General features: G+C 51.3%; 54 protein-coding genes (2 of these 54 only partly in view). 31 read left to right on the top strand and 23 right to left on the bottom strand.

The features are described from left to right. Positions 1 to 948, top strand: partial view of a DNA helicase RecQ gene (gene recQ / locus AC0KH7_RS10610; RefSeq protein WP_472373240.1) — the 3' portion only. The gene continues 888 nt to the left of window position 1, outside the view; only the last 948 of its 1,836 coding nucleotides appear in the window; its start codon lies beyond the left edge, outside the window; the stop codon is at positions 946 to 948. A gap of 26 nt (positions 949 to 974) precedes the next feature. Next, positions 975 to 1,448: a YaiI/YqxD family protein gene (locus AC0KH7_RS10605; protein ID WP_472373238.1), complete on the top strand. Its 474-nt coding sequence runs from the start codon at positions 975 to 977 to the stop codon at positions 1,446 to 1,448. A 46-nt stretch (positions 1,449 to 1,494) separates the two neighbouring features. On the opposite strand, the gene AC0KH7_RS10600 is transcribed toward AC0KH7_RS10605, so the two are convergent. The 4 genes from AC0KH7_RS10600 to trpB all read right to left on the bottom strand — a co-directional run bounded on the left by AC0KH7_RS10600 (position 1,495) and on the right by trpB (position 10,096). Beyond that, positions 1,495 to 5,916, bottom strand: a complete 4,422-nt coding sequence (locus tag AC0KH7_RS10600; RefSeq protein WP_472373237.1) for an EAL domain-containing protein — start codon at positions 5,914 to 5,916, stop codon at positions 1,495 to 1,497. Positions 5,917 to 6,000: 84 nt separating this feature from the next. Then, positions 6,001 to 7,818 (bottom strand): GGDEF domain-containing protein, encoded by a 1,818-nt coding sequence (locus tag AC0KH7_RS10595; RefSeq protein WP_472373235.1) that lies wholly within the window; start codon positions 7,816 to 7,818, stop codon positions 6,001 to 6,003. A gap of 187 nt (positions 7,819 to 8,005) precedes the next feature. After that, positions 8,006 to 8,827, bottom strand: coding sequence for a class I SAM-dependent methyltransferase (locus AC0KH7_RS10590; protein WP_472373233.1), 822 nt, complete (start codon positions 8,825 to 8,827; stop codon positions 8,006 to 8,008). 66 nt (positions 8,828 to 8,893) lie between these two features. Next, a complete protein-coding gene (gene trpB, locus AC0KH7_RS10585) occupies positions 8,894 to 10,096 on the bottom strand; it encodes a tryptophan synthase subunit beta (protein ID WP_472373231.1) in 1,203 nt (400 codons plus the stop codon). Between the two features lie 310 nt (positions 10,097 to 10,406). Here trpB and AC0KH7_RS10580 point away from each other — a divergent pair, with 310 nt between their 5' ends. Further along, the gene (locus AC0KH7_RS10580) at positions 10,407 to 10,985 is read left to right on the top strand and encodes a uracil-DNA glycosylase family protein (protein WP_472373229.1); all 579 of its coding nucleotides are present in this window, start codon (positions 10,407 to 10,409) and stop codon (positions 10,983 to 10,985) included. A gap of 2 nt (positions 10,986 to 10,987) precedes the next feature. On the opposite strand, the gene AC0KH7_RS10575 is transcribed toward AC0KH7_RS10580, so the two are convergent. Then, positions 10,988 to 12,292: an aminotransferase class I/II-fold pyridoxal phosphate-dependent enzyme gene (locus AC0KH7_RS10575; protein ID WP_472373228.1), complete on the bottom strand. Its 1,305-nt coding sequence runs from the start codon at positions 12,290 to 12,292 to the stop codon at positions 10,988 to 10,990. Positions 12,293 to 12,374: 82 nt separating this feature from the next. Between AC0KH7_RS10575 and AC0KH7_RS10570 the strand changes: the two genes are divergently transcribed. Together AC0KH7_RS10570 and AC0KH7_RS10565 are read left to right on the top strand one after the other, a co-directional pair. Next, a complete protein-coding gene (locus tag AC0KH7_RS10570) occupies positions 12,375 to 13,076 on the top strand; it encodes a glutamine amidotransferase (RefSeq protein WP_472373227.1) in 702 nt (233 codons plus the stop codon). Then, positions 13,073 to 13,750, top strand: coding sequence for an MOSC domain-containing protein (locus AC0KH7_RS10565; protein WP_472373225.1), 678 nt, complete (start codon positions 13,073 to 13,075; stop codon positions 13,748 to 13,750). Before AC0KH7_RS10570 ends, AC0KH7_RS10565 begins: the two co-directional genes overlap by 4 nt. Before the next feature lie 14 nt (positions 13,751 to 13,764). Here the strand turns inward: AC0KH7_RS10565 and AC0KH7_RS10560 are convergent, their stop codons facing one another. Then, on the bottom strand, positions 13,765 to 14,235 hold the full coding sequence (locus AC0KH7_RS10560) for a DUF2059 domain-containing protein (protein ID WP_472373223.1): 471 nt from the start codon (positions 14,233 to 14,235) through the stop codon (positions 13,765 to 13,767). Between the two features lie 332 nt (positions 14,236 to 14,567). Here AC0KH7_RS10560 and AC0KH7_RS10555 point away from each other — a divergent pair, with 332 nt between their 5' ends. The 14 genes from AC0KH7_RS10555 to AC0KH7_RS10490 all read left to right on the top strand — a co-directional run bounded on the left by AC0KH7_RS10555 (position 14,568) and on the right by AC0KH7_RS10490 (position 28,028). After that, a complete protein-coding gene (locus AC0KH7_RS10555) occupies positions 14,568 to 16,604 on the top strand; it encodes a TonB-dependent receptor plug domain-containing protein (protein ID WP_472373221.1) in 2,037 nt (678 codons plus the stop codon). A gap of 171 nt (positions 16,605 to 16,775) precedes the next feature. Next, a complete protein-coding gene (locus tag AC0KH7_RS10550; protein ID WP_472373219.1) occupies positions 16,776 to 17,828 on the top strand; it encodes an ABC transporter substrate-binding protein in 1,053 nt (350 codons plus the stop codon). Further along, positions 17,818 to 18,849, top strand: coding sequence for an LLM class flavin-dependent oxidoreductase (locus AC0KH7_RS10545; protein ID WP_472373217.1), 1,032 nt, complete (start codon positions 17,818 to 17,820; stop codon positions 18,847 to 18,849). Before AC0KH7_RS10550 ends, AC0KH7_RS10545 begins: the two co-directional genes overlap by 11 nt. Further along, positions 18,846 to 19,850: a FecCD family ABC transporter permease gene (locus AC0KH7_RS10540; protein WP_472373215.1), complete on the top strand. Its 1,005-nt coding sequence runs from the start codon at positions 18,846 to 18,848 to the stop codon at positions 19,848 to 19,850. The genes AC0KH7_RS10545 and AC0KH7_RS10540 overlap by 4 nt, the downstream gene beginning before the upstream one ends. Before the next feature lie 170 nt (positions 19,851 to 20,020). Further along, positions 20,021 to 20,230 (top strand): TOBE domain-containing protein, encoded by a 210-nt coding sequence (locus AC0KH7_RS10535; RefSeq protein ID WP_472364762.1) that lies wholly within the window; start codon positions 20,021 to 20,023, stop codon positions 20,228 to 20,230. A 146-nt stretch (positions 20,231 to 20,376) separates the two neighbouring features. Beyond that, the gene (gene modD, locus AC0KH7_RS10530) at positions 20,377 to 21,222 is read left to right on the top strand and encodes a ModD protein (RefSeq protein ID WP_472373213.1); all 846 of its coding nucleotides are present in this window, start codon (positions 20,377 to 20,379) and stop codon (positions 21,220 to 21,222) included. 6 nt (positions 21,223 to 21,228) lie between these two features. After that, entirely contained in the window at positions 21,229 to 21,978 is a 750-nt protein-coding gene (locus AC0KH7_RS10525) for an ABC transporter ATP-binding protein (RefSeq protein ID WP_472373211.1), read from the top strand. A 79-nt stretch (positions 21,979 to 22,057) separates the two neighbouring features. After that, positions 22,058 to 23,416: a sigma-54 dependent transcriptional regulator gene (locus AC0KH7_RS10520; RefSeq protein ID WP_472373209.1), complete on the top strand. Its 1,359-nt coding sequence runs from the start codon at positions 22,058 to 22,060 to the stop codon at positions 23,414 to 23,416. A gap of 300 nt (positions 23,417 to 23,716) precedes the next feature. Next, entirely contained in the window at positions 23,717 to 24,568 is an 852-nt protein-coding gene (gene soxA, locus AC0KH7_RS10515) for a sulfur oxidation c-type cytochrome SoxA (RefSeq protein ID WP_472373207.1), read from the top strand. 22 nt (positions 24,569 to 24,590) lie between these two features. Continuing rightward, positions 24,591 to 24,863: a hypothetical protein gene (locus tag AC0KH7_RS10510; protein WP_472373205.1), complete on the top strand. Its 273-nt coding sequence runs from the start codon at positions 24,591 to 24,593 to the stop codon at positions 24,861 to 24,863. A gap of 30 nt (positions 24,864 to 24,893) precedes the next feature. Further along, positions 24,894 to 25,691, top strand: a complete 798-nt coding sequence (soxX, locus tag AC0KH7_RS10505) for a sulfur oxidation c-type cytochrome SoxX (RefSeq protein ID WP_472373203.1) — start codon at positions 24,894 to 24,896, stop codon at positions 25,689 to 25,691. 90 nt (positions 25,692 to 25,781) lie between these two features. Next, positions 25,782 to 26,819: an MBL fold metallo-hydrolase gene (locus AC0KH7_RS10500; RefSeq protein ID WP_472373201.1), complete on the top strand. Its 1,038-nt coding sequence runs from the start codon at positions 25,782 to 25,784 to the stop codon at positions 26,817 to 26,819. A gap of 17 nt (positions 26,820 to 26,836) precedes the next feature. Continuing rightward, entirely contained in the window at positions 26,837 to 27,313 is a 477-nt protein-coding gene (locus AC0KH7_RS10495; protein ID WP_472373199.1) for a DsrE family protein, read from the top strand. A 127-nt stretch (positions 27,314 to 27,440) separates the two neighbouring features. Further along, positions 27,441 to 28,028, top strand: coding sequence for a rhodanese-like domain-containing protein (locus AC0KH7_RS10490; protein ID WP_472373197.1), 588 nt, complete (start codon positions 27,441 to 27,443; stop codon positions 28,026 to 28,028). 80 nt (positions 28,029 to 28,108) lie between these two features. Here AC0KH7_RS10490 and AC0KH7_RS10485 read toward each other — a convergent pair whose 3' ends face one another. Further along, on the bottom strand, positions 28,109 to 28,681 hold the full coding sequence (locus AC0KH7_RS10485; RefSeq protein WP_472373195.1) for a cytochrome b/b6 domain-containing protein: 573 nt from the start codon (positions 28,679 to 28,681) through the stop codon (positions 28,109 to 28,111). 252 nt (positions 28,682 to 28,933) lie between these two features. Continuing rightward, positions 28,934 to 29,365, bottom strand: a complete 432-nt coding sequence (locus AC0KH7_RS10480; RefSeq protein ID WP_472373193.1) for an MAPEG family protein — start codon at positions 29,363 to 29,365, stop codon at positions 28,934 to 28,936. A 132-nt stretch (positions 29,366 to 29,497) separates the two neighbouring features. Between AC0KH7_RS10480 and AC0KH7_RS10475 the strand changes: the two genes are divergently transcribed. The 7 genes from AC0KH7_RS10475 to AC0KH7_RS10445 all read left to right on the top strand — a co-directional run bounded on the left by AC0KH7_RS10475 (position 29,498) and on the right by AC0KH7_RS10445 (position 40,509). Continuing rightward, on the top strand, positions 29,498 to 30,091 hold the full coding sequence (locus AC0KH7_RS10475) for a TetR/AcrR family transcriptional regulator (RefSeq protein ID WP_472373191.1): 594 nt from the start codon (positions 29,498 to 29,500) through the stop codon (positions 30,089 to 30,091). A 185-nt stretch (positions 30,092 to 30,276) separates the two neighbouring features. After that, complete coding sequence (locus tag AC0KH7_RS10470; protein WP_472373189.1) at positions 30,277 to 32,631, top strand: primosomal protein N'; 2,355 nt, start codon at positions 30,277 to 30,279, stop codon at positions 32,629 to 32,631. Between the two features lie 37 nt (positions 32,632 to 32,668). Continuing rightward, complete coding sequence (locus tag AC0KH7_RS10465) at positions 32,669 to 33,172, top strand: DUF2062 domain-containing protein (RefSeq protein ID WP_472373187.1); 504 nt, start codon at positions 32,669 to 32,671, stop codon at positions 33,170 to 33,172. Further along, positions 33,169 to 35,040, top strand: a complete 1,872-nt coding sequence (locus tag AC0KH7_RS10460; RefSeq protein ID WP_472373185.1) for a TIGR03545 family protein — start codon at positions 33,169 to 33,171, stop codon at positions 35,038 to 35,040. The genes AC0KH7_RS10465 and AC0KH7_RS10460 overlap by 4 nt, the downstream gene beginning before the upstream one ends. A gap of 116 nt (positions 35,041 to 35,156) precedes the next feature. Next, the gene (locus tag AC0KH7_RS10455; protein WP_472373183.1) at positions 35,157 to 38,387 is read left to right on the top strand and encodes a methyl-accepting chemotaxis protein; all 3,231 of its coding nucleotides are present in this window, start codon (positions 35,157 to 35,159) and stop codon (positions 38,385 to 38,387) included. A 92-nt stretch (positions 38,388 to 38,479) separates the two neighbouring features. Then, positions 38,480 to 39,499 (top strand): CsgG/HfaB family protein, encoded by a 1,020-nt coding sequence (locus AC0KH7_RS10450; protein ID WP_472373181.1) that lies wholly within the window; start codon positions 38,480 to 38,482, stop codon positions 39,497 to 39,499. Next, positions 39,496 to 40,509 carry an LPP20 family lipoprotein gene (locus AC0KH7_RS10445; protein ID WP_472373179.1) on the top strand — a complete coding sequence of 338 codons (1,014 nt, stop codon included), beginning with the start codon at positions 39,496 to 39,498 and terminating at the stop codon, positions 40,507 to 40,509. Before AC0KH7_RS10450 ends, AC0KH7_RS10445 begins: the two co-directional genes overlap by 4 nt. A 64-nt stretch (positions 40,510 to 40,573) precedes the next feature. Here the strand turns inward: AC0KH7_RS10445 and bioC are convergent, their stop codons facing one another. The 4 genes from bioC to bioB are packed head-to-tail and all read right to left on the bottom strand — an operon-like array spanning position 40,574 to position 44,630. Beyond that, a complete protein-coding gene (gene bioC / locus AC0KH7_RS10440) occupies positions 40,574 to 41,524 on the bottom strand; it encodes a malonyl-ACP O-methyltransferase BioC (RefSeq protein ID WP_472373177.1) in 951 nt (316 codons plus the stop codon). A 6-nt stretch (positions 41,525 to 41,530) separates the two neighbouring features. Next, on the bottom strand, positions 41,531 to 42,388 hold the full coding sequence (gene bioH / locus AC0KH7_RS10435) for a pimeloyl-ACP methyl ester esterase BioH (protein WP_472373175.1): 858 nt from the start codon (positions 42,386 to 42,388) through the stop codon (positions 41,531 to 41,533). Between the two features lie 10 nt (positions 42,389 to 42,398). Continuing rightward, entirely contained in the window at positions 42,399 to 43,592 is a 1,194-nt protein-coding gene (gene bioF, locus AC0KH7_RS10430; RefSeq protein ID WP_472373173.1) for an 8-amino-7-oxononanoate synthase, read from the bottom strand. A 21-nt stretch (positions 43,593 to 43,613) separates the two neighbouring features. Then, positions 43,614 to 44,630 carry a biotin synthase BioB gene (gene bioB, locus AC0KH7_RS10425; RefSeq protein WP_472373171.1) on the bottom strand — a complete coding sequence of 339 codons (1,017 nt, stop codon included), beginning with the start codon at positions 44,628 to 44,630 and terminating at the stop codon, positions 43,614 to 43,616. A 71-nt stretch (positions 44,631 to 44,701) separates the two neighbouring features. On the opposite strand from bioB, the gene AC0KH7_RS10420 reads away from it, so the two are divergent. Beyond that, positions 44,702 to 45,397, top strand: coding sequence for a ComF family protein (locus AC0KH7_RS10420; RefSeq protein ID WP_472373169.1), 696 nt, complete (start codon positions 44,702 to 44,704; stop codon positions 45,395 to 45,397). Between the two features lie 26 nt (positions 45,398 to 45,423). Here the strand turns inward: AC0KH7_RS10420 and AC0KH7_RS10415 are convergent, their stop codons facing one another. From AC0KH7_RS10415 to hisB, 11 genes are all read right to left on the bottom strand, one after another. Then, a complete protein-coding gene (locus AC0KH7_RS10415; protein ID WP_472373167.1) occupies positions 45,424 to 46,110 on the bottom strand; it encodes a zinc metallopeptidase in 687 nt (228 codons plus the stop codon). Between the two features lie 21 nt (positions 46,111 to 46,131). Continuing rightward, positions 46,132 to 48,018: a thioredoxin domain-containing protein gene (locus tag AC0KH7_RS10410; RefSeq protein WP_472373165.1), complete on the bottom strand. Its 1,887-nt coding sequence runs from the start codon at positions 48,016 to 48,018 to the stop codon at positions 46,132 to 46,134. After that, on the bottom strand, positions 47,927 to 49,033 hold the full coding sequence (gene tatC, locus AC0KH7_RS10405; RefSeq protein WP_472373163.1) for a twin-arginine translocase subunit TatC: 1,107 nt from the start codon (positions 49,031 to 49,033) through the stop codon (positions 47,927 to 47,929). The genes AC0KH7_RS10410 and tatC overlap by 92 nt, the downstream gene beginning before the upstream one ends. Beyond that, a complete protein-coding gene (tatB, locus tag AC0KH7_RS10400; protein ID WP_472373161.1) occupies positions 49,030 to 49,524 on the bottom strand; it encodes a Sec-independent protein translocase protein TatB in 495 nt (164 codons plus the stop codon). Before tatB ends, tatC begins: the two co-directional genes overlap by 4 nt. A gap of 57 nt (positions 49,525 to 49,581) precedes the next feature. Further along, a complete protein-coding gene (gene tatA, locus AC0KH7_RS10395) occupies positions 49,582 to 49,833 on the bottom strand; it encodes a twin-arginine translocase TatA/TatE family subunit (RefSeq protein WP_472373159.1) in 252 nt (83 codons plus the stop codon). 118 nt (positions 49,834 to 49,951) lie between these two features. Beyond that, the gene (locus AC0KH7_RS10390) at positions 49,952 to 50,272 is read right to left on the bottom strand and encodes a histidine triad nucleotide-binding protein (RefSeq protein WP_472373157.1); all 321 of its coding nucleotides are present in this window, start codon (positions 50,270 to 50,272) and stop codon (positions 49,952 to 49,954) included. Between the two features lie 189 nt (positions 50,273 to 50,461). After that, complete coding sequence (locus AC0KH7_RS10385; RefSeq protein ID WP_472373155.1) at positions 50,462 to 50,815, bottom strand: phosphoribosyl-ATP diphosphatase; 354 nt, start codon at positions 50,813 to 50,815, stop codon at positions 50,462 to 50,464. Beyond that, a complete protein-coding gene (gene hisF, locus AC0KH7_RS10380) occupies positions 50,812 to 51,585 on the bottom strand; it encodes an imidazole glycerol phosphate synthase subunit HisF (RefSeq protein ID WP_472373153.1) in 774 nt (257 codons plus the stop codon). Before hisF ends, AC0KH7_RS10385 begins: the two co-directional genes overlap by 4 nt. Positions 51,586 to 51,595: 10 nt before the next feature. Continuing rightward, on the bottom strand, positions 51,596 to 52,336 hold the full coding sequence (gene hisA, locus AC0KH7_RS10375) for a 1-(5-phosphoribosyl)-5-[(5-phosphoribosylamino)methylideneamino]imidazole-4-carboxamide isomerase (RefSeq protein ID WP_472373151.1): 741 nt from the start codon (positions 52,334 to 52,336) through the stop codon (positions 51,596 to 51,598). Positions 52,337 to 52,387: 51 nt separating this feature from the next. Further along, positions 52,388 to 53,029, bottom strand: coding sequence for an imidazole glycerol phosphate synthase subunit HisH (gene hisH, locus AC0KH7_RS10370; RefSeq protein ID WP_472373149.1), 642 nt, complete (start codon positions 53,027 to 53,029; stop codon positions 52,388 to 52,390). A 4-nt stretch (positions 53,030 to 53,033) separates the two neighbouring features. Continuing rightward, on the bottom strand, positions 53,034 to 53,621 hold the full coding sequence (gene hisB / locus AC0KH7_RS10365) for an imidazoleglycerol-phosphate dehydratase HisB (RefSeq protein WP_472373147.1): 588 nt from the start codon (positions 53,619 to 53,621) through the stop codon (positions 53,034 to 53,036). A 403-nt stretch (positions 53,622 to 54,024) separates the two neighbouring features. On the opposite strand from hisB, the gene ccoN reads away from it, so the two are divergent. From ccoN to ccoP, 4 genes are all read left to right on the top strand, one after another. Continuing rightward, positions 54,025 to 55,455, top strand: coding sequence for a cytochrome-c oxidase, cbb3-type subunit I (ccoN, locus tag AC0KH7_RS10360; RefSeq protein WP_472373145.1), 1,431 nt, complete (start codon positions 54,025 to 54,027; stop codon positions 55,453 to 55,455). Positions 55,456 to 55,529: 74 nt separating this feature from the next. Further along, positions 55,530 to 56,360 carry a cytochrome-c oxidase, cbb3-type subunit II gene (ccoO, locus tag AC0KH7_RS10355; protein WP_472373143.1) on the top strand — a complete coding sequence of 277 codons (831 nt, stop codon included), beginning with the start codon at positions 55,530 to 55,532 and terminating at the stop codon, positions 56,358 to 56,360. A 13-nt stretch (positions 56,361 to 56,373) separates the two neighbouring features. Continuing rightward, positions 56,374 to 56,538: a hypothetical protein gene (locus AC0KH7_RS10350; RefSeq protein ID WP_472373141.1), complete on the top strand. Its 165-nt coding sequence runs from the start codon at positions 56,374 to 56,376 to the stop codon at positions 56,536 to 56,538. 21 nt (positions 56,539 to 56,559) lie between these two features. Continuing rightward, on the top strand, positions 56,560 to 56,741 hold the 5' end (the start) of the coding sequence (ccoP, locus tag AC0KH7_RS10345; RefSeq protein WP_472373139.1) for a cytochrome-c oxidase, cbb3-type subunit III. It continues 718 nt past the right edge of the window; the window shows 182 of its 900 coding nt (coding positions 1–182); the start codon lies at positions 56,560 to 56,562; its stop codon lies beyond the right edge, outside the window.

Below are 56,741 nucleotides of genomic sequence, written 5' to 3'. Positions count from 1 at the left end.
ACGGTGGCGTTTGGTATGGGCATTGATAAGCCGAATGTACGTTTTGTGGTGCATTACGATTTGCCAAAAAACATTGAAGGGTATTATCAGGAAACCGGCCGCGCCGGGCGGGACGGCCTGGAGTCCGAGGCCTTGCTGCTGTATGGCGCACAGGATGTGGTGACGGCACGCCATTTTGTGGAAAATCAGCCGGATGAGCATCAACGGCGCGTGGAAGGGTTTAAGCTTAACAGCATGGTGGATTTTGCCGAGTCTCAGACCTGTCGCCGCCGAGTGCTTCTGAACTATTTCGGCGAAGGCACGGATCAAGATTGCGGTAATTGCGATATCTGTTTGAATCCGCCGGCGTTTTTCGATGCCACTGTCGCAGCACAAAAAGTGCTTTCCTGCGTGTATCGAGTCGGGCAGGGGTATGGCTTGCGCCATGTCGTGGATGTGCTGCGTGGGTTGGATAACGAACGGATTCGTCAGTTAAATCATCAGCAATTGAGCACCTATGGCATTGGCCGCGAATATTCGGCGGCGGAATGGGACAATATTCTGCGGCAATTGATTCACTTGGGGTACCTTATTCAGGATATCCAACATTATTCCGTATTGCGACTGACCGAAAAAGCCGGTGAGGTTCTGAAAAGCCAAGTGACTTTGCAGCTGGCCAAGCCGCGCGTTCAAATCGGAAAATCCACCAGGCCTGGTGGAAAACAGCAAAAAGCGGATTTATCCCGCATCGAATTGGAACGTTTCGAAACGCTGCGGCGTTTGCGTAAAGACATTGCCGACAGTGAAGAACGCCCCGCCTATCAAGTTTTTGGGGATGCCGCCTTGATTGAAATGGCGCAACGTTTGCCGAAAACCGATGCGGAACTGTTGGCGATCAGCGGTGTTGGCGACAGCAAGCTGGCCCGTTATGGGTTTGAATTTTTAAATCAGTTACGGCAATTTGAATGACGGCTTTGGGCGGTTAGGTGGGAAAAATGCAGATTTGGGTGGACGCGGATGCTTGTCCGGTGGTGATTAAGGAAATTTTGTTTAAGGCGGCCGTGCGGGCAGAGTGTTCGACCACGCTCGTGGCCAACCATATGATGCGGCTACCGAAATCACCGTGGTTGCATTTTTTGCAGGTGCCGAAAGGGTTTGATGTGGCCGATAATGAAATCGTGCAACGGGTATCGCCCGGCGATTTGGTGGTGACGGCAGACATCCCGTTGGCGGCGGAAGTGATGGCGAAAGGCGCTCTGGCGTTGAACCCGCGCGGGGAGCTGTACCAAGACAGCACCATTCAACAGAAATTGGCCATGCGGAATTTTATGGAGTCCATGCGTTCCAGCGGTGTGGAGGTCGGTGGTGGCCCGCCGCCGTTAAACCAGAAAGACCGCCAAGCATTTGCCAACCACCTCGACCGTTTGCTGGCGGCCCATCGTAAGCGAACGGATTCTTCTGAAGATTAAGGTTGGTGCAAGAATAAATCCTGATTTCAGCCAGGCCTGGGCGTTTTTATAATTGGCCTGCCAGGACGTCGATGCGATCCAATAAGGCGTTTTTCATGCGATTGAGATGGTGCAACTCGGCAATGGCATCTTCCGGCTTATGGTGGCGTTTCAGTTCGATAATTAATTCGCCCAGGTGATGGACTTGACTGTGCAGCAAATGAATCGCTTCCAACTCCGCTTCATCTTGAATGATTTCCGATCCTTTGGTGGTGAGCCATTGACCGAACCTACAGCGCGTTAAATCCAACGGCGGGGGGGAGTCGACTTGATCATGCACGTATTTATGCAAGGTGTTGATCCAGGAACGGTGTTCCGTGGCGGCGGCAATCAGGGATAAATCCTGTTTGTCGAGTTTTTGGGTTTGGTGCCAGTGCGGTTCCGGTTGCCATTGCGCTATCCAGTCCGGGACTTCGGCGGGCGGCATGGGGCGGCTGATATGATAGCCTTGCGCCATATCGCACCCGAGCTTGAGCAGAAGCGTGGCCTGTTCGTCGGTTTCCACCCCTTCCGCAATGACGTCGAGATTGAAAGCGTCGCCCATGCCGATGATGCTTTCCATGATAGAAAGGCTTTGTGGCTCGGAGTGCAGGTCTTTGACGAAACTTTGGTCCACTTTCAGTTCGGTGACCGGCAGGTGTTTGAGGTAGGTCAGGGACGCGTAGCCGGTACCGAAGTCGTCGATGGAAAAGTTGACGCCCAGCGCGTGGCCGCATTCCGTCATGGTTTTGGATACGCTGAAAATGTCTTCCAGAGCCGAGGTTTCGAGGATTTCCAATGTCAGGTTTTTGGCTGGAATGTCCGGGTAGGCTCGTAAGACTCTACCGAGACGAGGAATAAAATCCGGTTCCTGCAACAGTTCCCCTTCAAGGTTAACACTGAGGTTGATGTCCAACCCAAGTGTTTTCCAATGTGTCATTTGTTTCATCGCCGCCTCGATGACCCAGAAGCCGACATCAATGCTAAGAGGATGGTCGCGCAATAACGGTAAAAAGGCCGCTGGCGACAGTAGGCCTTTTTGTGGGTGTTGCCAGCGTATCAGTGACTCAAACCCTAAAATATGACCTTCCCGTAAATGGATTTTGGGTTGGTAATAGAGGCGCAACTCGTCGTTTTCGATTCCATGTTCCAAGGCGATTAATTCCTGGGTTTGCTCCATGCTGCCGAGGGTTTTTTCGTCAAAGACATAGACTTGGTTTTTCCCTTTCATTTTGGCTTGGTACATGGCCTGGTCGGCCTGACGAATGATTTGGTCGGCATCGAGTTCGTTTTGCTGGTTGTAAAAACTGACACCGATACTGGCCGACACTTTGAGTTGGTTTTCTTCGTAAATCATGGGTTTATCGGCATTGTCAAGCAGGCACTTTAACAGGTTGTCGGTTTCGGCGGTGTCTTCAATATCCAGAATTACGGCGACAAATTCGTCTCCGCCGATTCGTGCGATGGTGTCTTCGTCCTGCAGACAATGTTTAAAACGTTTTGCAATGGTGATGAGCATTTCGTCACCGGCTTGATGGCCGTATAAATCGTTGATGGCTTTAAAGCCGTCCAGGTCGATAAACAGCACCGCCAGATTCAATTGATGGTGTTTGGAGTAGGTGATGGCTTGGTTCAATCGATCCGCCAGAAGCGTCCGATTCGGCAGTCCGGTTAAGGCATCGAAATGGGCGATGAATTCGAGTTGGGATTGCTGTTTTTTCTGGGTGGTGATGTCGGAAAACAGCGCGATGAATTCTTTCGGTGAACCGTTTTCGTCGAGGATGGAACTGACGGTCATTTTTTCCGGATAGAGTTCGCCGTTTTTGCGGCGGTTCCAAATTTCCCCGGACCAGGTGCCTTTGTCGAACAGCTCTTGCCAGAGTTCGGCGTAAAAGGTTTTATCGTGTTTTCCTGAGCTGAGAACCCGCGGGGTTTGGCCAAGGACTTCTTCCTTGCTGTAACCGGTGATGCGGGTGAAAGCATCGTTGATATTGAGAATGTAACCTTTTCGATCCGTAATCAGAATGGCTTCCTGTGAGTGACGGAAGACGTTGGCGGCCTGAATCAGGTCGTGTTCGGTTTGAATTTTATCGGTGATGTTTTCGATTAAGCCGTCAATCGAAATCAAGCGGTTGTGTTCGTCCAGCACGCTGTGCTGCATCACTTTAATGGTGCGTTCGTCACCTTGTGGCGTTTTAAAGTTTAACGTGAGGGTGTTTTCGTTTTCTTGTCGGTCGAGTAGTTTGTGAAGCGCTTTTTTCAAAGATGCTTGAGCCTCGTTTAACCAGTCAATGCTTGTTTCGATCTGGGCTTTGAGAAGGCTGGTTTTGGGTTGGCCAAAAATGTCTAGGGCGCTGTCGCTTAAATAGGTAAAGGTTTCCGTGCCCGGTTCCAGGCTGAAAACGCAGTAATCCCGGCCGATTTCGTCGACTAAGCGCTCGTATTGTTCCTGCTGGGATTCGATTTGTTGTTGGTCGCGTTTGCGTTGGATCATGCGCCAGAGTTCGTAGGCAATCAGCTCCACCGCTTCCAGGTCCATTTCGGAGTAGGGCGCCGGTTTGTCTGCCAGTCCGAGAATCATGACGATTTCCCGATTGTCCACGACCGGAATAATCAGCAGTTTGTTGGGGGAAAACCCATCCGTTTCGGGGTTGGGTTCGAGGTCGGTTTGGTTGATGATCATGGGTTTTCGATTTTGCAGGACGGTTTGGCAAAACGACTGCTCGGTTAGATTGATCCGGTTCAGTTGTTCGGCTGAAAAGCGTTGTTGGGCGTTCGACGACCAGAAAGACAGGGGCTGGTCCGGCGAAAATTCATCCATGATGCGAGCGAAGCTGAGTTGGCTGCCGGTCAGTTTTTCCGTCAAATTCAGTGCGTATCGAATCAGTGCGTTTTTAGACAGGTTGTCGACATGGGCGGGCAGTTTGAGTAAAACTTGGTCGCGTTGCGATTTGAAATCCAGTAAGGCTTCCTGCTGCTTGATTTGAGTGATATCGGTGTGGGTTCCAGAAACAATTAACGGCGTTTGGCGGTTATCCCATTTGATGACTTTGCCTTGTGACAGTATCCAAAGCCAATGGCCATCCCGGTGACGCATGCGGGTTTCCACTTGGTAGAACTCGGTTTCGCCGCTAAAGTGCGCGTGCAGGGCTTCTTGCAACGCTTTTTGGTCGTCGGGGTGGGTGAGTTTCTGACGATTTTCGAACGTGAATTCTTTATAGGTGTCGACGTCATAACCCATGGTTTTTGACCAAATGTCGGTATTGAAATGAACCTGATCGGTGCGAAGGTCCCATTCCCACGCGACTGAATGGGTTGCCTGTAAAACGTTGTTGAGTTTATTGGATTGTGCTTGAATCCGAGCCGCGCCTGCCGTGACTCGGCGGCTGAGTAGGCTGATGCGCAAAAACGCCGCAATTAACGCTAAAAACAGGATGAACGCCGCCAGGATTTCAAAGGCGTAGTTTTTCCATACCATTTCCCAGGTGAGTTCAGGGGGTGCGTTATAGGGCTCCAAGGCTAATTCGCGTAACAATTTTTCCACTGGCAGATAATCTGACGACGGGACAAAACCTGCGATTTTGACGGCCTGAGAGGTTGGTGAGTCGGGGGTCAAAGAGAACAGGGCCACGGAAAGTTTGCGAATCATGGCGTCATTCACATGGGCCAGTGCGACAAACGGCCACTCCGGGTACAAAGCGGTCGAAACCATGAACGGGAAATGGTCGAATTGTTTTGCGTTAAGAATTTTGATTTGATCTGGGGTAATTTTCCCACTCTCAATCATGCTTTCCAAAATGCCGGTACGGACAAAACCGGCATCTGCGTCGCCGTTTATGAGCGTTTCCACGACCTTGTCGTTTTGCCCGACACGCAAGAACTTCATTTTCCGAGCGGAAATCCCGTGTTGCAGGGCTTCGTAGATTGGGATTCGGTAAGCGCCGTCATTGTTGAAAGAAGGAATGGCAATGGTCCTTTTCGATAAGTCGGTGATGTTTTGAAGGTCATCTCTGTTCGACAAGGTAAAGATGACCCCGCCCAACTGCGCGGTTGGTTGATGATTATAGTTGGTTTGCAGGGTGGCAATGGCCCCGCTCAGGTGGTGCTGGTTGCGAACGATTTCATAGATGCTCGGGTTGATGAGTAAAAGGTCAAGCTTACCTTGCTTTAGGGCCTGCCGTAAATTGCGGTGGTTCAAAACCGACAATTGTATTTTGGTACCGTCCAGGTGGTCGTTTAGATAATCGGCGAGCGGCTGATATTGCTGATAGACTTTTTCCGGCGTCAAGTAGGCGTAAATTCCGAGTGTGAGGGTTTTTTGGGCATGACTGGAAAAGTAGGTCAGGCTCAGTACCGTGAACATCAACACTTGGAAAACAATGCGAGCTCGGTCGCGAACAGAACCTAATCGGATTTTAGTTGACAGTGCGACGAGCAGTGAGATCGGCATGAGTTTGGTTTTCGTATTGAAAGGGAATTAGTGGTTGATTTGCAAAAAATTTTATCACAGATGATAAGGCTTTCTAGGATTTAATTAGTCCGCTTCCTGGGACGAATGGGCTGAAGATACGCAGTTTCGTCCATTGGATTTAGCTCGATACAAGGCTTCATCAATCCGGTGAAGCAATTGTTGTAACGTTTCGCCGGGGATGAGTTCGGCCACTCCTAGGCTGATCGTGAGATGAGGTAATGATGTTTCCTGAATGCGTTCGACACTCTTACGTAGACGTTCGGCAATGTCGTAGGCTTGTCGGATTGGATGGTGTACTAAAACAATCATGAACTCTTCGCCCCCGACCCGGAAAAAGGCATCTGATTCACGCAGTTGCTCCGAGAGGGTGTCCACGACGGTTCGCAGGGCGAGGTCACCTGTTGGATGACCGTACACGTCGTTGACCTTTTTAAAATGGTCGATGTCGAACGAAATCAGGGAAAGGGGGTGTCGATGGCGTTTGGTCAATGCAATTTGTTGGTTCATGTAGTCGTTAAAGAAGCGCCGGTTGCCAATTTGAGTTAATTCGTCAACTCGCGACAGTTCTAATAGGCGCTGATTTAGCGTTTCCAGCTCGGTAATGTCGACTAAGATGACGACCGCTAAATTGCTGTTGGGTAAAAATGGATGGGCTTGCAGTTTGAAAATGTAAGATTCGCCTTTCAGATGACATTTGACTTTATGAACTTGATTTGGATTTTCCAGTAAATAATTCAGCCAAAGTTGGTCGCCCATGTACTTTTGTACAAAACCGTCCTCTTCAACAAAATAGTCGCAGATGCAACTACGTTTGTTGCTGTGGAAATCGTCGAAGTAATTGTAAAGTTGCTGATTGGCATCGATCAAACGTTCGCCATTGGAAACCAATACGATTTCTTCTTCGGAATTGATGATGCGTTGGAAATAATCCCGTTGTTTTTTAATGAGAAAAGTGACCAGGCCTGACAGTAATAGCAGTGTCAGGGTGATATTGGCGATTAAGGCGATGTTTTTTGTAGCTAAGAGTTCCGAAGTGGCATCTGTCTGAAGGGCGGCCTCAAGCGGATAAAAGGCCAGTAACGTGCCTTGCGGCGCTTTTTTTAGGTTTCGAAGCGGAATCGCGACCACCAGTTTATTCTCCCAAACGGTCGGCTGGGCGGTTTGACGCGTCCAGCGTTTTAAGTCTTCACCGGTGATTTGTTTCATCAGAGCGGGGTTGGGGTTCAGGTTGGCGATGTAGAAACCGTCTTTATGGTGTTTGCTAAAAGGGTGCTGCATGGTTTGCGCAAGCTTGGGCGGTACAATGGCCAGTGTTTGAATATTTTTTCCTTCAAAATAACGTTGAATCGAATTGAAGTGTGAAATCAAGAATAGAAAGCCGACGCGTTTTTTTTGATGGAAAATCGGTGTGATGATGCGAATGGTTAAATCGAACGCATCGGTGGCGATGTCTTTTCTCGGGGCTTGCAACCGTTGCAAGTCGGACATCGAAGTATCATTGGTCTCTTCTTTTGTCCAATTACGGTAAACGATGCCCCCTTTCGGGTTCAAAACCTGTACCCAAAGATTTTTATAGTTGGATTTTTGGGTGATCTGCGTAATCAGGTTGCTGAAGGCATGGTATTGAATACCGTTGTGTTCGGCCAGCAGGTGGCTGACGTCGTTGGCCAAGGTCAGAGCGATGGCTGTGGAGGCGGCTTGTTTTTCATTGATCTGGTGATATACGTCTTGAGATAGCGTTTGAGCGATGTTTTGATGGCGAAAGGTTTCAATCTGTTCATTGATTCGTTTGATCCAGTAGTAGCTGCTAACCTGAACTAAAACCACCAGACCCAACACTAAAAGCAGCAGTCGCTTATGACGTACAATCGAATCAAACAAAGGGGCATCCTTTCTCGCCTAAGAGTTTGACTGCATTTTATCAAAATAAACACACAACAAAACTCTTTCCTGACGGGTTTTAAAATTTAGGGCACCTTGATTAACCCTCCAATGAATTCTGGCAACGCCAAGTTTGTCAGATCAAGGCGTGAACGTGAAGGAATGTCTAGACCTTGCAAACGTGCCTTTATTTACTTGAATCTTTGAGTGGATTTAACGCTTTGATACTGTAAATGTCGTAGCGGGTATTGGGGCTTTGCACGCTGGCATTGGGTTCGGGGCCGTTCAACGGTGGTGCCCCTTTGGGGCGTTTGACGACCACACGCTTTTCGGCGGTGTGTAAGGCGGCCGCTAACAGAGCGTCACTGTCCATATCCGGCCCGACTAGCGCTTGTAGCGCCTGCATGTCTTTTTTGGCAGCGGCGGTTTTTTTCTTTTCCGGATACATCGGGTCGAGATACACCACCTCGACAGCGGGTGTTTCTGTGGTCAAATAAGCCGCCGCATCGGCGTTCACCAAGGTCATGCGTTCAACAATTTGGCGAATGTCGTCCGGCACGTCGGGTTGGCGGGCGCGCTCTAACGCGTCGGCCAGTAAGGCGGCGACGATGGGCGAACGTTCCACCAAGGTGACATGGCAACCCAGGCTGGCAAACACAAACGCATCGCCGCCCATACCGGCGGTGGCGTCCAGTATGCGGGGTTGATTTTGAATGGCCACGGCTTTTGCCAACGGCTGGCCTTTACCGCCGCCGAACTGGCGCCGATGGTTTTTCTTGCCGCCGACGAAATCCACGTAGACCGGGCCGCTGATGGGCGGAAACAGTGCCAGTTTCAGTGCTTGGGTTTCGGAGGTGGCTTTGGGGTCCGACCACCAGCCGAGCGCAAAATGGCTTTCGGTGTTCGAATCGGAGTTCAGGTCGGTGTTTAAAGGCAAATCCAGCCGTTCGGCGAGCGCCAGCGCCTTGTCGGGACAGGGTGAAGCCTTTATTGAAAGGGATGGGGTCATGGGGTTGGAATGGAATCGTGACGGGAAAAACGAGAAGCCGCAACTTCCCGTTTTCGCTGAGTTTGCTTAGGGCGTTTCGCCGAAACCAAAGGTTTCCGTGACGTAATCAATGTCCTTGTCGCCGCGACCGGACAAATTAATCAAAATGGTACTGCCCGGGTTTTCTTGACCGTGTTTCATGGCCCAGGCGACGGCATGGGCACTTTCCAGTGCCGGAATAATGCCTTCTGCGCTGGAGAGTTTGTAGAAGGCGTCCAGCGTTTCCTGATCGGTGACGCCGTGATAGTTTACGCGTCCTTCGGTTTTCAAATATGAGTGTTCCGGGCCCACTCCCGGGTAATCCAAGCCGGAGGCAATGGAGTGGACCGGGGCCGGGTTGCCTTCTTCGTCGGACAGCAACATGCATTTGAAGCCGTGAATCATGCCGGGTTTGCCATACGTCATGGTGGCGGAGTGTTCGCCGAGTTTGGTGCCTTTGCCCAGCGGTTCCACCCCGTTCAAGGTGACGGTTTCGTCTTCAATGAATCCGGCGAACATGCCCATGGCGTTGGAGCCGCCGCCGACACAGGCGCCGACTTGATCCGGCAATTCGCCGACCATTTCCAAATATTGTTCACGCGCTTCGTGCCCGACCACGGATTGAAAATCGCGCACCATCATCGGGAACGGATGCGGCCCCACCACGGAACCGATGGCGAATAAGGCGGTGTCGGCTTGCGGCACATAGGATTGGAAGGCGGAATCGACGGCTTCTTTCAAACTGCGTCCGCCAAACGAGACCGGCACGACCGTGGCGCCCAGCAGCTTCATGCGGGTGACGTTGGGGGCTTCTTTGGCGATGTCGATTTCGCCCATGTGAATTTCGCATTCCATCCCGAAATAAGCGGCGGCCGTGGCCAGCGCCACACCGTGTTGACCGGCACCGGTTTCGGCAATCAGCTTGGTTTTGCCCATGTGTTTGGCCAGCAAGGCTTCGGCCATGCAGTGATTCAGTTTGTGTGCGCCTGAGTGATTGAGGTCTTCGCGTTTCATGTAAATGTGCGCACCGACTTCGCGGCTCAGGTTGTGGGCGTAATACACCGGGGTGGGACGGCCTTGATAATGTTTGCGGATGTATTTCAGCTCATTCAAAAAATCCGCCGAGCGCCCGAGGGTGAGATACGCCTGATTGATTTCGGCGAAATGCGGTTCCAGTTCCGGCGGCAGAAAGGCGCCACCGAAGTCTCCAAAATAACCTTCGGCATTGGGGAAATTTTTCAAATAAGACATGTCGACTCCTGCGGGTGTTTTTATAGAGGGCTTTGCATGAGTGGGACACGAGGAAAAAATGAGATAAAATTTTTCTGAATTAGGCGAAAAACGACGCTAATAGCGGGCTATTAACGAGTTTTTCAACGACATTCAGGAAGATTCTAGCCATTTTTAGCCGTGAATCCATCTCGTGCAAAGTTCTCTTATAGTTTTGAATAAGCTGAACTTGTGTCTGCAAAGGCTATAAGGATACACTGGCGCGCGAAAGATGAAAATAGTTGAATAGTAAAAATAGCCAGGCCTGGTCAATTTTAAGGAAGCCATTGCGGTGTTGAAGTTGGAAGCGTTGTTAACCGAAATTCGCGGGTGCCGAATCTGTGAAGCCTATTTGGAACCGAATCCGGTGGTGCAAGCCGGGGAACACAGCCGAATTCTGGTGGTCGGTCAGGCACCGGGGCGAAAAGTGCATGAAAGCGGCCTGCCCTGGAACGATGCCAGCGGGGATTTGTTGCGCGAATGGCTGGGGGTGGACGACACGGTGTTTTATGACCCGGATTGGTTCGCGCAAATGCCGATGGGATTGTGCTATCCGGGCAAGGGGCGCAGTGGTGATTTGCCGCCGCGCAAGGAATGCGCACCTTTGTGGCACGCCGCCTTGAAAGCGCAAATGCCCCAGATTCAATTGACCTTGTTGATTGGGCAATATGCCCAAAAGCATTATCTGGGCCCGGCCTATAAAGGCTCGTTGACGGAAACGGTCCGCGCTTATCGTGAATTCTGGCCGGACATGATTCCTTTACCGCATCCGTCGCCGCTGAACCGTCATTGGCTGAAAAAGAACCCGTGGTTCGAGCGGGAGGTGGTGCTGGATTTACGCCGGCGGGTGGCCTCGATACTGGCGTCTTGAGATTACAGCACCGTTTGCGAAGTGGCTTTCATGGCTTTAGCGGTGAGGTCGGCGATCTGCGGGATTTTATCGCCGGTCAGATGTGCGACGCTGATGCGAATCGCTTTTGAGGTGCGAATGCGAAAGGCTTGGCCGGATTGCACCGCGATGCCTTCGGCGGAAAATACCTGTAATGCCTGCGCTTCGTCCTGCACTGGCACCCAGAAATGTAAGCCTTCCCGAACCGACAGCCGTATTTGATGGTTTTGCATGGCTTGCACAAACAACCGACGGCGGTTTTCATATTCCTGAGCCACCGCGTCGAAAGCGTTTTCGTCGATCATTTTTTGCCAAAGATGCGCCGTCAGCCGCTGTAATAACAAGCTCACCCAGCGGGGTCCGGCCAATTGGTGTTGCTTGAGTTCCGCCATCAAGCGCGGGTTGCCGGTGGCAATGCAGAGCCTTAAGTCGGGGCCGAGGGCCTTACTGACCGACATCAGGTAAAACCAATTTTGCGGTAAGTCGTCGGACAAGTTCGGCAGTGGCTGCTTGGACAGTGGTCCCCAGTAGTCGTCCATAATCAAAGTGATTTTCGGGTTGCTTTCCAGAAACTGTTTCCATTCTTCGAATCGCTGCGGCGACAGGCTGATGCCGGTGGGGTTGTGGGCGCGCAGGGTCAAAATGACACCGGCCACATCTTTGTGGGAGGACGCGTCGGGCACTTGCGCACCGTTTTCATCCAAATCCAATGGGATGGCTTTGAGGTGAAGGTTTTTCAGCAGTGCGATGACCGGTGGCCAACAGGGGTCTTCCACCCAGACACTGGCACCGGGGCGCACGCGTTGACGCAAAATGCGTTCCATGGCGTCAAGTGTGCCGGAAAAAAAGCCGATTTTGTCATGCGGAATTTGTTGGGCCGCTAGCCACTGTTTGGATAAAGCCAGTAAGGCCTCGTCGTCGCGGTTGGCTTCATAACCGATTTGATCGGTTTGTTGGTTGAACCAATCCGCATCCGGTTTCGGCAATAAGGCGACGTCGACATTGCCGCTGGCGAAATCTTCCAACCCGGTCGGAAAATTGACCGATAAATCCAGTTGCGCCGGTGGCGGTGCCACTTGAGAGCCTTTGCGGCCGTTGGTGACAATCATCCCGGCGGCGCGCAAGTTACGATAAGCGGTGGCGACGGTGCTGGGGTTGACCGACATACGAGTCGCCAGCTCCCGAACGGTGGGCAGTGGTGTGCCAGGTGGCAGGTCACCATTTTGGATTTGCGTTTCCAAATGATTGGCAATGCTTGCGGCGTTGAGGGTTTTTCTATATGATTCCATACAAATAGTTTATTGTATTAAAACAAAACTTTCAACTGTTGCGAGTCAGGTGTCCAGTTTTCACTGGGAAAGGAGTGGTTTCATGAAAAAAGTACTGGTTTTTCGCCATTTGGCCTTTGAATCTCTGGGCGTATTGGACTCCATTCTGCAAGCGCGGGGCATTGCGGTCCAATATGTGGATGTCGGTGTCGATGACTTTAACCCCGATTCGATGATGCAAGCGGATCTGTTGATTGTGCTTGGCGGTCCTATTGGGCTGGAAGATGTGACGACGTTTCCGTATTTGCAGAGCGAGTTGGACATCCTGTCCGATTGGATGGCACGGCAAAAACCGATTTTAGGCATTTGTTTGGGAGCGCAGTTGATGGCGTCGGTATTGGGTGCGAAGGTACGGCCGATGGGGCTGAAAGAAATTGGTTTGGCACCGATCGGTCTGACGGAAAGCGGGCAAGTGAGTTGTTTGTCGGAAATGGATTTGAACTGTCCGGTTCTGCATTGGCATGGCGACCAATTTGATATTCCCGAAGGGAGCGAGCGACTGGCGTTTTCCGAGGCTTGCCCGAATCAGGGCTTTTCGGTTGGCGATTGGGCGTTGGGTTTACAATTCCACTTGGAAGCGGATTTGGCGCGAATCGAGCAGTGGTTGATCGGGCATTTCAGTGAGTTGAAGCAAGCCGGTATCGATATTCCGGCCCTTCGCACCGAAGCGAAATATCATCGGCAAGCTCTGGCCCGGCAGGCCGAAAATGTCTTTCAGGCCTGGTTGAAAAAGGTGGGGTTATGATTGTTGGTAAAGTGGAAGCGGTTTTAGTGGGGCACGTCTCGGCATTGGGTGAGACGGCGGAAAGTGGTATGGATAAGCACCCTGTATCCGGTGCGGTGCTGGCCGAACCCTTGGGGTTGGTCGGGGATCAACAAGCGGACTTGCGGGTGCATGGCGGCCCGGATAAAGCGGTGCATGTTTATCCGGCGGCGCATTATGCTTTCTGGCAAATTCAGGTGAATTCGCCGCTTTTAGCCAGGCCTGGTGCGTTTGGAGAGAACCTGTCGGTGTCAGGCCTGGTGGAATCGGATGTTTGCTTGGGCGATATCTGGCAAATCGGTTCGGCCCGTTTTGCCGTGTCGCAAGGCCGTCAGCCTTGCTGGAAGCTGAATCTGCGCTTTGGCGTGGCGAATATGGCGCAGCAGGTGCAGAACAGTCTGAAGGTCGGTTGGTATTTGCGGGTGTTGGAGCCGGGGCAAGTGCAGGCCGGAGATGACATTGAGTTGTTGGAGCGGCCGTATCCCGACTGGACCATCGAACGCATCATGGGAGTGTTTTATCGCGATGGATTGAACCCCCGCGAACTGGAAGCCTTATTGGCGTTGCCGTTGCCGGCCTCCTGGCATAACACTATGCAAAAACGGTTGGTGTCCGGCGAGTTGGAAAACTGGCAACCGCGGTTATTCGGCCACTGAAATCAATTTAATAATTAGTCCAATAGATTGTCTTGCGGTGGCGGCGTGGCCTGGCGTTGCGATTTTTCATAGTCGTTCAATACCTTTTGCGCGATTTCACGCCCCCAGGCCTGGCCGGCTTGCATCGATTCCCGTGCGATTTTCGGCTGTACTCTCAAGAGCTTTTGGCCGGTGGGGGTTTCGTAAAACGCATTGATTTTTTGAACGTCTTGTTCGTTCAGGTATTTTTGGTAAATCGGAATCACTAGGGCATTGATTTGCTCCGGGTTGACCTCTTTCATAAAGCTATCCCAGAAATCATCCGGTGCATCCGGCACCAATTTCTTCAACATCGGAATCATTTGCTGGACGATCTGGCGGGACATTTGTGTCGAGCCGGTGGTTTCCATCAATTGTTTGACGCTGTCGGCGGAGGCGGGTTCGGCCCAGGCGGATGGCAGGTGCAAGGAAAGCGCTAAAAACGGCAAAGCAAGCAATTTTTTCATGGTTTGAATCCCGATTGGAAGTGAAGCGTTATCTTAAAGGGTGCGTCGCCGTCTGGCAAGATAAGCGGTTTTGAGAAAATTAATCTGGCTTATGGGGTAATCATTTTTTTATTTACAAAAAGTTTGATTCCGTCATATTAGCGTGTTCTAATAACGCCTCGTTATTTCTTTTTGTACATATCGAAAATTCCGTACCCGGTGCGAAAGAGGATTCGTTCCGGAAGCCGTCGTGCAGAACCTGATTTGAGAAGCGGGTTGAGCCGGCGGCTATTTTTTACGCACTCGATATGTACTAATGTATATTTTGAGGATGTAAAAGGATTTAAACCGTGATGACGTATAAAAAAAATATCCCGTTGACCGTGGCCATCGCCGCGTTGCTCGCGCAACCGGCTTGGGCGGACCCACAACAAAACGATTCGGACGACCAGGTGTTTACCCTGGGGAAGATCCAGGTGTCGGCTCAGGCCGAGAAATCCAATCCGGTGAACGTGGTGACGCCGGATGAAATTCGTCAACACGGTCAGACCGATGTGGGGCAGGCGATTGAATATGTACCGGGGGTGACCTTACAGGTCGGCGGTCGTCGAGCCGAGACACGGGCCAATATCCGCGGGTTCGATTCCCGCCAGATTACCCTGAACCTGGACGGGATTCCGATTTACATTCCGTACGATGGTAACATCGACTTAAGCCGTTTCCGTACCAGTGATTTGAGCCGAATCGAAGTCTCGAAGAGTTTGGGTTCCTTGCTGGAAGGGCCGAACAATATGGGCGGTGCCATTAACCTAGTGACCCGTCGCCCGGACCGACCATTGGAAGTGGAAGCCGACATTGGCGTGGAAGCCGGTAAAGACGGTTTGTTCAAGAACGCCCAGAACATTCAGGTCGGCAGTCGAGCGGACAAGTTTTATGTAACCGGCGGGATTTCCCGCCTTGAAAGTAGTGATTATCCGTTGTCGGATGATTTCAAACCGACCGAATATTCGCCGGGTGATGTCGTGCAGGGCAAAGGGTCGCGAGACCATTCCGGCAGCGAAAGCGCCACCGGGAACTTGAAGTTCGGTTACACGCCGAATGCGAGCGATGAATACGCCATCAGTTATTACCGTACCGAGGGAACGAAAGAATCGCCGCCGTATGCCGGCAGTTCCGATACCGGGATGGCGGTGCGTTACTGGGATTGGCCGCAGTGGGATAAGGAGAGTATCTATTACGTCGGGCACACTCAAGTGGGCCAAGGTTACGTGAAGTCGCGTTTGTTCTACGACAACTTCAAAAATAAGCTTTATTCCTATGATAACGATAATTACGACACTATTACCAAAGGCTATGCCTTCCGCTCGCAATATGATGATTACAGCATGGGCGGTAGCTTGGAAGGCGGCATGCCGATCGCCAACCATGATTTGAAGGCGTCGTTGCAAATCAAGTACGACGAGCATCGTGAGCGGGATTTACCGAAAGACAATTCGCCGTCCTCCTTCGACGACAGTTGGCGTACTTACCAAAGCCATATCTATTCCCTGGGCTTGGAAGACACCATTGCGTTGACTGAAAAAGCCAATTTGACGTTGGGTTACCGTCGTGACGAATTCGAAATGACGAAAACGGATGACGGCGATCCGAGAAACGATCCGGACGGCACGCAAGGCAAGAATAACTTCCAGATCAAGGGCGATTACACCGTTCAGGGACAAACCCTGTTTGCCGGCGTGTCATTGAAGTCGCGTTTCCCGAATATGAAGGATTTGTATTCCTATCGTATGGGCCGTGCCATCCCGAACGTCAATCTGGAACCGGAACAGGCTACGCATTATGAAATCGGGGCCAAAGGGCAGTTGAGTCGCGTGAACTATCAGGTCAATGTGTTCTATTCCGATATCACCGATGCCATCGAGTCGGTCACGGTGCAAAGCACCGAGTGTGGCGGCACGACCTGTAGCCAGAATCAAAACGTCGGCACGGCAATTTCGCAAGGGGTGGAAGTGCAGTTGGACATGCCAGTGACCGAAACGGTCGACTTGGGCGTCGTGTATGCCTACTTGGATCGTGATTTGAGCGAGAAAGAGCTGGTACCGACCTTTTCGCCGAAGAATAAGGTCAGCATTTACGGGGATTGGTACCCTGCGCCGAAATGGCATTTCGGTGTGGATTGGCATTATCAGGACCAATCGGAAACCAGTACCGATGGAGACCGCCCGACGGCCGGATTCAACCTTTGGAACGCCACGGCGTCTTACGACATCAACAAGCACTTCAGTACGAATGTGGTGTTGAAAAACGTCATGGACACCGATTATGAATTGGCGGAAGGCGACCCAATGCCGGGCCGGACTGTGTGGGTGAACCTGCATGCCAGTTATTGATTTTCGCGGCCGACTTTAGAGATTGAGTCGCCGCAACCGTTTTCCTCTAACTCTGTTATCTGTCATTTACCTAGGGGGAGGTTGGTTCAAGCATACCTAGTATGTTTGGACCTTTTTTATTTTCGGCTTCCGATGAGAGCGGGAGCTTTGATTACCATTTGGATGTTTAGAATGCTTATCGCACGCTGTCTTCGTTTACGAATGTGGGTATTCGTCGCATTATGTTTTGTCAGTCACCCGGCATTGTCGGCCGGGGACGATGTTTGTCAACCGCCGGCAACGGTTTCTAAAGTGTATGCCGCCAATCCGGTGCTGTCCTATCTGGTGATGGCTGTCGCACCGGACAAGCTGGCTGGCTGGAACTTTCTGCCACCACCACAGGCCAAAGGGGTTTTCCCTGACGCCAGTTTTGATTTGCCGGTCATTGGTGGCTGGTTCGGCCAGGGGCGTACGCCGAACATGGAAGTGTTGCTGGCCAATCAGCCGGATTTGATCGTGATGTCCGGCACAACGGTGGATGTCAGCCGTCAGCAGACCTTGAAAGACCTGGGGGTGCCGGTGTGCCGGTTGCAATTGGATGTGTTATCGGACTACCCAGAGGGATTTCGGCGTCTTGGTCAATGGCTGGGCGTTCCGGAGCGGGGTGAGGCCTTGGCTCAAGAGGCCGAGCGACTCTTGACCTTGCAAGCGCAACGCCGTGATTTACTGGCGGGGTCCGGCGTGCCGGTCAAAACCGTTTATTACGCCGAGTCGCCGAATGGGCTGATGACCGAATGCCGAGGTTCCATTCATTCCGAGGTCATTCCCTTGGCAGGCGGTTCAAACCCACATATCTGCCCGGGTCAGGCAGCACAGCAAAGCCGTTTCGGTAAAGTCGCCATCAATTTCGAGCAGCTTCTGAAATACGATCCGGACGCGATTGTGACGCAGGAACGCCGTTTTTACGACAAGGTGTATCGTGATCCCAAGTGGGCCAACTTGAAAGCGGTGCGCCATCAGCAGGTGTTTTTCATGCCGCAAACACCCTTCCGTTGGATGGATCGTCCACCGTCGTTTATGCGCTTGTTGGCCAGTCAATGGCTGATGAATCGCCTGTATGGCGATCAGATGCACATTGATATGGCAGCACAGGTCAAACGCTTCTATCAACAATTTTTTCAAGTGACACTGACCGATGCCCAGGTGAGTAATATCCTGGCGGGAGGGACGTTGAATGCGCGCTGAAAAACCCTTGACACTCGGCGCCATGTTTCACGTCACACCTTTGGGGGATGAAGGTGCGACACGAACCTACCAACGATTCACCGATTTGGCGGTGTCGTTGGAAACCCTTGGTTATGAAGAAGCCTGGGTGACGGAGCATCATTTCAATGCTTACAGTCTGACACCTGTGCCGACCTTGCTGATGTCGCACTTTTTGGCGAAAACGCGATGTTTGAAATTGGGCGCGGCGGCGGTTTTAGTCGGGTTTCATAATCCAATTAGCGTGGCGGAACAATTGGCGACTTTATCGGCTTTGGCACCGGGCCGGGTGTTGTGCGGGTTTGCCAAAGGCGGGCCGTTCGAATCCCAAAACGCGGTGTTCAAAGCGGAACAATCGGTGTCTCGGGAGCGTATGAATGAGGCGGTGCCGGCCATACTGGACTTGCTGAAAGGCGAGACGGTGGCGCATCAGGGTGATTTCTATCAATGGGATGCCGTTAATTTAATCCCGAAAGGCGGTTTCACGCATCGTGAGGCTTTTATCGCCAGTGCCGATGACAGCAGTTTGGCAATGGCTGCCCGGTACGATGTTGGGCTGATGGCGGCGCAGTTTTGGGATTTGGAACGGATTGAACGGAATGCAGGCCTGTATCAGCAGGCCCATCCGGAATCTGCCAGGCCTGACCTCATGGCGGCGCGCGGGCTGTTTATGGACGAGGACCCGGAGCAGGCGCGTCGCTTGGCCTGGCAACACATCGAATCTTTCCGGGCGCAAAAATCGCAGCTTTGGGGCAAAGGACAAGGCCCTATGGCGAAATTGTCGCCGGACGAACTCTTGCAACGCATGCTGGTGGGCACGCCTCAGGACATTGTCGGGCAGGTGTTGGCGTTGCAGCGTGTCGGGGTAACGCGTTTGGCCTTGAACCCGTTGACGTCCAGCCCCGAGCAACGCCTTAAACAGTTCGAATGGTTTGTGTTGGCGGTTTGGCCGCAGGTACAGGCAGGGTTAAATGCGGCGTTAAGCACGAGGTCCGGCATATGAAGCTGTGCGCTTTCGGTTTTCTGTTCGGGTTACTGGTGTTCGTGGCTTTGGTGTCGCTGACGTTGGGGCGTTATGACTTTGCCCCTTTATCCAGTTTGCAACAGTTATGGTGGTCATTGACATCTCAGGAAGGCGAAGTCAATCGGTTGTTGGTCAATATCATGTTCGATGTCCGTTTGCCGCGAATTATTGCGGCGGTGTTGATTGGTGCGTCGCTGGCCGTGGCAGGCACCGCTTTTCAAGCGCTGTTTATGAATCCGCTGGTGTCGCCGGGCGTGTTGGGCGTGTTATCCGGTTCGGCTTTCGGCGCATCTTTGGGTATTCTGCTGTTCGACAGTGTGTGGATGATGCAGTTATTGAGTTTCGGGTTCGGTTTGCTGGCGGTGTTCATCGCCTTGATGCTGGCGAAGGGTGAACTGCGCAATAATCTGACCATTCTGGTGCTGGGTGGCATGATTGCCGGTGCTTTGTTTACCGCCTTGTTGTCGGTGGTGAAATACGTGGCCGATCCTTACAACAAGCTGCCGGCTATTGTTTATTGGTTAATGGGGTCGCTGGCGAATGTGGAGGGCGATTTGTTGCTGTGGTTGGCGCCGTTTATGTTGGTGGGGATGGGGTTGTTGATACTACAGGGCCATACCTTGAATGTGCTCAGCCTCGGCGATGACGAAGCTCGAACGTTGGGCGTGTCGGTGGAGCGAAAACGTTTGTTGGTCATCGTATTGGCAACCTTTCTGGGCGCGATTACCGTGACGTTGGGTGGCATGATCGGCTGGGTTGGGCTGGTGATTCCGCACCTGACCCGTTTGCTGTTCGGGGCTGACAACCGGTTTCTGTTACCGGCGTCGGCGTTGATTGGGGCGATTTATCTGCTGGTGGTCGATAACGTCGCTCGGTTGGCTTTGACGGTGGAAATTCCGCTCGGCATTTTGACGGCGTTGATTGGTTTGCCGGTATTTGCCTGGGCTCTGAAAAACGTCCGGAAAGGTTGGCAGCCTTGAGAGCGTATCGAATAGTTAAGCGATGGAGATTGACATCTCCTATCGGTTTTAAATTTAATATGAATGCTTTAAACATTAATAAATATTAATCGGTTATGTTGTATTGGTAATATGGATAAAAGGTCATATACCGTTAGCTTCATACCGAAAAATGAATAGGAGTTATTTAAATGAAATTCAGTGCAAGAAATCAAGTGAAAGGGACGGTTAAAGCCATTCAGACCGGTGCGGTGAATACCGAGGTGGTCATTGAAGTGGCACCGGGTGTGGAGCTGGTTTCCATCATCACCAAAAATTCCGCCGAGTCTTTGGGGTTGGCTGTCGGGAAAGAAGCCTATGCCATCGTTAAGGCCAGCAATGTGATGGTCGCGGTGGACTGATCCAATCTCAGATTGAAATCTTGAATTTAACCATTAACTGTAACACCCAGGCCTGGGTGTTTTTTTGAATAGTCGATATGTAATAAAGTATATTTTGAATGAGCTTTATCTATAATAGCCTCTTTTTAGATAACGGAGCAAACAGCATGGTTTGGTTTAGCAATGAAGAAATCGCACATTGGATCAATGAAGACGCCCCTTTGGTGGATTTGACGTCGCATCTGTTGGGTGTTGAGGCGCAATATTGTGAACTGACGGTCACCACTCGGCATGCTACCTGTCTGACATTGACCGAGGAAGCTGCGCGTCTTTTCGGGCAATTGGGTGCGGACATCGTTTTTTGTGAATCGAGCGGGCGACAGGTTAAGCCCGGAACGGAAATTCTGAAGGTGACCGGGCGAGGCGATGCCTTGCACCGAGGCTGGAAAGTGGCGATGAATCTGCTGGAGACCGGCTGTGGGGTGGCCACGGCCACGGCCGATATGGTGGCGGCGGTACAACAGGCAGGGGATATTCCTCTGCTGGTGACGCGCAAACATGCGCCGGGCATGAAAAAACAATTGCTGAAAGCGGTGCTGTCCGGTGGCGCTTACCCGCATCGCTTAGGGTTGTCGGAAACGGTTCTAATTTTCGATAACCATTTGAACGTGATCGGCGGACGCGAGGCCTTGCCTGCGGCGATACGCGGAATGAAAGCGGCGGCTTGTGAAAAGAAGATTGCTGTGGAATGTGAGCATTTGCCGCACGCGATGCAAGCCGCCGAAGCCGGAGCCGACGCTATTCAGTTCGACAAGGTACCGGTCGGCGACCTGACCTTATGGTGCAAGTCCCTGAAAGCGTCTTTTCCAACCTTGAGTGTGTTGATTGCCGGCGGGATTCGCCGTGACAATGTGGAGGCCTATGCCGCCAGTGGTGTGGATGGTATTGTGCTCAGTTCGCTCTACCATGCCAAGCCGGCCGACTTGGGTGTGCGTATTCAACGGTTGGATTGAGCGGCGATGATACAGATTCAATCTCTGGCGGCAGCTTATGGCGATCAGCCGGTGTTTTCCGATTTGAACCTGTCGTTGAATGCCGGTGAAATCATCAGTCTGCTCGGCCCGAACGGTTGTGGTAAAACCACTTTTCTGCGAACCCTGTTGGGGTTGCATCCGAAAACGGCCGGGCGAGTGTTGATCAACGGAGACGTCGCTGACAGCCTGACGCCGAAAGCACAAGCCCGTTTGATTAGTTATGTGCCGCAGTATCATCGGCTGGCGTTTGGGTATGCTGTGCTGGACATGGTGTTGATGGGTGTTGTGGCCGCTGAATCGCAATGGTACCGCGCCGGTCAAGCCGATCGGCAACGGGCCGAAGGCGCGTTGGACTTGCTTGGCATCGGGCATTTGAAACAGCGGCCTTACACCGAGTTGTCCGGCGGGCAACGCCAGTTGGTGTTGATTGCCCGAGCTTTGGCGCAGGAAACGCCTTATATTTTAATGGATGAGCCCACCAATGGATTGGACTTTGGCAATCAGATTAAATTGCTGGAGAAAATCCGCGACTTGGGTGAAGACCATCGTTGTATTCTGTTTACCTCTCACCACCCGGAGCAGGCGATGATGTCGGCCACCCGCACGCTTATGATGCAGAAAGGGGAAATCCTGCGGGACGGAGCACCGCAGACGCTGCTGACGCGTTCCAACATCTGCCAACTCTACGATATTCCTGAGGCGCATTGGCCGTCGGCGTTCAGCGGATTTTCTTAGTCGAATACGGTAAGCGGCCAGGCCTGGCCGCTTTTGACATGACAAAACATTCCAAATTTTGATTGAAAAGGGTCTTTTTATGATTTCAGTGAATCTGCTGGCGGACGCCACTGTTCTTGAAACCCTCGTGCCATTGTTGGAAGACGAAGGTGCGGCGGTGTCGGCGCACGAATTTCTATTCGAATTGCAGGAAGACACTGTGCGTAATAGTGATGTGTTGATGGTGACCTCAGCCTTTGAACAGCAAAAAGGCCGTGATGTGTGGTTACGTTTGCGGCGTCAGAATCCGCAATTGCTGCTGATTATGCTGGTGGATGCGACGCAGGCGCAGGAAAGCATCGAGTCCTTCCGGGTGGGGGCGTTTGATGTTTTGACGCTTCCGGTTGAGGTTGAATCTCTGCAGGCGGTGATGGCGCGGGCCAGCCAATTTGTCAAACACCGTCAACGTTTGTTGATACAGGGGGGCATTGAAGCGAACCCGGAACAGAGCAACGACCCAGTCGCGGTCAGCGGCGCTATGAAACAGACGCTGAACCTGTTGACTCAAGTTGCGGACATGGAGCTGCCAGTTTTATTGATTGGTGAAACCGGTACTGGAAAAAGCGTGCTTGCCAATTACGTGCATCGTATTGGGCGACGACGCGACAGTCATTTTCTGACCGTCAATTGCGGCGCGATTGCACCGACGCTGCTGGAGTCGGAATTGTTCGGGCATGAAAAAGGCGCTTTTACCGGTGCCGCCGATCGACGCATCGGATTGCTGGAAGCGGCGGATGGCGGCACTTTGTTTCTGGATGAAATCAACAGTGCCAGTCCGGAGTTGCAGGTTCGGTTGCTGCAATTCATTCAGGATAAAAAGTTGTTGCGGGTTGGTGCGCGTATTGAAGTGGAGGTGGATGTCCGTTTGATTGTCGCCACCAATCAGCCGCTCAAGCCGTTGGTGGACAGCGGTCGGTTTCGTGAGGATTTGTATTTTCGGCTGAATGTCTTTCCGGTGGAGATTCCACCGTTACGCAATCGTGTGGAGGATATTTCGTATCTGGCGGCGCGTTTTCTGTTCAAGCATGCGCCGCGCCTTGGTAAAAAGGTCAATGCCTGCGGGCCGGGAGTGCTGGATACCTTGCGGGCGTATGCTTGGCCGGGCAATGTCCGTGAGCTGGAAAACGTGGTGCAGCGTGCGCTGATTATGAGTCAGGGTCACCGTGTGGAGTTGAGCGATTTGCCGGTCGAACTGCTGGAAAGTACGCAACTGGATGAGTTTGACTCGGATACATGCCATTTGATGTTTCCTGAAAATCTGTCGCTTCAGGAGGTTGAAAGCTATTGGATCAAGCAGACGCTGCATAAATATAAGGGCAATAAATTACGGGCTTCTAAACAGTTGGGCATCGATCCGAGTACCTTGTGGCGAAAGCTGAAAGGTAAGGTCTCCAAATGAGATTTATATGTCATTGCATTCTGCAAGAGTGTTGCAAAATTCAATGTGTTTTGAGATGAAAAAATCTCTTTTAGAAAAAGAATTTTATTGATTATTTATCATTTAACTATTTGTTATTGAAGTAATAATGAAAAATATTTTCCGTGTTTGAGTGGGTTGGCACAGAGTGTGATATAGCATTCGTTATGTTCGAAAAGAAATAACGAAACAACTCGCTTGGCGAGTAACTCTTAACGAACCATAACAACAGGTGTCGGGGAATTCTCACCACCGATACCGTTCAAACAACGGGAGAAATCAATGCAAGATTTTAGAAAGCTTCTATATGTTTTGCCTTTTGCCTGGATCAGTCTTACGCCGATGCCGGTATTGGCGTCGGATAATGACGATGCGAAATTTGCCGAATATCGGGATTCCCTTGAGGAAGGGAATCCGGGCGAATTCTGGGTGGATGACGGTGAAGAACTTTTCTTCACGAAAGCCGGGCCGAAAAACGCCAGCCTGGAAAAATGCGACTTTGGCTTAGGACCGGGTGTGTTGGAAGGCGCTTATGCGAAAATGCCGCGTTATTTTGCGGATACCGATAAGGTCGAGACGTTGGAAGGTCGCTTGATTACCTGCATGAAAACCTTGCAGGGGCTCAGCGATGAAGACATTCAAGAGCAGTATCTGAATATTCATTATCTCAATGCCTCTGAAGAAGACAGCCGCGTTTCACCCTTGTCGCAATTGGCGACCTATGTGGCCGCCCAGTCGAATGATATGCCATTTTCAGTGAGTTTGGAACATCCGAAAGAACAATACGCTTACGAACTTGGTAAAAAGACCTTCTGGCACCGAATGGGCGCGATGGATTTGTCGTGCGCGCATTGTCATGCCGTGCCGGGCCGCGTGCTTCGTGGCGTGGAACTGCCGGTTATGACCGATCCGCGTCGTGCGGGGAAAGTGATGGGCGCTTTTCCAGCTTACGTCAACAAGGACGGCAATGTCCGTACCCAGTGGTGGCGTAACGAGCGTTGTGTATTGGCCATGCGTTTGCCTTGGCTGAAAGTCGGCTCGGAAATCGATGCGGCGTTGATTTTATATCAAGTCAAGAAAGCGTCGGAAAGCAAAGAAGAAATCAGCGTGCCCGGTTTGAAACCGCGTGCCTAATGACATCTATCAGGAGGCGACGATGAAATACCGTGGATGGATACTGTTGAGCTTTATGTTGATTGGGTTTTCGGCGCAGGCGGATGTGGCGGCAGGGCAGGAGTTGCATGCACAGGCCAAATGTTTGTCCTGCCATGCCACTCAACCTTATGACCGTGAAAAGACGCCAACCTTTGACGCGTTAGTGAAACGCGTGGCCGGATGCAGTCAGAATTTCAATACCGGCTGGTTTGACGATGAAATCCGCGACGTCGCCGAATATCTCAATCGTGAATATTACCGATTTGAGTCGTGAATTTAACGAACCGATGAAACAGGAATCAAAATGCGTTTAAACACAAAATTAACGTCTATTCCACTGGCGCTGGCCGCTTTGATCTTGAGCCAGTCAGCCCTTTCGATGAGTGGAAGTGTGGACGAGCAATCGAAGAAAAAGGCATCGCCTCAGACTGAAGTGATCACTCAAAGTGAAGAAGGGGATTTTGTGGCTGAAGATGGCCGCAAACTGAAATACGACCCGAAAAACGATGCGGAAGACCGCGGTCAGCGCATTTCCGAAGCGCAGTTCATGCAAGCCGTGAAGCGCAGTTTTCTGGTGAACGACGAGCAGGAATGGAAGCGGTTTTCCGATCCGACATTGAAGACTTGTAACGTCAGTCATGATAAACCGGATATGGAACAAACCAAATCGATTTTGGCGCGTGAGAAAGCATCCATTGTATTGCCGGAACATGGCCGCTATATGGGCGATTGGAAACAAGGTAAAAAGTGGGTGGAAGGCGCTCATGGCGGGCGAATCGGTTATCCCGGATTTGTGGATGCGGACAACCCGGCCAAGCTGAACGGTGCTAACTGTTATGCCTGCCATGCGGTGGATCCGAATTTTCCGCAGAACGGCAACATGGGGCCGAGTTTGACCGGCTTCGGCAAAATGCGTGGGCAAGGCGAACCGATGCAAAAATATACCTATGAATATATTTTTAATGCCAAGTCGTTTAACCCATGTTCTCTGATGCCACGCTTCGGAAACGGTGAGGGGCATTTGTTAACGCCGGAGCAAATTGCCGACATCGTTGCCTTTTTGCTGGACCCGGAGTCGCCCGTGAACCAGCCGAAGCAATAAAGCATTAATTTAGAGAATCTCTGATTCAGAGGTCCTCTAGCCGGTCACAGGGCCGGTTTCAATCTTAATCGAAACAAAAAAGAGACACACATGAGTCAACAAATCTCACAGGATCAGAAAGATCAAATGGTGGATCGCGTGCGACGCGATCTGATGAAACGCTTTTTTGGGTTGGCGGCCGGGGCGGCGGTTTTACCGCTGGCCTCCACAGCGACTTGGGCCATGCCAAAAAGAGGCGCCGAAGTGCCGGACGTTAAACCGGTCAAGTTAACCGACCATATTTGGGTGCTGTATGCCCGAGGCGCTTGGCCGACCCCTGAAAATCAAGGGTTTTTCGCTAATATTTATTTGGTCGATACTCCGAAAGGTATTGTGGTGTTGGATACCGGCACCTCGGTTCAAATCGGTGAAATGGCGATTCGTATGATCAAACAGCACTTCAATAAACCGATTGTCGCGGCCTTCAATAGTCACTATCACGGCGACCATTGGTTGGGCAATCATGCGTTTATCGAAGCGGACCCATCGTTGCCGATTTACGCTCATCCGGACGCGATTACCGCTATCACTAACGCGGTGGGTGATGATTGGCTGAACCAAATGCATAAGGCGACCAACGGCGCGGTGGACGGCACTAAGGTGACGGCTCCGAATACCGGCGTCAAAAACGGTCAGACTTTCCAATATGGTGATGTAACCCTGAAAGTCCACAGTTATGGCCCAGCGCATTCGCCGGTCGACATCATGGTGGAAGTGGTCGAAGACAAAGCTTTGTATGTTGGTGACATCATTATGGATCACCGTATCGGAAATCCAAGCGAAACGTCTTTTCAAGGGTATATCAAAACCCTGGGAGTGATTCGCGATGACATGAGCAATCGGCTGTTGATGCCGGGGCATGGTAAGCCGGGGCATGAAAAACTGCTAAAAAACTACGAAGATATCATGCACGGTATTTACGACAATGCGGCCAAAGCGGTTGAAGAAGGTATGACCATCTCCGAAGCGAAACAAATGGTGCTGGCCGACCCACGTGTCAGTCAGTTCAAAGACAACACCGAGGGCTTTGACGAAATCGGGAAGTTCGTCAGTTTCGCTTATACCGAAGCGGAGCAATCGCTCTTTTAACCCGCTCAGGAGGGATTATGAAAAAATTGAAAGGATTTCACTGGTTGTTCTTACTGTTGTGGTTACCCTTGACCTGGGCTTTGCCGGCTCAGGCCGTCGAAGTGGCTAAGGTGGTATACCACGTTGATTTTGACGATGCGAATCGTTATTCGGCGACTTTAACGTCCATCAATAATATGTTGAATGAGTACGAAAACCAGTTTAAGGAGTATGACATCAGTATTGTGTTTGTCGGCCTAGGCGCGCGTTTCATTACCGATACCGACAAAGCCGGAATCAACAATCAACTGAAAGAACGTCGTGCCGAGTTCAAAGGGCGGTTGGACGGACTGCATAGCATGCGTAACGTCAAGCTTGCGGTGTGCAACAACACCTTGACCGGGTTCGGTATGAAAGCCGCGGACTTATACGACGGCGTCGAGGTTGTGCCTTCCGGTGTGGTCCATTTGGCTGAACTTCAGGAAGGTGGTGCCTCCTACATCAAGATTCAATAATGACGGAACCCGTCTCTCGAAAAAAATCATGACAGCTGATTTTCTGCACTTCTGCTCCGTTGTGCAGTTTTTTCCCTATTTTTAACCCATCGATTATCTCTTTAACGTTGAATGAAAAGGAAACGATATGAAAAAACTGCAATGGATTGTATTGGCTACCCTGTTTGTGAATGTGTTCGCTCAAGGGGCTATGGCCTCGCCGGAACCCAAGGATCCGAAAAAACGTACGCCGCAAGGATTGTATGTGGATGCCAAAGAAGCCTATGAGATGATGAAAAAAGACGACAAGGTGATTTTGGTGGATGTCCGCACACCGGAAGAATGGCAGTTCGTCGGGAATACGCACATGGCACAGATTATGATTCCGTCGGTGCTGTTTGTCTATAACGAGATGGACTCGAAAAAGCCGCGTTATAAATCCATTAACAACGATGCCTTTGTTTCCGAGTTGGAAGAAGCCGCTTATAAGTTAGGCGCTAATGAAGACAGTACCTATATTATGATGTGCCGTTCCGGTTCATCCCGTGCCCAACCGGCGGCGAAAATGCTCGATCAATACGGTTACAAAAACGTCTATATTATGACGGACGGTTTTGAGGGCGGCAAAATCAAAGAAGGCGAACACAAAGGCTTTCGTTTGAAAAACGGTTGGAAGAATTCTGGCTTGCCGTGGACCTATAAAATCGACCCGAAAAAGGCTTATTACAAAAAATAACCGAACGCTCTGCTTTGGATACGAACCGGCGCCCTGTCATGGGGTAGCCGGTTTTTTTATGGCGCTGAACTTGTCAGCGATTACCCGCCGATCATTTTCGAAGCGATGCCCTTTTCTTTGCCGTTTTCGCCCAGTACGATGCCGCCCAGGTGCAGAATCAGGAAAGGCACCAGATACCACAGTGCCAGCACGTGCATGTCTTTAGCGATGTCGCCCAGCGCATCGTCGGGGCCGAATTTGATGTAAAGGCCTGTCATGACCGACAGGGCGACACCGGTGTAAAACACGATATACACCCAGGCCTGGAACTTTTCACGCACACTGGCTTGCGGGTTGAAAGGACCCTTGTAGAAAATGCCTTGCGAGGTGGTATAAGCCAAGCGCGCCAGCAGTAATACGCCCATCAGATAACCGGCATACAAATGCCACTGGAACATATTGCCACGAATCGTTTTGGCGGCTTTGACCGCGTCTTCTTGACTGATGTCGTAAGCCGCCATTTGCGGTGACGTGGTCAGGACGTCGGCCATGCCGTATTTCTCCATCCACCCCATACGTAACAGCACGGTCAGTAGAATAAATAACATCGTCAGAGCGATGCCCCAGTGAATCAAACGGTGAATCAGCGTAAAATAACGGCGGTCTTCAAGCATCGTTTAGCATCCTTGTTCAGGTTTTAGAATCAATTCCAAGGGTAAGGAATGCGCATAGTGTAACGGGTTCGATGGCAAATGGCGATGGAAAATCCACATAAACTATGCGGTCACGAATATTTTACAACTTTGTATTCACTCTGTTTTTTAATACCACGAGAAATATTTTTCGCGACGTTCTCTTTCGTGATTCTAGCTTTTCGTTTTAATGGGGTTTAATTGTGGGATGACGTTTTTTAGAAATATCCTACTTCATCCAATGGAATTTATAATCAGGGTAATCGCTAACGTTAGCCAGCTTGTCGCCAGCAGAAAAGTACTGGCTAAAAAGGCATTGCGTCGTGCGGGGAGATGGTTGTTTCCAAGGTGTATCCAACTGTGCCAAAGTCGGAAGGCGACAAAGCCGCATGCAAGAGCAAATTGCCAAATTGTCACTTGTTGGGTGATAAACAGTATCACGGCCAATAGATAAAACAGTATCGGTAGCTCAAAAAGGTTTTGATAATGTTGTTCAACCTGAACAAGCTTGGTTGGCAGTTTGGCACCTCTATTAAGTAAAAAATGATGTGGGTTCACCCCTTCTTTTTGCACAGCTTGTACACGTAAATTAAGCATGCGAATACCGACTGAAAACGTCAGTAATACCATTATCAATAACGGCATAAATATCCATTCTTGTGTCATTTTCGACTCCTTGGTTTGTTAATGCAGTATTCAATCATCATGGTAAATATTAATTTAGGACATAATATGTTCAAGAACATATTTTGAGTTCTTGTAGGATAAACATAAGATGATTTAGCCGCGGAGGAAAATATGGGATGGTCGACAGATAAAAAACATCAAACGCGGCAGAGGATTGTTGAATGTGCCGCACGGCTTTTTACTGCCAAGGGGTTTGATGGGGTTTCGATTGATGAAATTATGCAAGCGGCACAATTGACGCGAGGTGGTTTTTATTCTCATTTTGCCTCTAAAGAAGCGCTCTATGCGGAGGCGATCACTACTGCTGCGCGATTGAGACTGTCTGCTCGATTTCCGCAGGGGGATTTTAGTGACAGTGAATGTTTATCCCAGTTGGTGACGAATTATCTGTGTGAAAGTCATCTGCATGATGAGCAACCATCCTGCCCACTGGCTTTTTTAACCTCTGATGTAGCGCATCAAAATGATGAAGTGCGTGGTGCCTATACGAAGGTTTATAAAAAGCTGGTGATTTATATTTCGCAACTTATGGGGGAGTCTCCAAATAACGATAAGGTGCTTTCGTTAACCGCAATGATGATTGGCGGGGTCGCGGTTGCTAATTCATTGAATGATGAGCGTACTCGATTAAAGGTTTTACAGGCCTGTGACCGGATGGGGCAGCGTCTGATTTCAAGTAACAATAATGAATTTTCGCCTGATTAATGGGCTCCGCTTTGTGGTTGATACTCAATTAACGAAGGTTTGTCGCATCGCAAAAAGTGATGCGCCTGAACTCGTGGCGATAAGCGGGTACAATAAATTTTATTTTTCAGGGGTGTTTTCAGAGTCGTGGACGAGGAATGCATGCAAAACGGTTTAAGAATTGCCGCAATAGAGGTGCTTGCGTCATGTTCGTAAAAGTGGCCGTGCCCGGACCGTTTTTGGCACCGTTGGATTATGCGTTGCAAGCCGCCCCGAACGAGGTTGGAGACGAAACCCATGCAGAAACCGCCAACCTGTCGCTGGCCTTGGAACCGGAAGAGGCCCCGGTGGATGTAACCCCTACCAATTCCCCAACGCAAAACGAGATTCTGCCTGTCGTCGGCGGCCGTGTCACCGTGCCGTTTCGCAATAAGCGCCACACCGGTATTGTGATGGCCTTGAACGACGAAGCCGAGGTTGAATCCGTCAAAATCAAACCCATTGACACGGTGTTGGACGCCGAGCCGATTTTCTCCGAACCGGAAATGGCGTTGTTGCAGTGGGCCAGCCACTACTATCACGAACCGATCGGCAATGTCATGCAAACCGCGTTACCGAAGCGAGTTCGCCAAGGCGAACCCTTAGCGGTGGAAGGCGTGCCCGCCTGGCAGTTGACCGAAATCGGTTTGGAAGCCGCCCCTCAAATTGCCGCGAATGCCACCCAACAAAAAGCGCTGTTCGAAGCGCTGTCAGCTCAAACGGAAGCCGTCACCGCCGAGCAATTGAATGCGGTGCTCAGCGGTTGGCGCTTGCCGATGAAGCGTTTTATCGAAAAAGGCTGGGTTGAGGAAATTGAAAAAAGTTGTCTGCACGCCCTGCCAGCCAGGGAAAAATTGGCCAGGCCTGGTCATATTTTGAATACCGAGCAACAAACGGCCGTCGATCAGGTGTTGGCCCAGAAGGGCTTCAGTGCCCATCTGCTGGAAGGCGTGACCGGCAGCGGTAAGACCGAGGTGTATCTCGGCTTGATTGAAGCGGTCATCGCGCAAGGTAAACAGGTGCTGGTTTTGGTGCCGGAAATCGGTTTGACGCCGCAAACGGTCAAGCGTTTCGAAGCCTATTTGCAAGCACCGGTGGCGGTGATGCATTCCGGTTTGAACGATAAAGAACGCCATTGCGCCTGGTCGCTGGTGAAAAGCCATCAGGTGTCGGTGTTGCTGGGGACGCGTTCGGCGATTTTCACGCCCTTCGACAACCTCGGTCTGTGCATTATGGATGAAGAGCATGATTTGTCGTTCAAGCAGCAGGACGGTTTCCGATATTCAGCGCGAGATTGTCTGGTGCGCCGTGCGCAGTTGGAAAAGGTGCCGGTGGTGTTGGGATCGGCCACGCCCTCATTGGAAACCCTCTACAACGCCGAGAGTGGTCGTTATCATTGGTTGAAACTGACTCGTCGCGCCGGCACCGCGTCCTTGCCGACGGTCGGTTTGCTGGACGTGCGTGGTGTGCCGCAGGAAGAAGGTGTTTCCGACGCTTTGAAAGCGCAGATGCACACCCATTTACAGGGCGGTGGGCAGGTGTTGCTGTTTTTGAACCGTCGCGGTTATGCGCCGGTGTTGATGTGTCATGACTGCGGTTGGCAGGCGGTCTGCCCGAGTTGCGACGCCAATATGACCTATCATCAACAGGTGGGCGAACTGCGTTGTCACCATTGCGGGCATCAGGAAAAAGCGCCGTCACATTGCCCGAATTGCGGTTCCGGCGAATTCGTTAAAGTCGGTCAGGGCACGGAACGATTGGAGCAGGCCGTGGCGGCTTGGTTTCCAGACTATCGCGTTCTGCGGGTCGATCGGGACACCACGCGTAATAAGGGTCAGATGATGGCGTTGACCGAGCAGGCCAGCCAAGGGGAAGCGGATATTTTAATCGGCACGCAAATGCTGGCCAAAGGGCATCATTTTCCAAAAGTGACCTTGGTGGGGTTGCTGGACATTGACCAAGGGTTGTTCAGTTGCGATTTTCGTGCCGCGGAGCGGATGGCGCAACTGGTGGTGCAAGTGTCGGGTCGCGCCGGTCGCGCCGAACAAGCGGGTGAAGTGTTGATTCAAACGCATCATCCGGAGCATCCGTTATTGAAAGTGTTGGTGGAACAGGGCTACGGGGCTTTTGCCGAGCAGGCGTTGCAAGGCCGACGGTTGGCGGATTTGCCGCCGTTTCAATATCAAATTCTGTTGCGTGCCGAGTCGGTAGACCCGCAGTTCGGCTGGGCTTTCTTAAATGATGTTAAAAACCGTCTGAACTTTGCTAAAATGCCGTTATTACGTTCGCATTTCTCGGTAGTGAATTCGTCGGACGAAGCGCCGGAGCTTGAAGTGTTTGGCCCGGTCAGCGCGCCCATGTTACGCCGACAAGGCCGGTTCCGTTATCAGTTGCTGTTGCAAAGCGCGCAACGCGGTTGGCTGCACACTTGGTTGGCGCAGGTGGAAAGTGAACTCTACACTTCGTCTCAGGCGAAAAAGGTACGTTGGTCCTTGGATGTTGATCCACAGGAAATGACCTGAGGAAGTGACTTAACTCATCTCGTTTAGAGGAGACAGCATGTCCATATTGATCAAGTTGTTCAAGGCACTGAATGCCAACCAGCATTCCAGTCAAATCGCCTTTTCGTTCGTGCTCGGCATGATTCTGGGATTGACCCCGCTCTTTTTCCCTCACAACCTCCTGACGCTGGCGCTGATTTTCTTCTTGCGGGTCAACCTTTCGGCGGTCATCGTAGCGACGCTTTTCTTCAGCGGGCTGGCGTATCTGCTCGATCCGGTCTTTAATCAAATCGGCCTATGGATTTTGCAGGCACAGACCCTGCAGCCGGTGTTTACCGACTTGTACAACAGCGCTTTCTGGCGTTTCCTGCACTTCAATAACTCCATTGTGATGGGCAGTGTGGTGACGGCGTATCTGCTGAGCGTGCCGGCCTATTTGCTGTTCTGGGTGCTGGTGAAAACCTATCGCCAGCGCTTCCTGGTGTGGGTGAATAAATTCAAAATTATTCGATTGTTGAAAGGCGCCGAAGGGGCCGGTTTTGTATCGGGGATGATGAAATGAGCGAAACGTCAAACAACACGCAAACACAATCGTCGCAACCGGCACCGAAAGGCTGGGTGCGCTGGTCAGGCCTGGGCGTTTTTGCCGCCCTTGTCGTGGCGGTCGTGGCCATCGGTTATCTGAGCTTCACCACCCTTTTGAAAAGTCAGTTGGAACATTACGCTTCCCAAGCCTGGGGAGCGAAAATCGAAATCGGCAGCTTGGATTTGGGCATTATGCCGATTGAAGTCGGGTTACGTGAATTGCAGGTGACCGACCCGGACAAACCGATGGAAAACCTGTTGGTGTTGAGCCGCCTCAGCGCTTCCTTGAATTTGTACCATTTGATTGCCGGACGCACGGTAATTGAAGATGTCAATTTCACTGGGTTGGCGATGCATCAGGCGCGCGAAACCTCCGGTGCTTTGGCGAAGGCACCGAAAGCCGAGACGACCGATACCGCGGAAAAAGATTCGAAATCCAGCGGGTTTGCCATGCCGGACATGGCGTTGCCCGATCCGAGCGAGATACTGGCGCGTGAAAAATTGGAAACGCTGGAAGCCGCGAATCGGGTTCAGGCGCAATTGGACGAAATCGACCAGGCCTGGTCGGAAATGCAGAAGGAGCTGCCGTCCGATGCCGAAATTCAGGATTATCAAAAGCGCTTTGAATCCTTAACGGGTGGCAAAAACGATATGCAGTCGATTTTGGCGAAAAAGGACGAGTTCGAAAAACTGCAGTCGGAATTGGAAGCGAAAAAGAAAACGTTGGAAAAAGCTCAGGATTTATTGCAGAACAAGTTGCCGAAAATCCAGAAAGAAGTGGTGGCGTTGAAAGATTTGCCTGAAAAGGATTACAACCGCTTGATGTCGAAATATTCGTTGAATCAATCCGGCTTATCCAATGTGACCTATTTATTGTTCGGGCCGCAAATTCAATATTGGACGGATGAAGGTTTGAGCTGGTATCGCAAGCTGGAGCCGTTTATCGCTAAACTGAAAACCATGCAGGCCGAGCAGACGAACGAAGCCGAAGAGCAGGCACCACAGCGAGCCTTTGGTGTGGATGTTGCTTTTCCAGAATATGATCCGCAACCGGATTTCATTATCAAGCGCATTAACGGTTCCGGCACTTTGGATTGGGGGGATATCGATATTCGTGTCCGTCAGGTGACGTTTGATCATCCGACCACCCGCTTGCCGGTGTTGTTTGAAGTGCTGGGCCAACCGAAAGGGCAAGATCAAGCCTTGCGTGTGATGGGTGAAAGTAATTTTACCAATCCGGAAGCCCCATTGAATGAAGCCAACATCGTTTGGGACGGCTACCGAATTTCAGATTGGACGATTTCCGGCGACAAAACCTTGCCGGTGGTGATGGAGAACGGAACGGTTGATGTGACCGGAAAAGTCTCGCTGGTCGGCATGGATGAAGTCAATGCCGTGGTCGATATGGCGTATCAAGATGTGGCGATGAACGTCAAGCAGAGTGCTTCGAAAGAGGTGAAACGTTACATCGCACCGTTATTTGACGAGGTGAAAGCCTTCAAGGTGAAAGCAGACATTGCCGGTGCCGTGACCGCGCCGAGTATCAACGCCAGTTCGAATCTGGATAAGTTACTGTCCGGCGCCTTCAATAAGGTGTTGGGCCAAGAGTTGAAGCAGGTTAAGGCGGAGTTTCAAGATCAGTTGAATGCTAAGCTTCAGGAACAATTGGGGCCGATTAACCAGCAGTTGAATGGACTGTTGGGCGATAAAGCCGAACTGGGCAAAGAAACCGCCAGTCTGGACAAAATGCTGAATTTCGATTTTGAATCCTTGGTGAAAGAGCAGGCCGGGGGAGAAGCGGAAAAAGCGGTCGGAGACAAGTTAAAGAATTTATTTAAATTTTGACGGATAATTAAGACTACGTCGTTATTATTAGGGGTTTGCAAAGGCTTTTGACAGGAGGTTAGAAGTCTTGCCGCTTTTGTGCGTTTAAGCCATCGAACATCAGGAAAGAGATAACAATGAGAGACAATGGACCTGTTACACAACAAGAATATCAAATTCCACAGGGCTATATTTTGGTGTCGGAAACAGACTTGCAGGGCAATATCGTTTATGCGAATGAAGCCTTCATCGAAGTCAGTGGCTACACTTGGGCGGAGCTGAAAGGCCAGCCGCACAATATGATTCGTCATCCGGATGTTCCGGAGAAAGTGTTTGAAGACCTCTGGGCGTGCTTGAAACGTGGCGAGCCGTGGCATCAATACGTCAAAAATCGCCGTCAAAACGGTGACCATTATTGGGTGGAAGCCAATATTGCGCCGGTGGTGGAAAACGGCGAAATCGTCGGCTATAAGTCGGTCCGAAATCCGATCAAAAGCGATGAAGTCGAGTTGGCCGAAAGCGCTTATCGTTTGATTAAAGACGGTAAGCGTTTAATTAAAAAAGGAACGGTGGTGACGCCTTGGTCGCAACGACTGGCTCGCTGGAGCCCGCTACCGCAGAAAAGCATCATGGGCAAAACCATTTTGCCGTTGATTGTGATGGCGATTGTGTGGAGTGCCGCTTTGCAGTTGTATTTGCAGAATGTCGCCGACAATCTCTATGCGGGGGCGGTGGTCGAACGTCAGGAACGGCTGTTGAAAAACCTGGATTCGGAAATGGCCAGCCAAAGTCAGATTGCGTTGACAAACGCCGTCGGGATTGCCGGAAACTCGGCGGTGATTTATGGCCTTTATGATCACCAGGACACGGTGTTGTGGCAGATTCTGCAAGTCAATCACGATCAGTATGTGAAGCGCGCCAATATGCCGGGCATCGGTTTGGCGATTTTCGATGAAAACCTGAAGCAGGTTGCCTCCAGCGGCGTGCCGATTACGGTGGATGCTATTCCAAGCGAACCCATTACTCGGATTACCTTTCAGGACGAAGGCGGTTTTATTCAAGCCTTGGTGCCAGTACCTTACGGCGATAAGACCATTGGTCTGGTTGGCGTGAGTTTGCCACTAAAACAACTTGCCGGGCTGGAAAAAGCGTCCCGCCATCATTATGCCGCGTTGGATTTAACGAAGAATCAGTCTTTTGCGTTCGCGAAAGGGTTTGAGGATTCCAAGCTCAAACCCCTAATGGGGCAAGCGGACCGTAAACAGCTGGTGGAAAACGGTTATGCGGTGGTCGGCAATAACTTTTTGGTACTGGGTAAAATCCATGCCGGGAACCAACTTATCGGTGCCCACCTGATTTCCGAACCGATGAATATTCTCGATAAATTGCTCAGCGATACCTACTTCATGATTTACGTGGCTCAGGGAGCCATGTCCGGCGGCTTCATTCTGTTGCTGATCCAAGTCTTCTGGCGAATGCGCAACTATGTGTTGAAACCCATGAGCCGTTTGACGCAGAAGTTGTCGATTGCTTCGGAAGAAGGCAGTTTGTCGGTGCGGGCCGATGTGGTTCTGGACGATGAAATTGGCCAGATGGCGCGTAACTTTAACCATTATGTGACCTCGGTTCAGCATCTGATGATCAGTGTGTCCGATATGATTTCGGCGCTGTCGAAAGGCGATTTGCAATACCGCATCAAGGCGGACGCCAAAGGGGATTTGGAAATTCTCAAAGGGCAGGTCAATCATTCGGCGGAAAACATTCAAAATGTGATTTCGGAACTGGAGCGGGCTATCCAGTGTCTGACCGAAGCGACTTACGATTTCGAAACGCAGGCGAATTTTGAAGGTGACTTTAAAGTCATGGTCGAGGACTTGCAAAACGCCATGCGTAACACCCACGAAGCCGTGTCCGGTATTAATCAGACCATGAAAGCCATCGCGGAAGGGAATTTCTCCAGCCGTTTGAATACTCCGCTACTGGGCGAATTGGATGCCTTGAAACAGAATATCAACGAATCGTTGGATCAACTGGAGGCCGGAATTACCGAAGCGGTGGAAGTGGTGGTCGCGCAGTCGGAGGGCGATTTGACGCGTCGGGTCGAAGGGCAGTATCTCGGTAAAATCGGGGTGATGAAAGACGCCATCAATACTTCATTGGAAAACATGGGACGCGCGATTTCCGAGTTGATGGTATCGTCACGCACGGTAAATGATGCGTCGGATCAAATTGCTTCCGGCAGTTCCGATTTGTCGGACCGTATTCAAAACCAAGCCGCGACTCTGCAGGATACAGTCATGTCGATGGATATGATCACGCAAACGGTTCGTAAGAATGCCGAAAATGCCAATGAAGCTTCGGCACTGGCCTCGGCGGCTAAAAAACAAGCCGATGACGGCGCGGAAGTCATGTCGCAGACCATGGTGTCGATGAAAGAACTGTCCGAATCGAGTCAGAAGATTTCCGACATTATCGGATTGATTGATTCGATCGCCTTTCAGACGAATTTGTTAGCCTTGAATGCGGCGGTGGAAGCGGCACGAGCCGGTGAACAAGGCCGTGGTTTCGCGGTGGTGGCGGGTGAAGTCCGTACCCTGGCCGGTAAATCGGCCGATGCCGCGAAAGAAATTCGCAGCTTGATTGAAACCAGCGTACATCAGGTATCGCACAGCGAAACCTTGGTGCAACGTTCCGAAAAAGAATTTGCGTCCATTGTGGAAGTGATTTTGAAAATGCATCAATTCATTTCCGATATTGCTTTGGCGAATGGTGAGCAAACGCAAAGTGTCGAACAAATCAATCGCGCCATTGAGGGGATGGACGGTGTCACTCAGCAAAATGCGGCCTTAGTTGAAGAAACGGCGGCGGCCGCGGACACCTTACGCGGTGAAGCCGATCAAATGCGTAACCAGGTCGGATTCTTCCATTTACAACAGGATTCGATGGGCCGTGGTTTGACGCGAGGTCAGGCGGTCATCGAGAGCTTTAAGGTCGATCATTCCGCCCTGTCCAAACCGGAATCGGAAGACAATTGGGATCGTGCTTTGGTTCGACGCGCTTTCAAAAACTGGGTCAACAAGTTACAGGCCTATGTCAATGATATCGGTTCCGCTTCCCGAACCGATTTCGACAACCCGACCGGGTTTACCCATTGGCTGCAAGGTGAAGGTCGTGAACGCTATGGCGATGTGGCGGAATTTGCTTTGATGGCGCAGCTGTATCCGAACTTGCGTAAAGACTTGATGAAAGCCTATGATTTGAAAGCCGACGGCCAGGACGATGAGGCGAAAGTGCATTTCATCATTGTGCAGGAGCTGTCGAACTCGATTCTGGACTTGATGGATGCGCTGGAGAAAAAACTGGCTTAAGTCTCAACGTTGAGGCCATACAATAATAACGAATCCGGGCCTTTGGGTCCGAGAGTCGAACACTCTGAATTACCCTTTGGACGAAACTTCTGATGATGAGTACGAAAATTTGGAGCGCGGCGCGTGCCGGTCTGTTGGTTGCAAGCGCGTCGGCGATGGTCGGCTGCGCGACCAATGTGAAACTGAAAGTATTGGAACCGGCTCAAATCGATCGGGCCGCTCAAACCAAACAAATTGCCGTTTCACCTTTTGAACACGACTCTGTCGGGTTGGCGGGGAAAATCGAAGCGACGTTGGCCAAACAAAAGTTGGAGGGAAACTATTATTTCACCACCGTCAGTCGTAACGAAGTGGATCAGTTGCTGAAAGAACAGCGCTTTCAGTACAGTGGTGTGGTGAATGATGCAAAGCTGGTGGAAGCGGGCGAGTTACTGGGCGCTCAGGCTTTCGTGACGGGGGAGGTGACATCCGCTTCCGCGCGGGATGATCGGCATTACGAAGAACGTATGCGATGTGCCGATAAAAAATGCAATGAATTCCGAATGTATAAAGTGCTGTGTGACGTTCGGACCATCTCCATGGGCGCCAATATCAAGATGATCGATGTGGCGAAGGGTGACATTATCCATGCCGATACCTACATGAAAAGTCGTCGCTGGAAGCACTGCCGGGATGATTCACGTTCATTGCCGTCGAAATCCGCCGGGTTGGAATTACTGGCGTCGGAAGTGGCCACCAACTTCGTTTATAAATTGACGCCGCATTATACTCATATGACGGTGTCGTTATTGGAAGACCCGGACATCGATTATACGCCCGAGCAAAAGAAAACCTTGTCGTTGGCCATCGAATACATTGAAGCCGGGCGTTTGGATAAGGCCGAGCGTTTGTTGGGAACCTTGCTGGATTCGACGGATAACCGTTCTTACGTGGCCGCCTACGATTTGGGGGTGGTCAAAGAGGCGCAAGGAGACTTAGTCGAAGCCAAGCGACTGTATCATCTGGCCGATGATCTGCAGCTGGAACCGGTGGACGAAATTAACGAAGCCGTCATGCGTATTGATCACGTGATGACTAACCGCGAAAAAGCGCTGTCGCAGATCTCACAATGAAATCGATTTTACTGTTCTGTTTTTTTTCGCTTGCTCTGACCGCTTGTGTCGGCCAGGAAGTCAAGCCGCTCTCCACGACTGAAAAACCGACGCCGGATTGGTTTTTGAATCCACCGTCGGACACGGCTCGCCAACTTTATGGTGTCGGAGAAGGCCAAAACCGTAAAGACGCGGTTCAAGCGGCGTTGGTTGATATTGCTTCAAAGCTGAGTGTGCAGGTTTCGGCGACCTTTCAAAGTCATTTGCAGGTGACGCAATCCAATTATGAATACGCTGAACGCACCTCGGAAAAACAAATTCAATCCCAGGTGGCGAACATTCAGTTGCGGGATTATCGGGTCGAGCGCGCGGAGCGCTTAGGTTACGGAAAAACCGTGGCGTTGGTGTCATTGGACCGTCAAGCCCTGTTCGAGGATTTACGACGCCAGCAGAAAGCGCAAATGCAGTCGCTGCAAACCGCAGAAGCCGCCCATCAAAAAGATGGGGCCTTAGCGCAATACGTGTTTTATCGCCGCAGTCTGGACGCTTTGGCCGAATTTCGGCAACGCTTGTTGATTTTGGAAACGTTGCAAGCGGGGTTTGATGTTCAGCTTTACAGTGATTTTTTACAAGGCTTTGAAGCACAGGCCGCGCGTTTGAAAGCTGAAATTCGTTTGGTGGTGACGGCCGATGCCGGTGCGAAACGCTTGGTTGGACCTTTGCAAAGTGCTTTGAGTCAGGCGGGGTTTCAAATCTCAAAAACCGCCAGGCCTGGCCAGAAATCGGATATTCGTCTGGTGTCAGAGGTGGCGCAGTCGCAAGCCTATGGATTTTATATTGAGCGGATGGCGTTGAACATTCGCGCGCTCAGTGACGGGGTGCAAATCGGCGGGAATAAGTTGAACCTGAAAGGGCAGGCGACTCACAGTTTTGCCCAGGCGAGCGAAAATGTAACCGTGAAATTTCAACAACAACTTCAGGCGCAAGGCTTGAATGCGGTCATGGGGTTGGCACTGCGGCCGGCTAAATAAGAGTAAATCGAAGAGTAAGCCGAAGAAGGCTAAACCGAAGACTCAATCGAAGACTAAGCCAAACTTAAGGTTGACGGGTTTGCTTGGCAAACTCGTCCAAACTGATTTCCACCAAGCCGTCGCGACTGCGGTTCGGGCCTTTCACCACTTCCTGCGCGGCCCAGGCATGGCCGTGAATGACTTCGTAGGTCGCGGGCACCACGCCATTGCGGCGAAACTGTTCATAAGCTTCCAACATACGCGTAAAGCGTTGCTTGCCCATCAAACCATGTTGTCGTCCTTCGGTGGCATTCGTTGCGCCAATGGCTTTGAGATCGCGCAGCACGCCCATTGGTTTGCTGTAGGTCAGTGTAAAGTGTTCCACGTCCATGACGGGTTGTCCGAAACCATTACGAATCAAGGCATCGCCGATGTCGTGCATGTCGATAAAGGTGTTAACGTGCGGGGTTTCGTCCACTTCCGACCAGGCCTGGCGTAATTCTTTCAAGGTGTCCGGCCCGAAGGTGGTCAACATCAGCAGACCGTCCGGGCGTAGGACGCGTCGAAATTCCTGAAACACGGCCTCCAGGTCGTCGCACCATTGCAGCATCAGGTTGGTGGTGATGAGGTCAACCGAATTGTCCGACAGCGGTAATTGTCCGGCATCGGCATTGAGGCAGGTCGCGCCGGCGCGGGTCAAATTAAAGCTGTCGGTCAGGGCTTTCGGTAAGGCGGGCCATTTCGGGCGGGTTAAGTGTGTGTGAGCGCGTTGTAGCATTTGAATCGATAAATCCACCGCCAGTACCCGAGCCTGCGGGTAACGATCCACCAGTTTTTCGGTGAGGATGCCGGTTCCGGCACCCACATCCAGAACGATTTTTGGCTGCAAAGTGACCAAGTCGAGCCGTTCGTCTAAATGGGTGGCGACTTCGCGTTGTAAAACGGCCGCGTCGTCATAACTGACGGCGGCGTGATTAAAATGTTTCTGGATATGGGCGCGGCTGAAATGTTGCATGGTCATATGTTGCATGGTCATAAAGGACTATTTAATCATGGAATGATAGGGGCGGGTGTGCAAAAACGCCAGTAATTCACGCGCGGTGTCTTCCGGATGGGAAAAGAACGGCATATGACCGGCCCCTGTTAGAATTCGGGTTTCACCGTCGGGTTGCAGCTCGCTTAAGGCCTGAATCAATTCTTTCGGAATCAACGGGTCGTGTTCGCCCAGCAACCAAAGCGTTGGCTGGGTCAGCTCCATGAGGGCGTCACGGTTGTCGATATCGCGCAACAAATACAAGCCTTGTAATAAGCCGGAATAGTGCGGCAGATGGCGTTGGCTCATGTGTTGCCGTAAGCGTTTCATCAACGGGCGAGCGTTTTCGGTGCCTTGCAGTTGCAGGTTCCAGAATTGTTTCAAGACCCCGACGTATTCCACGCCGAGGGCTTTGATGAAATCGGCCATTAAAGGGGGGCTGACCGCCCAACGCCAACCGTCGTTCTGGACGAAGCGCGGCGTGGAAGCCAGGCACACCAAGCTTTTAATTCGCTCGGGTTCCCGTAAGGCGATTTGTTGGGCGAGCAGGCCGCCCAGCGACCAACCCAGCAAATGGGTGTGTTCGGGCAAAGCCTGAATCAGTGAATCCAGCCAGGCCTGGTCGATTTGGTCGTTTTCCAAATGCTCGAAGTGGGGGCTGTGTCCGAACCCCGGCAACTCGATTAAATGCACCCGATAATGCGGACTGAGGGTTTGAAGGGCCCAATCTTGCCAGATGCCGTTTTCCGCCGCCCAGCCGTGGATCAGGGTGAGGTTTTCGACGGTTTCTGCACGCGCAGACGGCCCGGTATAAGGCAGAATGTCGGTGTGAAGGGTAAGGGGCGTGATTGTAGCGTTTTCAGGCATGGCGGCTATTTTACGGTTTCTTCGGTTGAAATGCATCGGCACTCTTCGCCAATGCGGCCAGCAACCCATCGATTTGTTGCGGGGTATGACTGGCCGATAAAGTCACGCGCAGGCGCGCGGTGTTTTTCGGCACAGTGGGCGGGCGAATCGCACCGACCCAATAGCCTTGCTGTTTAAGTGTTTCCGACCAATCCAGCGCGTGTTGACTGTCACCAATCATAATCGGTTGAATGGCGCTTTCCGATGGCCAGAGCGTCAGGCCGATTTTCGCCGCGCCGTCTCGAAAATGTTGGATATTTCGTTGCAATTGGTGACGTGCGTCATCGCCGTTTTGCACCAGCTGCAAGGCTTGACGTGTCACCTTGGCATTGATGGGGGAACTGGCGGTGGTGTAAATGTAGGGGCGCGCCAGTTGAATCAGGGTTTCGATCAGGGTTTGGCTGCCGGCGACAAAGGCACCGGAGGTGCCGAAGGCTTTGCCGAAGGTGCCCATTAGGATGGTATTGTTGTCCGGTGTCAGGCCAAACTGCTCGAAGGTGCCTCGGCCGTGTGGCCCGACCGCGCCGAAACCGTGGGCATCATCCACAAACAGCCAGGCCTGGTAGTTTTTGGCTAACGTCTGAATGGTATCCAGCGGCGCGAAATCCCCGTCCATGCTGAAAACGCCGTCGGTGACAATGAGGCATTGGCGGTTTTCGGCCTGGGCTTGTTTCAAGCGTTTTTCCAGCGCCTGCATGTCGTTGTGCGGATAGCGTTTCAGGTCGGCGTCGGAAAAGCGGGCGCCATCAATGAGCGAGGCGTGATTGAGTTTGTCGGCCAGAATCCAGTCGCCTTTTTGCATCAAGGTTTGCTGTACGGCGAGGTTGGCCATATAGCCGGTGGAAAACAGCAACGCACGGTCGCATCCGAGCCAGTCGGCGACTTCATCTTCCAGGAGATGGTGTTCGAGGTGGTGGCCGGTGACCAGATGCGCGGCACCGGAACCGTAGCTGAGCGTGTCCACCGACTGCAGGGCTTCTTTCAGTTTGGGGTGATTGGCGAGCCCCAGATAGTCGTTGGATGAAAAGTTCACGACTTGAAGGCCGTTGATTTGCATCTGCGGGGTTTGCGCGGAGGTGGCGAGCGGCCGACGCCGGGTGAGGGCCGCGGCGTCCCGTTCGGCTAAAATCGGTGCAAAACGGGATTCAATGGATTCTTGAGACATGACGTGAACCGACTTGTTTGGTTAAGCGGTCAGTTCGGTGGCTTGCTCCGCCAGCTTTTTCGCGGCCATCTCGGCTTTAACGTTTGTTTGCATGGTGATGCCGAGTTTCGCGAACAACTGTTCGTCGTGTCCGCCTTCCGGGTTGTCGGTGGTCAACAGTTTGTCGCCGTAGAAAATGGAGTTGGCTCCGGCCAGAAAACACAACGCTTGGGCTTCGTCCGGCAATTCCATGCGCCCGGCCGACAAGCGCACATAGGTTTGCGGCATGACGATGCGCGCGGTGGCGATGACGCGGATGAATTCAAAGGAATCGGTTTTGCCTTTCATATGCGCCAGCGGGGTGCCTTCAATCGGCACCAATAGGTTGATTGGGACGGAATTCGGGTGGTGACGCATGGTGGCGAAGGTACGGATCAGCTCGGCGCGGTCTTTGTGTTCTTCGCCCATGCCGATAATGCCGCCGGAACAGACATTGATGCCGGCTTTTTGCACCTTGTCGATGGTATCGAGACGATCCTGATAATTACGTGTGGTGATGATTTTCGGGTAGAAGGCTTCGGAGGTGTCGAGGTTGTGGTTGTAGTAGTCCAACCCGGCGTCTTTGAGTTGCGCAACCTGATCGTCGTTGAGCATGCCAAGCGTCAGACAGGTTTCCAGTCCTAAATCCTTGACGACGCGTACCATTTCCAACACGCGGGGAAAGTCTTTTTTGGTTGGGTTACGCCAGGCAGCACCCATACACAGACGAGTGGCGCCTTTTTCCTTAGCGGCCAACGCCTGTTCGATGACTTCCTGTACTTCCATCATCTGTTCTTTTTCGACTTGGGTCTGGTTGCGAGCACTTTGCGAACAATAGGCGCAGTCTTCCGCACAACCGCCGGACTTGATGTTCACCAGCGTGCTGGTTTGAACTTCATTGGGGTTGAAATGTTGGCGATGCACCGTTTGGGCTTGAAAGATCAAGTCGTTAAACGGTTGATTCATAATGGTTTTGATTTCATCAAGCGTCCAGTCGTTGCGAATGTCACCGAGGGCCATATTCTTCTTTCCATTGTTGCGTATTGTTGCGTTATTATAGCGTATTTAGCCGTTCAACAATCTTAAGAAATATGAACTCGTTCGAAAAATGGCTGTTTCCGCCGACCTGTGTGGTGACGGATGCGGCCGGGCAGGATTTGGATTTGTCCGAGGCGGTCATTGCGAAAATGGCCAGGCCTGGTGTGGCCTGCCCGGTGTGTGGCGAGCCTTTGCCGGCTCTGTCGGCACCCCAGGTGTGCGGTGCCTGTTTGGCAAAGGCACCGAGTTTTGCGCAAACCCAGGCGGGCTTTCGTTATGAAGCGGAGGTGGCGGATTTGATTCAAGGCCTGAAGTATCATGAGCAGCTGTATCAAGCGCGGCTCTTGGCGGAACTTTGGGCACCGCATTTAGAGGTGGGCCAGGTGGAAGCACTGATTCCGGTGCCCTTGCACGTCAATCGTTTGCTGGAACGCGGGTTCAATCAAGCGTATGAGTTGGCGAAAGCCTTGTCGAAACGCACTGGTGTGCCGGTCTTGCCGCAGTCGGTGATGCGGACCAAGCAGACGCCGCCGCAGGCGTTGTTGAATGCGAAAGAGCGCCGTCGAAATTTAAAAAATGTGTTTTCGGTGACGCCGGATTCTGCTTTGCAGGGTTTGAAAGAAGTAGCGCTGGTGGATGATGTCATGACCACCGGCGCGACCGTGGAAGCGCTCGCATCGGTATTGAAAAAACGATTCCCCGAATTACGGATTCAGGTCTGGGTGTTGGCGCGGGCTTCGGGTCAATAATGTCAGCCTTCCGTGTACTGAACCTATCAACGTCCTTTGATGGCGCGAATCCATTTCCACAAATTAAACAGGCTCGATAGTGACGCGGCCACATAGGTCAAGGCGCAGGCCTGGAGGATTTTGCGGGCGGTTTTCAAGTCGGCTTTATCCAGATACTCACCCTCCTGGAGCAATGGCAAAGCGCGCTTGTAACTGGCGTCGAATTCCACCGGCAGGGTGCTGAGATGAATGATGACCGGCACGCCCATGGCAATGAACCCGGCACCGAAAGTCACTACGCCAATCAGCGGTGTGTGCAACAGGGGAATCAATACCGGCGTCGCCATCAGTGCGATGCCGCTGAATTTTTGCATCCATTGCGAGCGTTCAATCAGTACCGTGCGTTGCATCAAGGGTTCGTAGTTGGCTTGATCTTGCAGAGCGTGACCGATTTCGTGTGCCACGGTGGTGATGGCGGTCAGTGAATTGGAATGGTAGTTTTCCGATGAAATGCGCACCACCTTGTCGATGGGGTCATAGTGATCGCCGCTTGTTGTTTCCTCTAACGTCACCGGTAGCTGATACTTTTTAATCAGGTGTTCGGCGAACTGACCGCCTGTGCCGGGAATGTCGGGATGCGGATGGCGGTGTTTCTTAAGGGTGTAATTGGTCCACAGGCTTGGAAGCGAGGTCACCGCAAACAATAAAATAAACCCGACGATCAATAACCCCATTGTGTCCTCATGCAAAAGTTTCTATTCATTTGATTTCGATTCCGGACAATTCAAGGCCTGTCCGTAACTGGCGTAGCGCAGCGGGTAGCGTGCGATTTTTGTTTGAGAGTGTGCCAGATGTTTAGCATTTCCGCAATCCAAAATGGCGGTTGGGGAGGGAACGGCATCGTCCGGTAAGGCCCAGTGACCGACTTGGCCCGGCAACAGCGGTGCATCGCTGAAATGCCAGCCTTGTGGCGATAAAAAGCGTTTGGTTGCTTGCTGGTGCAAGGCTTGAATGGCCTGTTTCAAAGCCGGTGTTGGGGCTTGGGTTTGCCAGTCTTTCAGGCCTTGCAGGACATAAGCGTAGTCTTGCAGGTTGGCCTGCCCGATTGCTCGGTTGTCAAGCGATAGGGCGCGCGGCGCTTGCGGCCTTTGCATGAGTGCCATCAGTCGGTTGGAAAGTCGTTTGGCCTGGGTTTGCCAATGTGGACGGTTGAGGGCGTCTTGTTGAGCGGCTTCGGCGTAAGCCGAGAGCATTAAGCCATTCCAGCCCAGCAGGCTTTTGTCGTCGGTGGGGATGTCATCCGGGGTACGTTGCAGTTTGCGCTTAATGGAGGCCCAGTGTTTTTTGGTGGGTTTGGGGTGCCAGCCCGCTTCATACGGAGCGGCACCCTGTAATGACCAGGCCTGGGCCATTTCGGTATATTCTTCGGATGTCAGGCGCTTTTTTAATTGGCTTTTGGTCCAGAGGTAGGGGCCGCCTTCCACTTGTCGGTCATCGATGGCGGATTGGCTTCCGCGAAACAGTTGTGTCGCCGGGTTCCAAAGGTGTCGTTCGGCATAACGCAACGTTTGGCGGGCGGTGTCGAGATAATCGTCGCGTTGGAAAACCCGTGCGGCGCGGAAATACACTTGGGCCAATTGAGCTTGGGTGTAGAGCATCTTTTCAAAATGCGGGGTTTGCCATTCCGGATCGACGGTGTAACGGTAAAAACCGCCGTGAATGTGGTCGAACAGATGTTGTGACTGCATCTGATCCAATGTCAATTGCAGCCAGTCGTGTCGGTGTTCGGCTTGAGAATCGTCGGTGTTGTTCGGTTGCAATGCCGCCCATAATACGCTGGCGTTCGGGAATTTATGGCTGCCTTTTAAACCGCCGCTGAGGTCGTCCATTTGATGATTTAGTTCGTCATAAAAGCGCTGTTGGAATTCAGCGGGTGTCAGGGTCAGGGGCGGCGGTGCTTTTTGTTTCGGGTGAGGTGCCGTTTCGTTTAAACCGCTTTGTGCCGCTTGGATAATGCGCTTTGGATCGGTTTGCCATAGCTGTTGCACACGGTTAAGGGTTTTGATTAATTGTGTCTTGGGTTGATAGACAAAGGCGAAAAACGGTAACCCGCCCGGCGTGAGAATAACGTGCTGCGGCCAGCCGGCATGACCGGCGGCTTTTTCGGCGAAATCGATTAGGTAGCGATCAAGATCCGGTGAGAGTTCGCGGTCGATTTTGACTGGGATAAAGTATTCGTTCAACAGGCGGGCGACGTCTTTATCCTGATAATTCTCCTGTTGCATGACATGGCACCAATGGCAGGCGAAGTAACCGCTGGACAAAAAAATCAGTTTGTTGTCCTGCTGAGCGGTTTTGAGTACGGAGGCTTGCCATTCTTGCCAGTGAACCGGGTCTTGGCTGTGCATGGCCAGATAGGGTGACGGATGGTTGGCCAGCGTGTTGGCGAGAGGCGCTGCGAAAGAGGGAGCCGAAACCAGGCTGAATAAGAGCAGCAGAAGTGGGACGATAAAAAGCTGAAAACCAACCAGGCCTGGTTGGTTTTGCAGGTTATTTGTTCGGCTTGTCCGATGGTTGGTCGGGTGTGCCTGAAGCCTTATCAGGCGACGGTGTGTCGTTTTTATCCGATTTATCGGTATCATTGGCGTCTTCCCCCGCTTGACCATTGGCGTCTTTTCGAGCGGCTTCTTCGGCTTTGCGCTTTTGGTGTTCGCGTTCTAGGATAGCAAATTCCGAGTCGATTTCGTCAAAGGTGCGATCCCAGTCTTCATCGTCTTCCAGTTGATCGGCATAACGGGTGTCGTATTCCACGTCGTCTTCCATTTCCGGTGGGGCCTGTCGTTTGCTGGTTGCGCCCGAAGATGGTGTGTTTGGTTGATCCGGTGGGTCCGTGTCGTCGCCGTCATCGTCGTCCGATTTACGCGCTTTTAAGACGGTTCGCCCGACAATAATCCCGGCTTCGTATAGAAGCCACATTGGAACGGCCAGTAAGGTTTGTGAGACGATGTCCGGTGGCGTTAACAGCATGCCCACGATGAACGCGCCGACGACGACGTATGGGCGAGCATGCGATAATTTTTGCGGTGACACCATGCGCGTCAGTATGAGCAGTACGACCACAATCGGCACTTCAAAGGCCAGGCCGAAAGCGAAGAACATTTTGATGACGAAATCAAGATAGAGCGCGATATCGGTGGCAATGGTGACGCCTTCCGGTGCGGCAGTGGATAAGAAGCCAAATACCAGCGGAAAGACCGCATAATAAGCAAAGGCGCCACCGGCGTAGAAGAGAAAAGAACTGAAGAACAGCAAGGGCCCGACCAGTTGGCGTTCATGCTTGTACAAGGCGGGTGCGATAAAGGTCCAGAGTTGATACAGCAAATAGGGCATCGACAGATAGATGGCGAGGACCAAACTTAATTTAAACGGCGTCAGGAAAGGCGACGCGACGCCGGTGGCAATCATACTGGTGCCTTCCGGCAAGAAGCGTGAGAGCGGTTCGGAAATGTAGATGTAGAGGTCGTTCGCGAACGGGAACAGAATAACGAAGACCACCAAAATGGCCAAGATAGCTTTGGTGACGGAGTTTCTCAGTTCCAGCAAGTGCTGGACGAGCGTCATTTCCTTATCATTAGGGGGTAGGGCGCTATCGCTCATGACTGTTTATTCGTTTCCGCACTGTTGGCTTCGGCCGTTTGAGGCGCTGTTTTTTCGGAGGTGTCTTCGGACGTTTCCGCTTTCACCGTTGATTCATCGGTTTGAGGCGTGTCGTCTTGAGAACCGGGTAAAACAGGTTGGGCCGGTGCCTTATTGAACTGAGAGCCTTCCGCGGATTGGTTTGGGTCTTGTCCAAACGGGCGGGAAAGCTCGTCGATGCCAAATTCATCTTGCATATGAGTGAGGTCGTCCTGCAGACCGTGGGTGACAGACTCGATTTTTTTGCGCTCTTCTTCCAGGTTCATGGAATGCTGTAATTCGCGCACTGTCTCGCTGATTTCACTGTTGTCTTTAACGGAATTGATGAAGCGCTTGGTCTTACCGACGAATTGGCCGATTTTACGCGCAACTTCGGGCATGCGTTCAGGGCCGATGACAATCAGGGTGATGACCAAAATGACGATGATTTCCAGAAAACCGATATCAAACATCTAGCGCATGCCTATGTTATATGCAGACAGAAAGGGAGGGGAAAGGCGAAAGCGTGATTACGCTTTGGAGTCGTCTTTCTTTTCTTCCATTTTTTCTTCGGCTTTAACGTCAAAAACGTTTTCGTCGTCTTTTTTCTCAAGCTTTTGCTCGCTGACGGCTTCGTCTTTCTTCTCGTCTTCCGAAACGGCTTTTTTAAAGCCCTTGATGGCGCCGCCTAGATCCGAACCAACGTTTTTAAGGCGTTTGGCACCGAACAGGACCAAAACGATTGCTAGAATGATGAGTAATTGCCAAATGCTGATGCCCATTTTGTTTCTCCAGTAAAAAAGGTGGCCTTTCGTAAAATGACCGCTAATAATAGCAGAGTCCAATATCTTTTTTCAAATCACTTCGTTGTGATTTACGCGATTGGTTTGATTGATTGTGTTATTCGCTCAGAATATGGATGTGGATATGGAACACTTCTTGTCCGCCGGATTCGCCGGTGTTGATTAGGGTTTTGAAACCGTCCAATCCTTGAGATTGCGCCAATTGCGGCAATAAAAGCATCATGTGGCCCATTAAATCTTTATCTTCCGGTGCCAAGTCAAACAATGTCGGGATGGGTTTCTTGGGAATGACAAGTAAGTGCACGCGGGCTTTGGGGTTGATATCGTTGATCACGATACATTTTTCATCTTCATAGACGATTTCAGAAGGGATTTCTTTGTCGATAATCCGACTGAAAATGCTTTTTTCAGAGGTCATGGTTCATTTCCTATTAGGGGAGAGCTTTGCACGAGATGGATTCACGGCTAAAAATGGCTAAAATTTTCCTGAATGTCGTTGAAAAACTCGTTAATAGCCAGCTATTAGCTTCGTTTTCCGCCTAATTCAGAAAAGTTTTATCTCATTTTTTCCTCGCGCCCCACTCGTGCAAAGCTCTCTAGGGTGTGGTTATGAGTCGTTTTGTGAACGACTCGCCTTTTCGTCGTGGCCGGATAGGCCAAAACGTCTTTGTAATTCTTGTGTGACATCCTGGCTGGAGCGCCCCTGTTGGGAGAGCAATATCAGCGTATGGAACCAGAGATCGGCCACTTCGTAAACCAGGTTGTCGGTCTGGCCAGTGTATTCGGCATCTTTGGCGGCCATCACGGTTTCAGTCGCTTCTTCACCGACTTTTTTCAGTATTTTATCGATGCCCTTGGCATAGAGGCTTGCCACGTAGGACGTGTCGGCGGACTCGTTTTTTCGGGTTTTTAGAACCGCGTCAAGCTGTGACAGTATATCGTTTGTAACCTTGTCGCTCATAGTCGTACCTCAATTCCGGATGCTTGCATCATCTTTTTGGCTTCCTGTACGGTGTGTTCACCAAAGTGAAAGATGCTGGCGGCTAGGACGGCTTCGGCGTGGCCGAGCTGAATGCCGTCGCAGAGATGGGCAAGTTCTCCGACCCCGCCGGAAGCGATGACGGGGATTTTAACACTATCCGCGATGCGACGTGTGAGTTCGATGTCGAAACCGCTTTTGGTGCCATCACGATCCATGCTGGTGAGCAGCAGTTCACCGGCGCCCAGCGCTTCCATTTTCTGAGCCCACTCAATGGCGTCGATGCCGGTTTCTTTGCGGCCGCCGTGGGTGAATATTTCCCATTTATCCGGTTCGCTGTCCAGGCTGACCTTTTTGGCATCGATGGCGACGACAATGCATTGCGAACCAAAGGTGTCGCAGGCTTCCTGAACAAAGCCGGGGTTGAAGATGGCGGCGGAATTGATGGCGACTTTATCGGCCCCGGCGTTGAGCATTTTACGGATATCGTCCACGGAGCGGATGCCGCCACCGACGGTTAAAGGGATAAACACCTGACTGGCGACTTCCTCGACCACGTGAACGATGGTGTCGCGTTCATGGGCGGTGGCGGTGATGTCCAAAAAGGTGATTTCATCGGCCCCTTGTTGGTCGTAGCGTTTGGCAACTTCGACCGGGTCGCCGGCGTCGCGGATATCGATAAATTGGACGCCTTTGACGACGCGACCGTTATCGACGTCCAGGCAAGGGATGATGCGTTTTGCTAAACTCATGCGTGGGTCCTTATGCCTTGGAAAGCGTGTCGGAAAGGGTTTGGCCTTCCCGGAAGTTCAAAGAGCCTTCGTAAATGGCGCGGCCGGTGATGGCGCCGGTGACACCGTCGGCTTCGATGGTGGCCAAGGCACGAATGTCATCCAGATTGGTAATGCCACCGGAAGCGATGATGGGGATGTTTAGGGCTTGCGCCAAGGCTTGGGTGGCTTCGATATTGACGCCTTGCATCATGCCGTCTCGGCCGATGTCGGTGTAAATGATGGCTTCAACGCCGTCGTTTTCGAATTGTTTGCCCAACTCGGCCACGTGATGGTCGGTAACGTCCGCCCAGCCGTTGATGGCGACCATGCCTTCTTTGGCATCCAAGCCAACCATAATGTGGCCAGGAAAGGCTTGGCAGGCTTCGGCGACGAATTCAGGATTGTGAACGGCTTGGGTGCCGATGATGCAATAACTGACGCCGGCTTCAAGATAGGCTTCGATGGTTTCCAGGTCGCGGATGCCGCCACCGATTTGAATCGGTAGTTCCGGGAAGGCTTCGCGGACTTGGTAAACGGCCGAGCCATTGACGGGCTGGCCTTCAAAGGCACCGTTCAGGTCAACCATGTGCAGGCGACGTGCGCCTTCATTGACCCAGCGCTCGGCCATGGCAACGATGTCGCCGGAGAATACGGTGGCGTCTTCCATTAAGCCTTGGCGAAGTCGTACGCACTCGCCGTCTTTTAAATCAATTGCTGGAATGAGTAGCATGGTGTTCCTTTTCCGTTAAATCTGTTGAATCTTTGAACATTTCGATTCGGTTTACAGTTGGTCCCAATTCAGAAAGTTTTTGAATAATAGCAGTCCGGCGTCGGCACTTTTTTCCGGGTGCGCCTGGATAGCGAACAGCTTATCTTTGGCGAGAGCGGAGGCGAAAGTGCTGCCGTGTGTGGTTTCGCCGACAATGGTGCCGGTTTCTGAGGGGACGACATAATAACTGTGGACAAAATAAAACCGGCTGTCCTGATCGATGCCGTGCCACAGTGGATGATCTTGTGTTTGGTGAATTTGGTTCCAGCCCATATGCGGCATTTTCAGGTCTGGGTGATTTTGCAGATCGAATTGCTTAACATCGCCGGGCAGAATGTCCAGGCAGTCAATGCCATTGTTTTCCTGACTGTGCGTCATGAGAACTTGTAGCCCCATGCAAATGCCTAAAAAAGGTTTTTCAGCGGCGGCTTCCGTTAACGTATGCGCAATGCCGGTATCGTTCAAGGCCTTCATACAGGCTTTGGCCGCGCCCTGGCCGGGGAAGATGACAGCGTCCGAATCACGGATGATATCGGCATCGTCCGTGATTTGAATGCGTACCTGATCCGGGGCGACGTGCTCGGCCGCCTTGGCGACGGAACGCAAGTTGCCCATGCCGTAATCAATGACCGTAACAAGCTTTTGGTTGGACATAAGCTTATAACGCCCCTTTGGTGGACGGTAACTGATCCGCCATGCGTTCGTCGGTTTCCAGCGCCATTCTCAAGGCGCGACCGAAGGCTTTGAAAATCGTCTCTGCCTGATGGTGGGCGTTCTTGCCGCGCAGGCAGTCTATGTGAATTGTGGCTTGAGCGTGATTGGTCAGGCCTTGAAAAAATTCAGCCACCAGTTCGGTGTCGAACCCACCGATGCTGGCACGGGTGAAGTCGGCATTAAACGTTAACCCGGCGCGTCCGGACAAGTCGATGACGACACGGGACAAGGCTTCGTCAAGCGGCACGTAAGCGTGACCGTAACGCTTGATGCCTTTTTTGTCTCCAACGGCCTCTCTTAGCGCCATGCCCAAGCTGATGCCGATGTCTTCAACGGTGTGGTGATCATCGATGTGGGTGTCGCCTTTGGCGTCGATGGTCAGATCAATTAAGCCGTGTCGGGCGATCTGGTCCAGCATGTGTTCAAGAAACGGAACGCCGGTAGACAGTTCGGATTTTCCCTCACCATCCAAGTTGACCGATAAACGGATCTGCGTTTCCAAAGTGTTTCTCTCAATGGTGGCTTGCCGCATGAGAATGCTCCCGTTAGGTAAAGAAAATAGGGTGTTTTGAAAGCGGATATTATAGCGATTTTCTGACGAAGTTCGATGTTTAAATTTTGGCCAGGCCTGGGTAAGTTAGGAAAAATTAATATGGGTTATAAAAAAAATTTGTCATAGAAGTCCAAAAATTTATCTGAATTTTGCGATAATTTGCCTGTTATTTTTTAGGTCAATTCTGCATAGGAAAAGACTTTCCAGGCATTATTTGAATCAATTTGTTGATTTAGATTAAGTTTTTGAATGTCGGGGCTGGTGCGGTTGTAGGAGTTTCTTATAATCCGTCATTGAGGAAGTAAGCTCTACGTTTTGGAATTGGTCACTCTAAAAGTTATGCGGGCTTGATTAATTTTGACTATAAGGGGGAATCCGACTAATGGATACTACAGCAAAACCACAATATGATAATGGTGTTGTGAAGTACTTAGCGGTTGGTGCGATTACGTTCTTGGTATTAGGAACCTTGATGGGGACTTTTGCCGCGGCGCAATTGGCTTGGCCAGCTTTAAACTTTGATATCGCGGAAATTACATTTGCGCGTTTGCGTGTGATGCACACGAATACTGTTATCTTTGCCTTCGGTGGTATGACATTGATGGCGACGGCTTTCTATACCGTTCAAAGAACGAATGGAGTCCGTTTATGGAGCAATGGAATGGCCTGGTTAACGGCAATTCTGTTTACGATTGGCTTGCTTGCCGTTGTTGTGACCATCTCTTTGGGGATGACAACCGGTAAAGAATACCATGAACAAGAATGGCCTCTGGCGATTGCGATTGCATTAGTCTGGACGCTTTATACGTTGAACTTTGTCATGACCATCGCGTCACGTAACAAAGAAACCCATCCAAACGTTTACGTTTCCAACTGGTTCTTCTTGGGGATGATGATTGCCATCACTTACCTTTATGTTGTTAATGGTTTGGCGATTCCGGTTTCAATGTTCCGCTCTTACTCCATGTTTGCAGGCGTTCAAGATGCCATGATTCAATGGTGGTGGGGTCACAACGCGGTTGGTTTCTTCCTGACAGCCGGTTTCTTGGCAATCATGTACTACTTCGTTCCGAAGCAAGCGCAGCGTCCGATTTACTCTTACCGTTTGTCCGTTATCCACTTCTGGGCGTTGATGTTCGGTTATGTTTGGTTGGGAGCGCACCACCTTCAATATACGGCGTTGCCTGATTGGACGGGTTCCCTGGGCGCGGTTATCTCTTTGGCGATGATCATTCCATCATGGGGTGGGGCGCTTAACGGGATGTTAACGCTTTCCGGTGCTTGGGATAGACTGCGTACAGATTACATCTTGCGTTTCTTGATTATTGCCTTGGCTTTCTACGCCATGTCCACCTTCGAAGGGCCTGTTATGGCCGCGAAAACCGTAAACGCGCTTTCTCACTACACGGATTGGACTGTGGGTCACGTTCACTCTGGGGCGCTGGGTTGGGTTGCGATGGTTTCCATCGGTGCCTTGTACCACATGGTGATGAAGCTTTGGAATACGGAAATGTATTCCATGAAGTTGATTAACTTCCACTTCTGGCTTGCCACAATCGGTACTGTGTTCTACATCGTTGCGATGTGGGTATCCGGTATCATGCAGGGTCTTATGTGGCGCGCCTATGATGAGTACGGTACCTTGGCATATACCTTTGCGGAATCCGTTGCTGCGATGCACCCTTACTATGTAATGCGTGCGGTCGGTGGGCTGCTGTTCTTCTCTGGTGCGGTTGTCATGCTTTATAACGTTGTGATGACAATTCGTATGGCAAATGCTAAGCAAACAGCGACAGCAACAGCCAACGCCTAAAACGTACTAAATCAGTTGCGATGGGCGGAGCCCGTCGCAAGCTTAAGAATGATGAGTTGAGGAGCAATAGACTCATGTCAGATAATCAAAAACCTAAAAATTTTCAAGATCGCCTAGAGAGAAACATCTTTGGGATGTTCGTCGCCACAGCGTTAGCCGTTTCGATTGCGGGTATCGTTGAGATCGTACCGTTGTTTTATCTAAAACAAACGGTTGATTACACAGAACAAACCGATAAATACGGTAATGTTAAAAACGAAAAGTTCCCGGAACTGGTTTGGGAAAGAACGTTTACTCAGGATGAGAACGGCAAGCTTGTTTCCGACAAGGCTTTGTATAAGCAAGATCGCAATGGTCAATGGGTTCTTGCCGATTGGAAAGCCGGTGACGGTGTTCGTCCATATACTCCGTTAGAATTAGCGGGTCGTGATATCTACCTACGTGAAGGTTGTTATATTTGCCATTCGCAAATGATTCGTCCATTCCGTGACGAACGTGAACGTTATGGTCATTATTCGCTTGCAACCGAATCCATGTACGATCACCCAATGCAGTGGGGGTCAAAACGTACTGGGCCTGACCTAGCGCGTTTGGGTGGTAAATATTCGGATGAATGGCATGTGATGCACTTATTACGTCCTCAGGATTTGGTGCCAGAGTCGGTTATGCCGGCCTATCCTTGGTTGGCTGAAAATCCGATCAGCGAAGACTTCTTCGGCACGAAACGTGATATGTCGAAGCGTCTAGCCGTCATGCGTACTTTGGGTGTGCCTTATACCGACGAAGAAATTGAAAACGCCAACGCCGCCATTGAGGGTTATACCGAAATGGATGCAATGGTAGCGTACCTTCAAGTGTTGGGCACAATGGTTAAATTAGACGATAGCAAGGCGTATCGTGAGTAATCTTGAAGCCTACATGAACACAGATTGGTCCGCGATGACAACGTCGGACTGGGCCGGTCTCATCATTACGGTGGTTGTCTTTTTCGGAATGCTCATCACCTTTGCTCGAACATTGCGTCCGAGCAAGCGTGAAGAGCTGGAAAAAGAAAAATTCAAGATTTTAGATGAAGATGATTAAGTTATTCTGAGGAGAATAAATATGGCACATAACAACCCTTGGCCAGATGAAGGAAATACTGGTCACATTTGGGATGAGGATATTCGCGAGTTGGACAACCCGCCACCGCTTTGGTGGATGCTGTCTTTCTATGCCGGTTTCGTCATGATGGTGTTTTACGCCTTGTATTACCCAACCATTCCATGGGAAAACTCTTGGTTTAA

It is taken from the genome of Hydrogenovibrio sp., from assembly GCF_965140365.1.
In the GTDB taxonomy this organism is placed as follows: Bacteria; Pseudomonadota; Gammaproteobacteria; order Thiomicrospirales; family Thiomicrospiraceae; genus Hydrogenovibrio.
Note: the sequence above shows the minus strand (reverse complement) of the source record. Positions and strands in the feature narration are given on the sequence as shown.

Bases quoted from the DNA above. Each gene is read 5' to 3' on its own strand.
- AC0KH7_RS10605 (WP_472373238.1), top strand. From the start codon at position 975: ATGCAGATTTGGGTGGACGCGGATGCTTGTCCGGTGGTGATTAAGGAA.
- AC0KH7_RS10600 (WP_472373237.1), bottom strand. From the start codon at position 5,916: ATGCCGATCTCACTGCTCGTCGCACTGTCAACTAAAATCCGATTAGGT.
- AC0KH7_RS10590 (WP_472373233.1), bottom strand. From the start codon at position 8,827: ATGACCCCATCCCTTTCAATAAAGGCTTCACCCTGTCCCGACAAGGCG.
- trpB (WP_472373231.1), bottom strand. From the start codon at position 10,096: ATGTCTTATTTGAAAAATTTCCCCAATGCCGAAGGTTATTTTGGAGAC.
- AC0KH7_RS10575 (WP_472373228.1), bottom strand. From the start codon at position 12,292: ATGGAATCATATAGAAAAACCCTCAACGCCGCAAGCATTGCCAATCAT.
- AC0KH7_RS10570 (WP_472373227.1), top strand. From the start codon at position 12,375: ATGAAAAAAGTACTGGTTTTTCGCCATTTGGCCTTTGAATCTCTGGGC.
- AC0KH7_RS10565 (WP_472373225.1), top strand. From the start codon at position 13,073: ATGATTGTTGGTAAAGTGGAAGCGGTTTTAGTGGGGCACGTCTCGGCA.
- AC0KH7_RS10560 (WP_472373223.1), bottom strand. From the start codon at position 14,235: ATGAAAAAATTGCTTGCTTTGCCGTTTTTAGCGCTTTCCTTGCACCTG.
- AC0KH7_RS10555 (WP_472373221.1), top strand. From the start codon at position 14,568: ATGACGTATAAAAAAAATATCCCGTTGACCGTGGCCATCGCCGCGTTG.
- AC0KH7_RS10550 (WP_472373219.1), top strand. From the start codon at position 16,776: ATGCTTATCGCACGCTGTCTTCGTTTACGAATGTGGGTATTCGTCGCA.
- AC0KH7_RS10545 (WP_472373217.1), top strand. From the start codon at position 17,818: ATGCGCGCTGAAAAACCCTTGACACTCGGCGCCATGTTTCACGTCACA.
- AC0KH7_RS10540 (WP_472373215.1), top strand. From the start codon at position 18,846: ATGAAGCTGTGCGCTTTCGGTTTTCTGTTCGGGTTACTGGTGTTCGTG.
- AC0KH7_RS10535 (WP_472364762.1), top strand. From the start codon at position 20,021: ATGAAATTCAGTGCAAGAAATCAAGTGAAAGGGACGGTTAAAGCCATT.
- modD (WP_472373213.1), top strand. From the start codon at position 20,377: ATGGTTTGGTTTAGCAATGAAGAAATCGCACATTGGATCAATGAAGAC.
- AC0KH7_RS10525 (WP_472373211.1), top strand. From the start codon at position 21,229: ATGATACAGATTCAATCTCTGGCGGCAGCTTATGGCGATCAGCCGGTG.
- AC0KH7_RS10520 (WP_472373209.1), top strand. From the start codon at position 22,058: ATGATTTCAGTGAATCTGCTGGCGGACGCCACTGTTCTTGAAACCCTC.
- soxA (WP_472373207.1), top strand. From the start codon at position 23,717: ATGCAAGATTTTAGAAAGCTTCTATATGTTTTGCCTTTTGCCTGGATC.
- AC0KH7_RS10510 (WP_472373205.1), top strand. From the start codon at position 24,591: ATGAAATACCGTGGATGGATACTGTTGAGCTTTATGTTGATTGGGTTT.
- soxX (WP_472373203.1), top strand. From the start codon at position 24,894: ATGCGTTTAAACACAAAATTAACGTCTATTCCACTGGCGCTGGCCGCT.
- AC0KH7_RS10500 (WP_472373201.1), top strand. From the start codon at position 25,782: ATGAGTCAACAAATCTCACAGGATCAGAAAGATCAAATGGTGGATCGC.
- AC0KH7_RS10495 (WP_472373199.1), top strand. From the start codon at position 26,837: ATGAAAAAATTGAAAGGATTTCACTGGTTGTTCTTACTGTTGTGGTTA.
- AC0KH7_RS10490 (WP_472373197.1), top strand. From the start codon at position 27,441: ATGAAAAAACTGCAATGGATTGTATTGGCTACCCTGTTTGTGAATGTG.
- AC0KH7_RS10485 (WP_472373195.1), bottom strand. From the start codon at position 28,681: ATGCTTGAAGACCGCCGTTATTTTACGCTGATTCACCGTTTGATTCAC.
- AC0KH7_RS10480 (WP_472373193.1), bottom strand. From the start codon at position 29,365: ATGACACAAGAATGGATATTTATGCCGTTATTGATAATGGTATTACTG.
- AC0KH7_RS10475 (WP_472373191.1), top strand. From the start codon at position 29,498: ATGGGATGGTCGACAGATAAAAAACATCAAACGCGGCAGAGGATTGTT.
- AC0KH7_RS10470 (WP_472373189.1), top strand. From the start codon at position 30,277: ATGTTCGTAAAAGTGGCCGTGCCCGGACCGTTTTTGGCACCGTTGGAT.
- AC0KH7_RS10465 (WP_472373187.1), top strand. From the start codon at position 32,669: ATGTCCATATTGATCAAGTTGTTCAAGGCACTGAATGCCAACCAGCAT.
- AC0KH7_RS10460 (WP_472373185.1), top strand. From the start codon at position 33,169: ATGAGCGAAACGTCAAACAACACGCAAACACAATCGTCGCAACCGGCA.
- AC0KH7_RS10455 (WP_472373183.1), top strand. From the start codon at position 35,157: ATGAGAGACAATGGACCTGTTACACAACAAGAATATCAAATTCCACAG.
- AC0KH7_RS10450 (WP_472373181.1), top strand. From the start codon at position 38,480: ATGATGAGTACGAAAATTTGGAGCGCGGCGCGTGCCGGTCTGTTGGTT.
- AC0KH7_RS10445 (WP_472373179.1), top strand. From the start codon at position 39,496: ATGAAATCGATTTTACTGTTCTGTTTTTTTTCGCTTGCTCTGACCGCT.
- bioC (WP_472373177.1), bottom strand. From the start codon at position 41,524: ATGACCATGCAACATATGACCATGCAACATTTCAGCCGCGCCCATATC.
- bioH (WP_472373175.1), bottom strand. From the start codon at position 42,388: ATGCCTGAAAACGCTACAATCACGCCCCTTACCCTTCACACCGACATT.
- bioF (WP_472373173.1), bottom strand. From the start codon at position 43,592: ATGTCTCAAGAATCCATTGAATCCCGTTTTGCACCGATTTTAGCCGAA.
- bioB (WP_472373171.1), bottom strand. From the start codon at position 44,630: ATGGCCCTCGGTGACATTCGCAACGACTGGACGCTTGATGAAATCAAA.
- AC0KH7_RS10420 (WP_472373169.1), top strand. From the start codon at position 44,702: ATGAACTCGTTCGAAAAATGGCTGTTTCCGCCGACCTGTGTGGTGACG.
- AC0KH7_RS10415 (WP_472373167.1), bottom strand. From the start codon at position 46,110: ATGGGGTTATTGATCGTCGGGTTTATTTTATTGTTTGCGGTGACCTCG.
- AC0KH7_RS10410 (WP_472373165.1), bottom strand. From the start codon at position 48,018: ATGATACCGATAAATCGGATAAAAACGACACACCGTCGCCTGATAAGG.
- tatC (WP_472373163.1), bottom strand. From the start codon at position 49,033: ATGAGCGATAGCGCCCTACCCCCTAATGATAAGGAAATGACGCTCGTC.
- tatB (WP_472373161.1), bottom strand. From the start codon at position 49,524: ATGTTTGATATCGGTTTTCTGGAAATCATCGTCATTTTGGTCATCACC.
- tatA (WP_472373159.1), bottom strand. From the start codon at position 49,833: ATGGGCATCAGCATTTGGCAATTACTCATCATTCTAGCAATCGTTTTG.
- AC0KH7_RS10390 (WP_472373157.1), bottom strand. From the start codon at position 50,272: ATGACCTCTGAAAAAAGCATTTTCAGTCGGATTATCGACAAAGAAATC.
- AC0KH7_RS10385 (WP_472373155.1), bottom strand. From the start codon at position 50,815: ATGAGCGACAAGGTTACAAACGATATACTGTCACAGCTTGACGCGGTT.
- hisF (WP_472373153.1), bottom strand. From the start codon at position 51,585: ATGAGTTTAGCAAAACGCATCATCCCTTGCCTGGACGTCGATAACGGT.
- hisA (WP_472373151.1), bottom strand. From the start codon at position 52,336: ATGCTACTCATTCCAGCAATTGATTTAAAAGACGGCGAGTGCGTACGA.
- hisH (WP_472373149.1), bottom strand. From the start codon at position 53,029: ATGTCCAACCAAAAGCTTGTTACGGTCATTGATTACGGCATGGGCAAC.
- hisB (WP_472373147.1), bottom strand. From the start codon at position 53,621: ATGCGGCAAGCCACCATTGAGAGAAACACTTTGGAAACGCAGATCCGT.
- ccoN (WP_472373145.1), top strand. From the start codon at position 54,025: ATGGATACTACAGCAAAACCACAATATGATAATGGTGTTGTGAAGTAC.
- ccoO (WP_472373143.1), top strand. From the start codon at position 55,530: ATGTCAGATAATCAAAAACCTAAAAATTTTCAAGATCGCCTAGAGAGA.
- AC0KH7_RS10350 (WP_472373141.1), top strand. From the start codon at position 56,374: ATGAACACAGATTGGTCCGCGATGACAACGTCGGACTGGGCCGGTCTC.